The 57,671-nt window shown below is 68.1% G+C and carries 52 protein-coding genes and 2 tRNA genes (2 of these 54 running past the window's edge); all 54 read right to left on the bottom strand.

Going from position 1 to position 57,671, the window contains the following annotated elements; translation table 11 throughout:
* Positions 1 to 718, bottom strand: the 5' portion of a protein-coding gene (locus QN163_03120) for an ABC transporter permease (GenBank protein MDR5683004.1). Its footprint begins 254 nt before the window's first position; the window shows 718 of its 972 coding nt (coding positions 1-718); the start codon lies at positions 716 to 718; the stop codon falls past the left edge of the window.
* A gap of 6 nt (positions 719 to 724) precedes the next feature.
* Entirely contained in the window at positions 725 to 2,293 is a 1,569-nt protein-coding gene (locus tag QN163_03115) for an ABC transporter substrate-binding protein (protein MDR5683003.1), read from the bottom strand.
* A 14-nt stretch (positions 2,294 to 2,307) separates the two neighbouring features.
* Complete coding sequence (locus tag QN163_03110; GenBank protein ID MDR5683002.1) at positions 2,308 to 3,066, bottom strand: DUF6390 family protein; 759 nt, start codon at positions 3,064 to 3,066, stop codon at positions 2,308 to 2,310.
* On the bottom strand, positions 3,053 to 3,307 hold the full coding sequence (gene hypC, locus QN163_03105; GenBank protein ID MDR5683001.1) for a HypC/HybG/HupF family hydrogenase formation chaperone: 255 nt from the start codon (positions 3,305 to 3,307) through the stop codon (positions 3,053 to 3,055). Before hypC ends, QN163_03110 begins: the two co-directional genes overlap by 14 nt.
* A 71-nt stretch (positions 3,308 to 3,378) precedes the next feature.
* A tRNA-Val gene (locus QN163_03100) sits at positions 3,379 to 3,453 on the bottom strand.
* A 7-nt stretch (positions 3,454 to 3,460) separates the two neighbouring features.
* Positions 3,461 to 3,547 (bottom strand) — tRNA-Leu (locus QN163_03095).
* Between the two features lie 104 nt (positions 3,548 to 3,651).
* Positions 3,652 to 4,719, bottom strand: coding sequence for a hypothetical protein (locus QN163_03090; protein ID MDR5683000.1), 1,068 nt, complete (start codon positions 4,717 to 4,719; stop codon positions 3,652 to 3,654).
* Positions 4,709 to 5,476, bottom strand: coding sequence for a DUF881 domain-containing protein (locus tag QN163_03085; protein ID MDR5682999.1), 768 nt, complete (start codon positions 5,474 to 5,476; stop codon positions 4,709 to 4,711). The genes QN163_03090 and QN163_03085 overlap by 11 nt, the downstream gene beginning before the upstream one ends.
* Before the next feature lie 3 nt (positions 5,477 to 5,479).
* On the bottom strand, positions 5,480 to 6,022 hold the full coding sequence (locus QN163_03080) for a TlpA disulfide reductase family protein (protein ID MDR5682998.1): 543 nt from the start codon (positions 6,020 to 6,022) through the stop codon (positions 5,480 to 5,482).
* A gap of 36 nt (positions 6,023 to 6,058) precedes the next feature.
* Positions 6,059 to 6,526 (bottom strand): SUF system NifU family Fe-S cluster assembly protein, encoded by a 468-nt coding sequence (locus QN163_03075; protein ID MDR5682997.1) that lies wholly within the window; start codon positions 6,524 to 6,526, stop codon positions 6,059 to 6,061.
* Between the two features lie 28 nt (positions 6,527 to 6,554).
* Entirely contained in the window at positions 6,555 to 7,784 is a 1,230-nt protein-coding gene (locus QN163_03070; protein ID MDR5682996.1) for a cysteine desulfurase, read from the bottom strand.
* A gap of 33 nt (positions 7,785 to 7,817) precedes the next feature.
* A complete protein-coding gene (locus QN163_03065) occupies positions 7,818 to 8,159 on the bottom strand; it encodes a non-heme iron oxygenase ferredoxin subunit (protein ID MDR5682995.1) in 342 nt (113 codons plus the stop codon).
* A gap of 5 nt (positions 8,160 to 8,164) precedes the next feature.
* Positions 8,165 to 9,541 carry a Fe-S cluster assembly protein SufD gene (sufD, locus tag QN163_03060; protein MDR5682994.1) on the bottom strand — a complete coding sequence of 459 codons (1,377 nt, stop codon included), beginning with the start codon at positions 9,539 to 9,541 and terminating at the stop codon, positions 8,165 to 8,167.
* A 100-nt stretch (positions 9,542 to 9,641) separates the two neighbouring features.
* Positions 9,642 to 11,048, bottom strand: a complete 1,407-nt coding sequence (gene sufB, locus QN163_03055) for a Fe-S cluster assembly protein SufB (protein ID MDR5682993.1) — start codon at positions 11,046 to 11,048, stop codon at positions 9,642 to 9,644.
* Between the two features lie 25 nt (positions 11,049 to 11,073).
* Positions 11,074 to 11,922, bottom strand: a complete 849-nt coding sequence (gene sufC / locus QN163_03050) for a Fe-S cluster assembly ATPase SufC (GenBank protein MDR5682992.1) — start codon at positions 11,920 to 11,922, stop codon at positions 11,074 to 11,076.
* 99 nt (positions 11,923 to 12,021) lie between these two features.
* Positions 12,022 to 12,465 (bottom strand): OsmC family peroxiredoxin, encoded by a 444-nt coding sequence (locus QN163_03045; GenBank protein MDR5682991.1) that lies wholly within the window; start codon positions 12,463 to 12,465, stop codon positions 12,022 to 12,024.
* A gap of 146 nt (positions 12,466 to 12,611) precedes the next feature.
* Complete coding sequence (gene menE / locus QN163_03040; GenBank protein ID MDR5682990.1) at positions 12,612 to 14,147, bottom strand: o-succinylbenzoate--CoA ligase; 1,536 nt, start codon at positions 14,145 to 14,147, stop codon at positions 12,612 to 12,614.
* Entirely contained in the window at positions 14,144 to 15,118 is a 975-nt protein-coding gene (locus QN163_03035; protein MDR5682989.1) for a 1,4-dihydroxy-2-naphthoate polyprenyltransferase, read from the bottom strand. Before QN163_03035 ends, menE begins: the two co-directional genes overlap by 4 nt.
* The gene (gene menB, locus QN163_03030; protein MDR5682988.1) at positions 15,115 to 15,933 is read right to left on the bottom strand and encodes a 1,4-dihydroxy-2-naphthoyl-CoA synthase; all 819 of its coding nucleotides are present in this window, start codon (positions 15,931 to 15,933) and stop codon (positions 15,115 to 15,117) included. The genes QN163_03035 and menB overlap by 4 nt, the downstream gene beginning before the upstream one ends.
* A 17-nt stretch (positions 15,934 to 15,950) precedes the next feature.
* Entirely contained in the window at positions 15,951 to 16,787 is an 837-nt protein-coding gene (gene menH, locus QN163_03025; protein MDR5682987.1) for a 2-succinyl-6-hydroxy-2,4-cyclohexadiene-1-carboxylate synthase, read from the bottom strand.
* On the bottom strand, positions 16,787 to 18,562 hold the full coding sequence (gene menD, locus QN163_03020) for a 2-succinyl-5-enolpyruvyl-6-hydroxy-3-cyclohexene-1-carboxylic-acid synthase (protein ID MDR5682986.1): 1,776 nt from the start codon (positions 18,560 to 18,562) through the stop codon (positions 16,787 to 16,789). The genes menH and menD overlap by 1 nt, the downstream gene beginning before the upstream one ends.
* Positions 18,559 to 19,959 (bottom strand): isochorismate synthase, encoded by a 1,401-nt coding sequence (locus tag QN163_03015; GenBank protein MDR5682985.1) that lies wholly within the window; start codon positions 19,957 to 19,959, stop codon positions 18,559 to 18,561. The genes menD and QN163_03015 overlap by 4 nt, the downstream gene beginning before the upstream one ends.
* On the bottom strand, positions 19,956 to 20,600 hold the full coding sequence (locus tag QN163_03010) for a TetR/AcrR family transcriptional regulator (protein MDR5682984.1): 645 nt from the start codon (positions 20,598 to 20,600) through the stop codon (positions 19,956 to 19,958). Before QN163_03010 ends, QN163_03015 begins: the two co-directional genes overlap by 4 nt.
* 51 nt (positions 20,601 to 20,651) lie before the next feature.
* The gene (gene add, locus QN163_03005; protein ID MDR5682983.1) at positions 20,652 to 21,656 is read right to left on the bottom strand and encodes an adenosine deaminase; all 1,005 of its coding nucleotides are present in this window, start codon (positions 21,654 to 21,656) and stop codon (positions 20,652 to 20,654) included.
* Between the two features lie 129 nt (positions 21,657 to 21,785).
* Positions 21,786 to 22,682 carry an ABC transporter permease gene (locus QN163_03000; GenBank protein MDR5682982.1) on the bottom strand — a complete coding sequence of 299 codons (897 nt, stop codon included), beginning with the start codon at positions 22,680 to 22,682 and terminating at the stop codon, positions 21,786 to 21,788.
* A 69-nt stretch (positions 22,683 to 22,751) separates the two neighbouring features.
* Complete coding sequence (locus tag QN163_02995; protein MDR5682981.1) at positions 22,752 to 23,774, bottom strand: ABC transporter permease; 1,023 nt, start codon at positions 23,772 to 23,774, stop codon at positions 22,752 to 22,754.
* A 64-nt stretch (positions 23,775 to 23,838) separates the two neighbouring features.
* Complete coding sequence (locus tag QN163_02990; GenBank protein MDR5682980.1) at positions 23,839 to 25,623, bottom strand: ABC transporter substrate-binding protein; 1,785 nt, start codon at positions 25,621 to 25,623, stop codon at positions 23,839 to 23,841.
* A 28-nt stretch (positions 25,624 to 25,651) separates the two neighbouring features.
* Positions 25,652 to 26,686, bottom strand: a complete 1,035-nt coding sequence (locus tag QN163_02985) for a dipeptide ABC transporter ATP-binding protein (GenBank protein ID MDR5682979.1) — start codon at positions 26,684 to 26,686, stop codon at positions 25,652 to 25,654.
* Between the two features lie 76 nt (positions 26,687 to 26,762).
* A complete protein-coding gene (locus QN163_02980) occupies positions 26,763 to 27,800 on the bottom strand; it encodes an ABC transporter ATP-binding protein (protein ID MDR5682978.1) in 1,038 nt (345 codons plus the stop codon).
* Positions 27,801 to 27,989: 189 nt separating this feature from the next.
* Positions 27,990 to 28,883 carry an ABC transporter permease gene (locus tag QN163_02975; GenBank protein ID MDR5682977.1) on the bottom strand — a complete coding sequence of 298 codons (894 nt, stop codon included), beginning with the start codon at positions 28,881 to 28,883 and terminating at the stop codon, positions 27,990 to 27,992.
* A 21-nt stretch (positions 28,884 to 28,904) separates the two neighbouring features.
* Positions 28,905 to 29,870 carry an ABC transporter permease gene (locus QN163_02970; GenBank protein ID MDR5682976.1) on the bottom strand — a complete coding sequence of 322 codons (966 nt, stop codon included), beginning with the start codon at positions 29,868 to 29,870 and terminating at the stop codon, positions 28,905 to 28,907.
* 90 nt (positions 29,871 to 29,960) lie between these two features.
* Complete coding sequence (locus QN163_02965; GenBank protein MDR5682975.1) at positions 29,961 to 31,655, bottom strand: peptide ABC transporter substrate-binding protein; 1,695 nt, start codon at positions 31,653 to 31,655, stop codon at positions 29,961 to 29,963.
* 129 nt (positions 31,656 to 31,784) lie between these two features.
* Entirely contained in the window at positions 31,785 to 32,183 is a 399-nt protein-coding gene (locus tag QN163_02960) for a helix-turn-helix domain-containing protein (GenBank protein MDR5682974.1), read from the bottom strand.
* A 68-nt stretch (positions 32,184 to 32,251) separates the two neighbouring features.
* Positions 32,252 to 33,388 (bottom strand): ABC transporter permease, encoded by a 1,137-nt coding sequence (locus tag QN163_02955; protein ID MDR5682973.1) that lies wholly within the window; start codon positions 33,386 to 33,388, stop codon positions 32,252 to 32,254.
* Between the two features lie 24 nt (positions 33,389 to 33,412).
* Positions 33,413 to 34,378 carry an ABC transporter permease gene (locus tag QN163_02950; GenBank protein ID MDR5682972.1) on the bottom strand — a complete coding sequence of 322 codons (966 nt, stop codon included), beginning with the start codon at positions 34,376 to 34,378 and terminating at the stop codon, positions 33,413 to 33,415.
* 69 nt (positions 34,379 to 34,447) lie between these two features.
* On the bottom strand, positions 34,448 to 36,211 hold the full coding sequence (locus QN163_02945) for an ABC transporter substrate-binding protein (GenBank protein ID MDR5682971.1): 1,764 nt from the start codon (positions 36,209 to 36,211) through the stop codon (positions 34,448 to 34,450).
* A 277-nt stretch (positions 36,212 to 36,488) separates the two neighbouring features.
* Positions 36,489 to 36,692, bottom strand: a complete 204-nt coding sequence (locus tag QN163_02940; GenBank protein ID MDR5682970.1) for a hypothetical protein — start codon at positions 36,690 to 36,692, stop codon at positions 36,489 to 36,491.
* A gap of 3 nt (positions 36,693 to 36,695) precedes the next feature.
* Positions 36,696 to 37,703 (bottom strand): ABC transporter ATP-binding protein, encoded by a 1,008-nt coding sequence (locus QN163_02935; protein MDR5682969.1) that lies wholly within the window; start codon positions 37,701 to 37,703, stop codon positions 36,696 to 36,698.
* The gene (locus QN163_02930) at positions 37,693 to 38,673 is read right to left on the bottom strand and encodes an ABC transporter ATP-binding protein (protein MDR5682968.1); all 981 of its coding nucleotides are present in this window, start codon (positions 38,671 to 38,673) and stop codon (positions 37,693 to 37,695) included. The genes QN163_02935 and QN163_02930 overlap by 11 nt, the downstream gene beginning before the upstream one ends.
* Complete coding sequence (locus QN163_02925) at positions 38,673 to 39,998, bottom strand: ABC transporter permease (protein ID MDR5682967.1); 1,326 nt, start codon at positions 39,996 to 39,998, stop codon at positions 38,673 to 38,675. Before QN163_02925 ends, QN163_02930 begins: the two co-directional genes overlap by 1 nt.
* Positions 39,995 to 41,071, bottom strand: coding sequence for an ABC transporter permease (locus QN163_02920; GenBank protein ID MDR5682966.1), 1,077 nt, complete (start codon positions 41,069 to 41,071; stop codon positions 39,995 to 39,997). Before QN163_02920 ends, QN163_02925 begins: the two co-directional genes overlap by 4 nt.
* 53 nt (positions 41,072 to 41,124) lie before the next feature.
* On the bottom strand, positions 41,125 to 43,599 hold the full coding sequence (locus QN163_02915; GenBank protein ID MDR5682965.1) for an ABC transporter substrate-binding protein: 2,475 nt from the start codon (positions 43,597 to 43,599) through the stop codon (positions 41,125 to 41,127).
* A gap of 320 nt (positions 43,600 to 43,919) precedes the next feature.
* A complete protein-coding gene (locus QN163_02910) occupies positions 43,920 to 44,831 on the bottom strand; it encodes an ABC transporter permease (GenBank protein ID MDR5682964.1) in 912 nt (303 codons plus the stop codon).
* Positions 44,832 to 44,883: 52 nt separating this feature from the next.
* Positions 44,884 to 45,879 carry an ABC transporter permease gene (locus tag QN163_02905; GenBank protein MDR5682963.1) on the bottom strand — a complete coding sequence of 332 codons (996 nt, stop codon included), beginning with the start codon at positions 45,877 to 45,879 and terminating at the stop codon, positions 44,884 to 44,886.
* Between the two features lie 90 nt (positions 45,880 to 45,969).
* Positions 45,970 to 47,649: a peptide ABC transporter substrate-binding protein gene (locus QN163_02900; protein MDR5682962.1), complete on the bottom strand. Its 1,680-nt coding sequence runs from the start codon at positions 47,647 to 47,649 to the stop codon at positions 45,970 to 45,972.
* 263 nt (positions 47,650 to 47,912) lie between these two features.
* Positions 47,913 to 50,051 (bottom strand): DNA helicase PcrA, encoded by a 2,139-nt coding sequence (gene pcrA / locus QN163_02895; protein MDR5682961.1) that lies wholly within the window; start codon positions 50,049 to 50,051, stop codon positions 47,913 to 47,915.
* 172 nt (positions 50,052 to 50,223) lie between these two features.
* A complete protein-coding gene (gene guaA, locus QN163_02890; protein MDR5682960.1) occupies positions 50,224 to 51,807 on the bottom strand; it encodes a glutamine-hydrolyzing GMP synthase in 1,584 nt (527 codons plus the stop codon).
* Between the two features lie 14 nt (positions 51,808 to 51,821).
* The gene (locus QN163_02885; GenBank protein ID MDR5682959.1) at positions 51,822 to 53,045 is read right to left on the bottom strand and encodes a GuaB3 family IMP dehydrogenase-related protein; all 1,224 of its coding nucleotides are present in this window, start codon (positions 53,043 to 53,045) and stop codon (positions 51,822 to 51,824) included.
* Positions 53,042 to 53,578 carry a hypoxanthine phosphoribosyltransferase gene (gene hpt, locus QN163_02880; GenBank protein MDR5682958.1) on the bottom strand — a complete coding sequence of 179 codons (537 nt, stop codon included), beginning with the start codon at positions 53,576 to 53,578 and terminating at the stop codon, positions 53,042 to 53,044. The genes QN163_02885 and hpt overlap by 4 nt, the downstream gene beginning before the upstream one ends.
* Before the next feature lie 132 nt (positions 53,579 to 53,710).
* A complete protein-coding gene (gene pyrE / locus QN163_02875; protein ID MDR5682957.1) occupies positions 53,711 to 54,343 on the bottom strand; it encodes an orotate phosphoribosyltransferase in 633 nt (210 codons plus the stop codon).
* Positions 54,344 to 55,093 (bottom strand): orotidine-5'-phosphate decarboxylase, encoded by a 750-nt coding sequence (pyrF, locus tag QN163_02870; GenBank protein MDR5682956.1) that lies wholly within the window; start codon positions 55,091 to 55,093, stop codon positions 54,344 to 54,346.
* Positions 55,083 to 56,027, bottom strand: coding sequence for a dihydroorotate dehydrogenase (locus QN163_02865; protein MDR5682955.1), 945 nt, complete (start codon positions 56,025 to 56,027; stop codon positions 55,083 to 55,085). The genes pyrF and QN163_02865 overlap by 11 nt, the downstream gene beginning before the upstream one ends.
* A 62-nt stretch (positions 56,028 to 56,089) precedes the next feature.
* A complete protein-coding gene (locus QN163_02860; protein MDR5682954.1) occupies positions 56,090 to 57,451 on the bottom strand; it encodes a dihydroorotase in 1,362 nt (453 codons plus the stop codon).
* Positions 57,452 to 57,467: 16 nt separating this feature from the next.
* Positions 57,468 to 57,671, bottom strand: partial view of an aspartate carbamoyltransferase catalytic subunit gene (locus tag QN163_02855; GenBank protein MDR5682953.1) — the final stretch only. 774 nt of this gene lie beyond the right edge of the window; only the last 204 of its 978 coding nucleotides appear in the window; its start codon lies beyond the right edge, outside the window; it ends in the stop codon at positions 57,468 to 57,470.

The following is a 57,671-nucleotide window of genomic DNA, read 5'->3' as shown; positions in this document are numbered from 1 at the left end:
GCCACGCGTGCCAGAGCACCCGGCCCTCGCTCAGCCCCTTACCGCGGGCGGTCAGCAGGTAGGGCTGCCCGATGACGGCAACCAGCGCGTTGCGGGACAGCAGGAAGAAGGCCGGCGCCAGGGCCGCAACGAGCGTGGCCACGGGCAGCACCGCATGTCGCGCGACGTCCAACGCCCCGGCCAACCCGCCTGCTGCAAAGAAGGGTGTCGCGGCCCCGCCCGCGGGCAGCAGCTGTAGCCACGTCCCGAACACCGCGATGAGCACCATCGCCACGAGGAACTCGGGCAGGGCGCCGACGGCCACGACCACCGGTCCCAGCCACCTGATCGCCCGGCTACCCGGCCGCCACGCGCCGAGCGTGCCCAAGGTGACGCCGATCGCCGTCGCCGCCAACAACGCACAGCCGACCAGCAGCCCGGTCCAGGGCAGGCGCTCCGCGAGGATGGAAGCGACCGGGCGGTGGCTGGCCAGCGAGCGGCCGAGGTCGCCGCGCAACAGCCCTGCCAGGTACAACCGGAACTGCTCGGTGAGCGGCAGGTCGAGCCCGTACGTACGGCGGAGGTCGGCTTGGACCGTAGCCGGCAGGAAGGCCACATCGGCGGTGCCCTCCGCCAGAGGGCTTCCGGGCAGCAGGCGTGGCAGCCAGAAGTTCGCGACCACGAGGACGGCCACGACCGCCCCCAGGCGTACCAGGTGCGTCCGCGCAACTGCAGCCATCGGCCGTCAGCGAGAAAGGAAGGCGAGCTTGTTCTCGACGAGGGGGATCCCGTTCAGCAGCCCACCGCGCGTGGCAACTGGAGTGAACCTGCGACTGTCGTAGATCCAAAAGAAGCGGCGGTAGTACAGGGGAAACGTCGGCAGTTCCTGGCTCAACAGCACCTGCATCTGGTCTACGTACCGACGCCGGCCGGTCGGGTCGAGCGTCCGCAGCTGCAGTTCCGCCAGGCGCGCGTACGTGGGGGACCGCATGACGCTGCCCACTGCGAACTGGTTGGCGTCGACACCGACGAACCAGGTCCTCAGGTAATCGGGGTCGCCGCCGCTGCCGATGTGGGTGCTGAACAGCAACTGGAAACGGCCTTCCGCGGCGAGTTGTGTGCGCGTGGCGGGATCGACCGTACGCAGCCGCACGTCGATGCCGACCTCCGCGAGCATCTGCTGGACGAGCTGGAGGTCGCCCGCCGGGCTGCTGACCAGCTCGACCGCCAGCCGCTGACCGTCGGGGGCCTCCAGCCAGCCGTCGCCGTCGCGGTCCATGTAGCCCAGTTCGCGCAGCAGGGCGCGGGCCCGGTCGCGGTCGTGCGGGTAGTCTGCGACGTTTGGGTTGTACCACGGGTCGGTCGGGGGGACGACCCCGGGGCTGCCCACCGGCGCCGGACCCCGCGTGATCGTCTCCGCGATCCTTCGGCGGTCCAGCGCGTGCGCCACGGCCCGACGGAAGGAGCGGTGGCTGGTGGGGAGACGGTCCATGTGGAAGATCAGCCGCGCGATCGACAGCGGTTCGGTTTGCATCACCCGCAGGTACGGATGGCTCGCGAACAAACCCACGACGTCGTAGGTCGTTGCGTGCCCCACGTCCACCTGCCCGCTCTGCACCGCCAGCACCTGGCGTGCGGTGGGGACCAGCACGTAGTGGATCTCGCGCACCACGGGGCGGCCCCGGAAGTAGCCGTCATACGCTACGAAGCGGTACTGCGCAGCCTCCGGACGGTATTCGGCCAGCCGGTAGGGCCCCGATCCGATGGCAAAACGCAACTCCTGCGCGCGCTCCGGCTGTGTGACGTCCCGCCAGATGTGCTGCGGGACGATCGGCACCACACCGGCCACGTTCTCCAAAAACGGCGCGTACGGTTCGCGCGAACGCAGCACGACCGTCCGGCGGTCGCGCACCTCCGCCGCGGTGACGATGGACACATCGACCCACCGGAAGGGGTGCTTGCGGTAGTAGTCGAAGGTGAACTTGACGTCGTGCGCGGTCAGTTCTCGCCCGTCGTGCCAGCGGACGCCGCCGCGCAGGGTGAACACGTACGCCCGCCCATCCGGGCTCGCACGCCATGACTCGGCCAGCCAGGGGATCAGGCCACGCTCGTCCTTCCATACCAGCGTGTCGTACAAAAGCGTCAGACGGACGACGCCGCCGGGGCCAAGGGTCGAGAAGGCGAACGGCGTGGGGAAACCGACGTCGGTCCACCACGCGATGCGCAAAGGAGGCTGCGCTTGCGCGCCGACCGGCACCGCAGCCAGCGCCGCCACAGCCAACAGCACCAGGGGTCGAGCACCGAACGAGCGCATGGTACGGCTCTCGGTCAGCGGAACACGACGTTGGCCTTGCGGGCGTTGGCGATCCCCAGATGACGCCGCGTCTCGCGGACGAGGTGGCGGAGCTGGCGTTCACTCAGCCGCTGGCACGCGCAGCCCCAGTGGATCGCCACGGCATCGCCGGGCCGGGGCTGGCAGAACGCCTTGCCGCCGAATCGCCACTTCACGACCTGCGTCTGGGGATCGCCCAGGGCCAGCGCACCGTCGCGCAGCACCAGCGGACGGCGTTCGACGAGCAGGTCGTCGCCCACAACCGCCTGCACCCGCCCCCAGCTGACGCGACAGGCGTCCATCGTCGCAAGCGTGTGCGGCACCTCCTGGTGGCCGGTGCGCAGGGGCATCGCCAGTACGTGGAAGTTGTGGTGGGCGTGCGCACCGGCGGGGACGTGGCCGAGCAGCGCGTCCAACAGCTTGGGTGGGAAGCGTCGCTCGAACCGCTCGCGCAAATGGACGTGGAAGTCGTCCATCGACACGCTTTCCAACAGCTCGTTGCCGATCCAGTACGCCTCCGTCACGCGGGGGTCGAACGGATCGCGGATTCCCGATGCGTACGCGATGAAGTGCAGATAGGGATAAGCGCCGTGAAAGCCGCGTAGGACCTCTTCGAGCTCGCGGTCCGCGTGGCGGTCGACGAGGTGACCGAGCATCACCTCGTTGGCGTCGGGCCCGCACAAACCGAGCCGGTTGGGCATGAAGCTGAACTGCGCCGCCAGCAACGCTCCCCGTCCACGATCAATCTTTTTCATCACCGGTTCCTCCGATCGGCGGCACGCGGCCGTGCTCGTAAAACGCGATGATGTCTGCGGCCTCACGCTCGGTGAGCTTGCTCACCGCCATCCCCAGATAGACGAGCACCCAGTCGCCCGGGGCGATCTCCTGGTCCAGCGTCGCGATCGTCACGTCCTGTTCGCCTTGGCCGTACGCGACGCGCGCCAGCAGTTGATCGCAGTCGACCGCCAGTACGCGCATGGGAAAGCCGGTACACATCAGCGATGCGGGGTCTCGCACTGTCGAACTTCGCGTGGGAGCAAATCAGGCCGGCCACCGTTCCCCTCTCCTGGTGGGCGGAGCAGGGTTCGAACCTGCGACCCCTTCCTTGTAAGGGAAGTGCTCTCCCGCTGAGCTATCCGCCCGGTTGACTGGTGCCGGAGGTGGGAGTCGAACCCACACGGGCTTGCGCCCACCGGATTTTGAGTCCGGCGCGTCTGCCGGTTCCGCCACTCCGGCCCCTCACCCAACATATCATCCCCCGCCGTCGCGGTCTGCCCGCCTTTCAGTCGAAGCGCAAGCGTCCCCAGCCGCATCCTCCCACCCAGGTCGCACCCGGCGCCTCAGCGAGAGGAGGCAAGCCAGGACGGGGGTGCGAATGTCGCCAGGTAGTGCGAGAGGAAGATCCGCTGGGCGTGCAGCCCGGAGAACCATCCGATCACCGCGTTCAGCAGCCCTCGGGGCAGATGGAGCGCGGCCAGCGTCGCCCCCGCCAGGAAGTACACGCCGCGGCGCTGCTCGCGGACGTACCTCCGGTACGCGTAGGCGGCCCACTCGGGCGAAACCGCCCCGTCGAGCACACGGGCGAATAGGTCACCGACCACCCAGGCGGCGTGGATGGCCGTCCGGATCCCCTCGCCGGTCAAAGGCAGGCACTGCCCCGCACCGTCGCCGACGACGAAGATCCCACCGACCACCGGGTCGTAGGCCCCGGATCCGAGGAAGCCGCCGTGGTAGGTCGTGGGCGCGACCCCGAACCGTTCCAAAAACGCGAGCAGACCCGGTCGGAGCTGGGTCTCACCCCGGTAGGACAGCACGCCGAAGCGAACCGCGCCGCCGCACGGGAAGGCCCAGGCGTACCCGCCGGGCGCCACGTCCGGCCAGAAGTAGAAGTGCAGGCCCGCCGGAAACGCACAGGAAACCTCGGTCTCGATCCCGAACCCTTGCCACTGCCCCAGATGCAGATCGGGGGAGACGGCACGCCCCACCGCCGCACGCCACCCGGTGCAGTCCGCGATCAGCCGGGCTCGAAACACTCCCCGCGACGTATGAACCGCGCCGCCTGAAAGCCCGCGTGCGGATGCCTGGACGAACTGCGCGTCACACCGGGCCAGCGCGAGTTCGCAAAAGCGCGCGTAGTCGAACGTGCAATACGGATGGTGGGCGATGTCCCACCGATATTCCCCGCGCGTCGTGTGGATCCAGATCGCGTCGTGCACCTGCTGGACCGCATCCCCGGCTCCCACCGCCTCGACCAGACGCAGCGGCGCACCGCACGCGGACGTCTGGTTCGCCCCCACGGGGTCGCGGTCGACGAGCAGCACCCGCCGTCCGCGCAACCGCTGCGCGAGCGCGAGACCGGCAAACGAGGCCCCGACGATGACGGCGTCGTAACGCCGGCTACCTGCCACGCTCCACCGGCTTGGCATACTCGAACTGGATCGAACCGCGGTACGGCGGTACGGTCACGCGCTCCCGGCGCTCGATGCGGATCTCCAGCCCCAGCCCGCGCAGGCCCTCGACGAGCCCGCCCCGTATGTTCAGCGCACCCTCCAGTGTCGCCGGGTCCCCGATCGCCAGCATGACGTACGGAGGCGACAGCCGCTGCAGGTTGACGATGATCGTCCCGCCGACCTGGCTGAACCCGCTGGTGGCGAAGATCCGCTGCCCGTTGACCGACACCGCCTCCGCGCCGGCCGCCCACAGCTCGTTGGCGATGCCCACCAGGTCCTGGTACTGCACGACGATCGGGCCGGTTCCGGCCGGCTGCAGGCGCGGCTCGCTGACACGTACCACCACACCCGGTCCCTCTAATGCCTGCAGCCCCAGCGCGACCCGAAACTGCTCCACCTGCCGCTGGAGCGACTCCGTCACGGTCCGGCCTTCCGCCGCCGCCTGCTCGTACTCCCGGACCCGTACCTGCAACCCCGCGATCTGTTGCTCCATGCGCCTGCGGGCCTCCCGTTCCTGGCGCAGCATCACCGCCAGCGCGTAGAGGTTGCGGGTGCGGACCTCCGGCTCCTGTTGAAGCTGTCGGCCGGCACGGACCTGACTGACCAGCAAAAAGCCCATGGCCGTCAGCACCGCGACGGCCAGGACCTGCAGGGCGATCGCCTGCGCACGACCGGGCACGGCCCGCGGAACCACGGACTCAGCACGCTCCGCCACGACCTAGGGCCTCAGCAGTGCTGCGAGGTAGGTTTCCAGACGCCGCGTGCCCTCCTCCCCGACGAACGGGCCTGCGTGGGTGGCCGCGACTCGGCCGTCGGCCGTGATGAACACCGTCGTCGGCAGACCCACCACCTGATAGGCCTGCAGCAGGGAGCCATCGTCGTACACCGACGGGAACGGAATCTCGATCTGTCGTGCGAACCGTCGGGCGTCGTCCAACCTGTCTAGGACGTTCACACCGACGAAATGAACGCGCCCGGCATGCCTGCGGGCCGCCGCCGACAGGACCGGCATCTCCAGCTTGCACGGCGCGCACCACGAGGCCCAGAAGTTCACCACCACCGGCTTGCCGCGCAACTCCGACAACGCCAGCTCCCGCCCATCCAGGGTCTCGCCGATGAAGTCCGGCGCCGCACGCTGCACCCCGGACGTCTGCATCCGCACCGAAGACAGCAGCGGCTGTACTTCGGCCGTCCGCTGCACCGCGCAGGCACCCGCCGCGATGCCGCCCAGGATCCCCAGTAGGATCAGAATGCGCCTCACGGCTCTCTCAGTTTACGGGCACATCGGAAGGAAACGCTACAGATCGTCCTCGGAAGAGGCGGCGGTGACCACCTGGCGGTGACCCGCCTCGTACTCGGCCACCCCCTGTTGCAGCGCCACCCAGGCGAGCGTGGCGCATTTGATCCTCACCGGGAACTTGCGCACGCCCTGCAGGGCGGCAAGGTCGCCCGCTTCCTCCGCGTCGACAGGCTGGCCCTGCATCATGGCCTTGAAGCGGTCCACGAGCGCTGTGGCGTCCGCCAGCGTCTTGCCCTTCACTCTCTCGGTCATCATCGACGCCGACGCCTGGCTGATCGAGCAGCCTCTGCCCTCGAAGGACACCTCCTCGATCACACCGTCACGGATGCGGGCGAAGACGCTGATTTCATCGCCGCAGGACGGGTTCGCGCCCTCCACCGCAATGTCCGCTGGATCCAGGCGGCCCCGGTTGCGGGGGTGCGCGTAGTGGTCGAGGATGATCTCCCGATACAAGTCGTCGAGCATCGCTGGTCGGCGGCCGGCGGTCCGCCCGCTATCCCCGGATCCCGAAGAATGCTTTCACTCTCTCCAATCCGCGCACCAGTACGTCCAGATCGTCGGTGGTGTTGTAAAGGTACAGGCTTGCGCGGGCCGTCGACTGTACCCCAAGCCTCCGGTGCAGGGGCTGCGCGCAGTGGTGCCCGGCACGCACGCACACCCCTTCGCTGTCGAGAACCTGGGCGACGTCGTGCGGATGCACGCCCTCCACCGTGAAGGCCACCGCTCCGCCGCGCCGTTCGACGTCGCGGGGTCCGTAGATGCGAACGCCAGCGACCTCCTGCAGCTGGGCCAGTGCATACCGTGTCAGGGATTTTTCGTGCTCCCGGATCGCTTCCCGGCCGATCCGCCGGAGGTAGTCGACGGCCACGCCGAGAGCGATCGCATCGGCGATGTTCGGAGTGCCGGCCTCGAACTTGTGCGGCGGGTCCTTGTACGTGGACCGCTGCAACTCCACGCGCTCGATCATCTCGCCCCCGCCGTGGAACGGCGGCATCCGCTCCAGCAGGTCGTACCGTCCCCACAGCGCACCGATCCCCGTCGGTCCGCACATCTTGTGCCCCGAAAACGCGAGGAAGTCGCATCCCAGCGAAGCGACGTCCACCGGCATGTGCGGCACGCTCTGTGCGCCGTCGACGACGACGACCGCACCGACGGCGTGTGCACGGTCGGCGATCTCCCGGACCGGGTTGATCGTCCCGACGACGTTCGATTGATGGGTCAGCGCGACGATGCGGGTACGGTCCGTCAGCAGATGTTCGAGGGCGTCGAGATCGAGCGTACCGTCCTCGCGGACCGGAACGAACCGCAGCCGGGCGCCCCGCTCCGCCGCGAGGATCTGCCAGGGGACGAGGTTGCTGTGGTGCTCCATCTCGGTCACGAGGATCTCGTCGCCCTCGCGCAGGCCCCAACGGCCGTACGCGTAGGCGACGAGGTTGATCGCCTCAGTCGTCCCCCGCGTAAACACCAGCTCTTCGGAGCGGCCACCCACGAACGCGGCGACCTTCTGGCGAGCCTCCTCGTAGGCCAGCGTCGCGCGCTCGGCGATCCGGTACAGCGCGCGGTGGACGTTGGCGTTGTATTCCTCGTAGAACGCGCGCAGCGCGTCCAGCACCACCCGCGGTTTCTGGGAGGTGGCGGCGCTATCGAGGTAGACGAGCGGCTTTCCGTCGACCTTCCGGTAAAGAATGGGGAAGTCGTCGCGGACGTCCGCCGGCAACGCCATCGTGCTCACCGCCTCCCGCCGGGCGCGGGGCCGTCACCCGTGGATGCGCCCCGTCCGCACCTTCGGCGTCGGGTTCACGTACACCTCGTCGCCTTCCACCCGGACCTCGTAGACCGCTACGTTGTGCACGGCTGGCAGGGAGCGGACCTGCCCGGTCGGGATGTGGAAGCGGGAACCGTGCCGCGGGCACACCGCCATCTCTCCCATGACCGGCCCTGCCGCGAGCGACGCCTCCTCGTGCGTACACGTGTCGTCGATCGCGTAGAAACTGCCGTTGAGGTTGTACACCGCGATCCGCCGCCCGGCGACCTCGAAGGCCTTTCCGCGGTTGTTGGGGATCTCGTCCGCCCTGCCGACCCGTACGTAGTCGCTCATCTCGTCTACGACGCCTCCTCCAGCAGGCCCCCAAGCGCCGCCGCGCGTCCCAACGGCGCCTGGGCGCCCATCTTCTCGGCGACGCGCTGCTCGATCGCCTGCCGGACCCCCTCCAGAGGGAGGCGGTCCAAGACCTCCGCGAAGAACCCCTCAACGATCATGTGGACCGCCTGGCGCCGGCTGAGGCCCCGCGTCTGCAGGTAGAACAGGTGCTGCTCTTCCAGCCGGGAGACGGCCGACCCGTGCGTGCACCGCAGGTCATTGGCCATGATCTCCAGTTCCGGCTTGCTGTCGGCCTTGGCGTCGCGCGAGAGCAGCAGGTTCCGGTTGGACTGGAACGCGTTGGTCCGTTGCCCGCCGGGGTGCACGCGGATCATACCGGCGAACACGGTCCGGGCGGTTTGGAGCAGCGCGTTCTTGTAGAGCAGGTCGCTCGTCGTGTGGGGCGCCAGGTGCTCTTGCAGCGTGTGCGCGTCGTAGTGTTGCGCGTCATCGGCGAAGAACAGGCCGAGCATCTCCGACGATCCCCCGGACTCGCTCAGGTAGGACTCCACGAAGACCTTCGATAGCCGTGCGCCGAAACCCGCGACCAGGCTGCGCAGGACTGCGTCCCGTCCGATGCGCGCGCGCCAAGTGACCAGCTCGCGCACGCCGTGCCCCAGCTCCTGCAGGCTCACGTAGCGGACCTGCGCCCCCTCCCCACAGACGACCTCGACCGCGGCGTTGACCAGCGCCTCGCCAGGACCGGTCGACAACCAGCGCTGCACGACCGTAAGGCGGCTTTGGGGTTCGGCGACGATCAGCACGTGAGGGAACACCGCGGCGCGCTGGGCGTCGATCCACTCGGCCGCCACCAGGGGCCGATCCACTTCGACCCCCCGCGGGACGTACACGAAGAGACCGCCGCTCAAAAACGCTGCGTGGTGGGCGGCGAACTTGCTCTCCTCGGCGCGGACGATGCGCCCCAGGTGCGGCCGCACCCGATCGGCGCAGTCCCGGAGAGCGGAGCGCAGGTCGGTGAAGATCACACCCCCGCGGCGCAGGTCGTCGTCCACGTACGCGAGCACCGGTGCGCCGTTGCGGTTCACCACCACACCCGACCGAGCAGGCTCCGCATCGAGCGCCGCCCGCACGGCCCGGGGAAGCTCGCTGTCTTGGGCTTCCTCCAGAACCGGATGCAGGCCCTCCCACGACAGGTCGTTGGGAGGCGTCCTCCTCCAGGCTTCGTCGGTCGGCTCCGGCAAAGGCAGCCGCTCGAACGCCGCCAGCGCCGCCAGCCGCGATTCCGTCATCCAGTCGGGCTCACGCCACATGGCCGCCAGCTGTCGCAGCGCCGTCTCGTCGAACGCCACAGGAGTCTGCAGCTTCGCACCGTCACCCAACGTTGTGCCTCCATCGCGCGTCATCAAACGGGGCAGGGCGACACGGCCCTGCCCCGGTAGACCGTCAGAGGCCGGCGCCCGCATGCGCACTGCGGGCGGGTTATCCGACCGAGCCCTCCATCTCGAGGGCGATCAACCGGTTGAGCTCGACCGCGTACTCCAGCGGGAGTTCCTTGGCGATCGGTTCGATGAAGCCGCGGACGATCATGTTCATCGCCTCGTCCTCCTTGATCCCGCGGCTCATCAGGTAGAACAGCTGCTCGTCGCTGACCTTGGACACCGTCGCCTCGTGCGTGATCTGCACGTCTTCCTCGTCGATCTCCATTGTTGGGTACGTGTCCGACCGCGACCGTTCGTCGAGGATCAGCGCGTCGCACCGCACCGCGCACTTGCTGCCGTGCGCGCCTTTATAGACCTTCACCAGACCGCGGTAGCCAGCGCGGCCGCCGTCCTTGCTGATCGACTTGCTGACGACCGAGGACTGCGTGTACGGCGCGGCGTGGATCACCTTGCCACCGGGGTCCTGGTGCTGGCCGGCGCCGGCGAACGCCACCGAGAGGATCTCGGCCTTGGCCCCCGGCTCGACCATGTAGACGCTCGGATACTTCATCGTGATCTTGGAGCCCAGATTCCCGTCGACCCACTCCATCGTCGCGTCGCGGTAGGCCACCGCACGCTTGGTCACGAGGTTGTAGACGTTCTTCGACCAGTTCTGGATCGTCGTGTACCGACAGCGCCCGCCCTCCTTCACGACGATCTCCACCACCGCGCTGTGCAGCGAGTCCGTGGTGTAGATCGGAGCCGTGCATCCCTCCACGTAGTGGACGTAGGCCCCGTCCTCGACGATGATCAGGGTTCGCTCGAACTGTCCCATGTTCTCGGCGTTGATCCGGAAGTACGCCTGCAGCGGGATGTCCACGCGCACCCCCTTGGGCACGTAGACGAACGAGCCTCCCGACCACACCGCGGAGTTGAGGGCCGCGAACTTGTTGTCCTCGGGCGGGACCACGGTCCCGAAGTACTGCTGCACGATGTCCGGATGCTCGCGCAGCCCCCCATCCATGTCCAGGAAGATGACGCCCTGCTTCTCCCACTCTTCCTTCAAATTGTGGTAGACGACCTCGCTCTCGTACTGCGCCCCCACGCCCGCCAGGAACTTGCGCTCCGCCTCGGGGATGCCCAGCCGGTCGTAGGTGTCCTTGATCTCCGGCGGCAGGTCTTCCCAGCTGCGCGCCTGCTTCTCGGTCGGCTTGATGTAGTAGTAGATGTTGTCGAAGTCGATCGCGGACAGGTCCGCGCCCCACTTCGGCATCGGCTTGCTCCAAAAGACCTCCAGGCTGTGCAGGCGGAAGGCGCGCATCCAGTCCGGCTCACCCTTGATGTAGGAGATCTCCTCGACGACATCGCGCGACAGCCCCTTACGGGACTTGTAGACGTAGTCCTCGGGCTTGCGAAAACCCCACTTGTATTCGTCGAGGTTGATTCCCAGTGGATTCGTTACGGCCATCGGAACCCTCCCGTCAGCTGCCCGCTCAGTGCGTCACCCAGAACACCTTGCCCGCGCGCCGCACGGGCTGGTCGGAGGGGGTCTGCGCCACGACCTCCGCGAACTGGGCCTGCAGCCCTTCGTATCCGGTCCGCTCGAGCTCCTCGGCGAGTTCGAACCCGCCGGAGATCACGATCCGTCCGTCGAGCATGACGTGCACGTGGTGCGGACGAATGTGGTGCAGGATGCGCGAGTAGTGGGTGATGAGCACGATGCCCATCTCCCCGCCCGCCTTCTCGAACAGCTTGTTGACGTTGTCGGAGACGACCTTGACCGCGTCGATGTCCAACCCCGAGTCGGTCTCGTCCATGATCGCCATCTCGGGCTCCATGACCGCCATCTGCAGGATCTCGGCGCGCTTCTTCTCGCCGCCGCTGAACCCCTCGTTGACGTAGCGGCCGACGATGCTCGGATCCATCTTCAGCAGCTCGAGCTTCTCCCGCAGGACCTTCTGGAATTCCGAGACCGGGATCAGCTCGTTCTCGTAGCCCCGCCGGGCCGACAGCGCGGTCCGCAGGAACGACGCGAAGTTGACCCCGGGGATGCTCACCGGGTACTGGAACGCGATGAACAGCCCCTGGCGGGCGCGCTCGTCCGGGGTCATCTCCAGCAGGTCCTGGCCTTTGTAGAGCACCTCGCCGCCCGTGATGACGTAGAAGGGGTTGCCCATCAGCACGTTGGCCAGGGTCGACTTCCCGGACCCGTTAGGTCCCATAATCGCGTGGATCTCGCCCTTGCGGACCTCCAGGTTCACGCCCTTGAGGATCTCGCGGTCGAGTTCTTCGACCTTGGCCCGCAGGTTGCGGATCACCAGTTCCGGCTCACGCTGGCTCATGCACCACTCCCGACGGTATTTGTTGATCTTTGCAGTCAACAACGTCTACAGTCATTGTATTTCCGGGCTGTGCGCCGGTCAAACCGTAGGCGGCGGCGATCAGGAGACCAATCGGGCGTCCAGTGTCAGAGACTGGAGGCCCGGTCGCAGCAAGACCGAAATGGGACAGCCGTCCTTGGCGGCCTCGGCGGCGGCCCGGAACTTCTCCGCGTCGGCGCCCGGCACGCGCGCCTCGGTTTCCAGGTGGATGCGGGTGATCGCGAACCCCGTCTCGGTCTTGGAGAGGGTCACCGCGGCGCGCGTCCGGATCTCCTCCGGCGACATGCCCTCGCGGGCGAGGCGTCCGGCGAGCGACATGCTGAAGCAGGCGGCGTGGGCCGCGGCGACCAGTTCTTCGGGGTTGCTGCCTTCAGCCGCCTCGAAGCGCGAAGGATAGGTGATCGTGACGTCGCGGACGGCCCCGCTCTGGGTCGAAGCCGATCCAGTCCCGCCGCGCAGGTCTCCGCGCCACAAGGCATTCGCTGTCCGCACGATGTCGGCCATTTCCGGCTCCTTTCAGGGGAAGATGCGGTGTGAACTACATTTCCAGTCTACCATACGGGCCGCACCCGGTTGTACGGCGCTCTCGGCGCTTCGTTCTGAAACCCGATAACCCGCTGCCAGAGCTTCAGGGCGGTCGCAGCCCGTGCTCACTCCGCTGCGGCCCCTCGCAGCCGCTCGCGGACGGCGGCACGGCGGACCTTGTCCGGGCCGGACCGGGGCAGGGCGTCGACGAACCACACGCGCTTGGGTACCTTGTGGCGGGCCAGGCGGCCGGCACAGAAGGCCAGCAACTCGGCTTCCGAGGCGACGACCTGTGGCAGCGTCTCGACAGCCGCGACCACCACCTGCCCCCACTCCTCGTCGGGCAATCCGACGACCGCAGCCTCGCAGACCGCGGGGTGTGCCCGCAGTACGGCCTCCACCTCCGCCGGATAGACATTCTCCCCGCCGGTGACGATGAGGTCGTCGCGCCGATCCAGGACGTAGAGGTACCCCTCTGCGTCGAGGTAACCGATGTCGCCAGTGTGCAGCCAGCCGCCCCGCAGGGCTCGTTCGGTTTCGTGGGGGCGGCCCCAATATCCCGCCATCACCACAGGGCCCCGCACCAGGATCTCCCCGGGTTCCCGGTACCGGTTCCTGGTACCCGTTCCTGGTACCTGTTCCTGGTACCTGTTCCTGGTACCTGTTCCTGGTACCTGTTCCTGGTACCGAATGCGCACTTCGATGGGGTACAGCGGCCGACCGCACGACCCCGGACAGAGGCGCACGTCCTCGGGGCGCAGGGTGGCCACCTGGGAGGCGGCTTCCGTCAGCCCGTAGGTGGGGGCGATGGGCACCCCCGCCTGCAGGCTGCGCTCGACGAGGGAGGGGGGGATCGGTCCGCCCCCCAACAGGACTGCCCGCACGCTCTGGGGCAAGGGGCGGTCGCCCCTGGCGTCCAGCAGTCTGTGTAGCATCGTCGGCACCAACGACAGGACGGTCACCTCGCCGCGGTCGAGTTCTTCGCTGACCGATTGGGGATCGAACCGCTGGTGGATCACGACGGGGTGCCCGTAGATCACTGATCGCCAAAGGATCGCCAGGCCCCCGATGTGCGACAGGGGGAGCACGGCGAGCCAACGGTCCCCCACATGGACGCCCAGGTTGAGCGCCGAGGCCACCGCGCTCCACCAGTGGTTGCCGTAGGTCAGCATCGCGCCCTTGGGGTGACCGGCGGTCGCGGAAGTGTAGACGATGCCTTGCACCGCCGACACATCGATGCGCTCCCACAACGCCACCCGCTCCTCCCGCACGCCGCTCAGCACGTCCGGGTCTTGGGGGTCTGTCACGTGTAGGCCTCCGACGGCACCTGCGGCGGAGGCGTCACCGACCACGACAGTGGGGGAAGCGTCTTGCAGGCGCCAGGCGATCTCCGAAGCAGTCAGGCGCGGGTTCAAGGGCACGAGGATGGCCCGCAGCCGCATGAGGGCGTGGACAAGGACGGCGTACGCTGCCCCGTTGGGCAGCACCGTCGCCACCCGCGCACCCTCTCCGACCCCCAAAGACGCCAGCCGACGCGCGACGACAGCGGCGCAGCGATCTAGCTCGGCAAAGGTGAGTGTCGTGGATCCGGCGATCAGCGCGGGGCGGTGGGGCGACGTGCGCGCCCGGTAACCGAGCCAGTCGGGCAGCGTACCGATCATCGATCCGGCCCGAGGATCGCCGCCGCCAAGAGTGCGGCGAATAGCAGGTGCAGCCGCGCCGTGCCCCGCAGGGCCCCGTTCAGTCGGGGACCGTCATCCCTCCAGACCCTTAACGCCAGACCCAGGCCGAACGGAAGAGCAACCCACGGCAACCAGAACCACGCGCCCAGCGTGCCCGCAGCGCGCATCAGCGCGGGCGCGGCGAAGGCGCCGACCAAACAGACCGTATACTCGATGCGCGTCCAGGATCGACCGATCCGCACGGCCAAAGTCCGCTTTGCGGCCGCTCGGTCGGTATCGATGTCCCGGAGGTTGTTGACGACGAGGATCGCGGCGCACAGCAGCCCGACGGGGACCGAGGCGGACAACGCCTGCGGCCGCACCGCCCCCGTCTGGACGTAGTCGGTTCCTGACACGGCGACCAAGCCGAAGAACACGAACACGAACAGCTCTCCGAGCCCGCGGTAGGCGATCGGAAGCGGTCCGGTCGTGTACGCCACCCCCGACACGATCGCGAGCGCGCCGACGATCAGCAGAGGCCATCCCCGCAAAGCGACCAGGTACAGGCCCACGAATGCGGCCGCCCCAAAACACAGGTAGGCGCCTGCGAGCACCTGTCGGGCGGACAGCCACCCGGCCGCGGTCACCCGCACCGGACCGGTACGCTCGGCCGTGTCGGCTCCGTGCAGGAAGTCGTAGGCGTCGTTGGCGAGATTCGTGCCGATCTGGATGAACACCCCCACTGCCAACGCCGCCAGCGCTGCGAGCGGGTGGAACGCCTGCTCCGCAGCCGCCGTCGCGCTCCCCACGACGACCGGGGCGACCGCCGCCGTCAGCGTAGCCGGACGCGTCGCGGTCACCCACGCGAAGACGGCCGAAGGCGTGGCTTTTGACGGCCCGGGTGGATGCGTGCCGCGCGCGGGGCGCGAGGCGTCGACGGATCTGCGTTCCCGATCGGCGTCACGGATCACGGAAACCGGGGGAACTTCCGAAAGTCCGGCTTGCGCTTCTCCAAGAACGCGTCCCGGCCTTCCTTGGCCTCGTCGGTCAGATAGTACAGCAGCGTGGCATCGCCACCCAGCTGCTGCAACCCTGCCAGGCCGTCGGTGTCGGCATTGAACGCCGCCTTCAGCAGGCGGATCGCCAGCGGGCTGCGCTCCAAGATCTCCTTCGCCCAGCGAATGCCTTCCTCTTCAAGTTGGTCCACCGGCACGACCGTGTTGACCAGTCCCATCTCGAGCGCTTCCTGCGCCGTGTACTGACGGCACAGGTACCAGATCTCGCGCGCCTTCTTGTGGCCGACGATCCGCGCCAGGTAGGTCGAACCGTATCCGGCGTCGAACGAACCGACCTTCGGTCCGGTCTGGCCGAAGATCGCGTTGTCGGCGGCGATGGTGAGGTCGCACACGGTGGCCAGCACGTTGCCGCCGCCGATCGCATACCCGGCGACGAGGGCGATCACCGGCTTGGGGATGATGCGGATCAGGCGCTGCAGGTCCAACACGTTCAGCCGCGGGATCCGATCGGCTCCCACGTAGCCGCCGTGCCCGCGGACGCGCTGGTCGCCACCGGAGCAGAACGCTTCCCTTCCCGCGCCCCTGAACAGGATCACGCCGACGGCCGAGTCGTCGCGCGCGCGGCTGAACGCATCGATCAGCTCCATCACCGTCTCGGGCCGGAAGGCGTTGCGCACCTCCGGCCGGTTGATCGTGATCCGTGCGATCCCCTCCGCCTGGTCGTACAGGATGTCGGTATAGTCGCCTACTCTCTTCCATTCCACGGGCATCGCGTCACCTCGCAACGTCAGCAATGGGATCCGGGGGATGGGCACAACGAGCGCAGCCAGCGGTCGACGACCGCACCGAACGCCTCCGGTCGCTCGAGGTGGACGGCGTGGCCGGCGTCGGGCACGATGGCCAGCTGCGATCCGCGAATCGCATCGTGCATCCGTTCGGCGATCGCTACGTAGTCCGCGTCGAGGGCTCCGGCCAGAAGCAGCGTCGGGGCGGTCACTTCCGCCATACGGTGCCACAACGGCGGCTGGACGCCCTGCCCGAGGCCGCGCAAGCAGTTCGCCAGCCCATGCGCGCCGTTGCGCAGACGCTGGCGACGCAGCGCGGTGCGGACGCCCGGCGGCAGTCGGGCCTGGGAGGCGAAGATCGGCTGACGTTCCCAAAAGTCGACGAACGCCTCGACGCCGTCGCGCTCGATGTGCTCGGCCAGAGCCGCGTCCTGCGCCGCGCGCCGGCGGCGGTGCGCGGCGTCTGCGATTCCCGGGGATGCGCTCTCCAACACCAGCGCGCTTACGCGGTCGGGGAACCCGATGGCCACGTTCAGCGCGATCCGCCCGCCCATGGAGTAGCCTACGACGACGGCCCGATCGATTCGCAGCCGGTCCAACAGCGCCACCAGATCCGCGCTCACCTCCTCGATCGCATAGCGTCCGAAGTCGTCCGGGGCATCGGAGTCTCCGTGTCCGAGCAGGTCAGGCGCGATGACGCGACAGCGCTTGGCTAAGGCCGCCGTGTGCGGGACCCAGGTCTGCGCCGTTCCGGCGAATCCGTGCAGCAACACAAGCGGCGCGCCGGACCCGGCGGTCTCGACGTTCAGCTGGACGCCCCGCACGCCGATGCGGGGCATCAGGACTCCCCTGCCCGCAACTCCGCCAGCACCGCGGCGGTGGCCGCGCCCTGGGCGGCGCGGTGCAGGACCACGTTGCGCTGTCGGTCGGTCCGCACTTCGATCACCTGCAGCCCGCCCTCCTCCAGCGCGTTCCGCACCGCACGGCGGAATGCCCGGGAGCCGTCCGGCCGCGTGTGGGTACCGCCGTACATCTGGACTGCGGGCCGGAAGTCCAGGCCGTGGGGGGTCCCGAACAGCCGCTCGAAGTGCTCCGGGTGGGCAGCCTGCGGCAGAAACGAGAAGATCCCACCCCCGTCGTTGTTGACCAGGACGATCGTCGAGCTGAGCCCGTACAGCCGAGCCGCCAGCAGTCCGTTCATGTCGTGATAGAAGGAAAGGTCACCCACCACGAGCACCACCGGGCCGTCGCTGACCGCAGCAGCACCGAGCGCGCTCGAGATCAGACCGTCGATGCCGCTGGCGCCCCGATTGCCGAGGAACCGCACCGCGGCCGATCGACCGCCGAAGTACGCATCGGCATCGCGTACGGGCATGCTGTTGCCGACGTACAGCAGCGCACCGTCCGGGAGCACTTCCGCCAGATCCTCGAACACCGCTCCCTCGAAGGGTTCGTCCAGACCCGCCACGTACGCGCGCAGGGCCCTCCTCGCCGCCGCCGCCGCGCGCCGCCAGGCATCGATCCATCCTCGGTCCTCGCGCTCACCCAGGGCATCCCGGAGGGCTTCACAGAACAGCCGCGCATCCGCCTGCACCACGTCGGCGGCGACGTGGTCCGGATCATGTGCCTCACCGGCCACATCGACCAGAATCTGACGCGCGCCCGCATGGCGTGCCAGGTAACCGAGCAGCGGCCGCGAAGTCGGGGTGGCCCCGAACCGGATGACGACGTCGGGTGCGAGCAGTTGCCCGACCTCGTCGCTGCGCAGCATCGCGTCGTAGGCGTCGACGACCACCGTCCGATCGTGAGGCCCGCAGCGGACCTGCGAGAGTGGATCGGCGAGGACGGGGTACCCGATCCGCCGCGCCAGCGCGGCGACCGCTGTGGGAAAGTCGGGGTGGTCCTGGGGGCCGCAGACGATCACGCCCCGGGCGCGCTCCCGCAGCTCGCGCGCCACAACCTCGACGCAACCCGCCTCAAGACAGCGGTGCGACCGAACGACGCGCACGTAGGGCGTCCCGTCGGGGCGGGCGGTCCTCGACGCAGGGTCTGCGGGGGGCAGCGGATCACCCAGCGGGACGAGGGGCTCGCGGAACTGGACGTTGATGTGGACCGGTCCGGCGGGTTCGTTCGTGGCGACGGCCAGGGCCCGGCAGGTCATGGCCCGGGCATGTCGCATGAGCGCCTCGGACGCACCCGGCGGCGGGACGTCGGCGAACCACTTGGCGTGTGGCCCGTACAGGCGCACCTGATCGATCGTCTGCGGCGCGCCGCTGTCGCGCAGTTCGTACGGGCGATCCGCCGTCACGACCACGAGCGGGACGCGACCGTACCGCGCCTCGACGACCGAGGGCAAAAAGTTCGCCGCGGCCGTGCCCGACGTACTCAGCAACGCCACGGGAGCGCGCAACGCCTTGGCCATGCCCACGGCGAAAAAGCCGGCTGACCGCTCGTCGATAAGCGTCCACACGCGCAGCGTGGCGTGGTCGGCCGCCGCCAGCGCCACCGGCGTCGAGCGAGAGCCCGGGCACAGGCACAGGTGGCGGACCCCACCGCGCACGAGCTCGTCCACCACGGCGGTGGCGAAGGCATAGGCGGGGTTCTCAAACGTCATCGGACCCCCAGCGCGCGCAGCATCGGGCGCATCTTGATCTGCGACTCCTCGTACTCACGGTCCTGGTCGGAACCGGCGACGATCCCGCAACCGGCGAAGACGAACGCGGTGCGGTCGCGGACGAGCGCGGAACGGATCGCGACCGCGAACTCCCCCTCGCCCTTCCCGTTTGTCCAGCCCACGGCGCCGGCGTACCATCCGCGGTCGAGGGGCTCACAGGACCGGATCCACGCGAGCGCGGCCTCCGCGGGCACGCCGGCGACCGCGGGCGTAGGGTGCAGCCGGCCGGCGACCTCCAGGATTCCGGCCCGACTGCGCAGCCGGCCGCGCAGTCCGGTGTGCAGGTGCTGGACGTCGGTCGTCTGCAGCACGTCGGGGGCCGTCGCGACGCTGATTTCCTCGGACACGCCGCCCAGCGCCTCCCGCAACCATTCGACCACCGCCGCGTGCTCGTCGCGCTCCTTGGCGCTGGCGACCAGCGTCTGCGCGAGCGCCGCGTCTTCGTCCGGATTGCGTCCTCGGGGCGCGGATCCGGCCAGCGCCATCGCCTCGACCCATCCGCCTCCCACCCGCACCAGCCTCTCGGGTGTGGCGCCGCAGAACACGGCCCCCTCCCGTTCGACGGCGAAGACCGTACAGTGCGGGTGCGCATCGGCGAGGTGTGCGAGCATCCGCGCCGGGTCACACGAGACCAGGCGCAACTCGACGCGACGAGCCAAGACCACCTTGCGCAAAATGCCCTCGCGCACCGCCCCGGCCGAGTCGGCCACGGCCCGCTTCCACGCGGGGGCTGCGGGATGCTCGGCGGTGATCGTCGCTTGCCCTCTACCCCACCCCGCCCGCGGCACGGACTCGAACAACCGGCCTGCCAGGGAGAGCGTGGCGCCCAGTTCCGTGCTGCCGTCCTCGTCCGGGAGCGCCGCGGCAGCGAGGACGATCCGGATCCGCCCACCCTCCGTCACGACCGCCAGGCGAGGCACGGCGACCTCGCCTGGCGGGAAACCCGCCCACTCCTCCGCGTAAGGCCCCTGCGGCGCGAAGGAGAATCCCCCAAACGCCACCGACTCGGCGGGGGCATCCCCGACCGATTGCTCCACCAGCCGCTTCCAGGCCGCACCCGCGTCGTCGAAGCGCCGGGGCCCGCGTGTGACAGCCCTCCAGGCGATCCCGACACCCAACAGCTCGAAGCCGTCGGCGGGCCTGCTCCACAGCCAACGGGGTTGATCGGGTGTGCGGGCGAAGACGTCGGGCGGGGCGGTGCGTTCCAGTGCGTGTGCGACCCACGCCAGCGTGGGTTGACCGGTGCGCCTGGCCAGCTGGCGGGCGCGGGCGTGGTGTCGCTCCAGTCGCTCCAGCGCGTCGGCTGGGATGGGGGCTGCGTGCACCGCCGCCTTCACCGGCGCTCCTCCGGAAATCCCACGGACCGCAGCAGCAGGGTGGTGAGGGGGGAAACGACGTCGAGCAGCCGCGCGGGCTGGCGGGCGTGCAACCAGCGGACCACGACCTCGTTGACCGCCCCGATCCACGCGGCCGCAGCCAGTGCGGTGTCCTGCTGCGGGATGTCGCCGTCTGAGGCCGCGTCGTCGAGGTGGCGCTGGACAAGGGAGGTCAGGGCGGCCTGCAGCGCGAAGCGTTTTTGCTCCAGCGCCGGGCTCAGCCCCACGGCCTCGATGAGCAACAGGCGCGTGAGGCTCTCGTTTTCCGAGAACGCCTCCACCGCCGCCCGCAACGCCGCCGCCACCTTGTTGGCCCCGCCCTCGGCCGCCCCGATGGCCGCCAGCACCCGTTCGGCCAGAGCTGCGGCGCAGTCTTCGACCAGCGAGACGAACAGGTCCTCTTTGCCCGGAAAGTGGACGTACAGGGCGCCCTTGGAAAGCCCGGCCTCGCGCGCGACGTCGTCCATGGTGGTCCCGTGATAACCCCGTGCCGCGAACACCGTCCGGGCGGCCTGGAGGATGCGACCCCGGGTGTGGTCCTTTTGAGCAGCCAGCCTCTGCTGGCGCGTCGATGCGGGCATGACGACTGACCGGTCGGTCATCCGAAATTGTAGCGGATCCTGAGGGTTCCTGGTACCGGTTCCTGGTACCGCTCAGGGAGCGGGTACGGCGAAGGCCTCCAAGACGGCCTCGCGGTGGAAGGCGGCTTCGACCGCGTAGCGGGTGAGGGTCCGCAGGTCGTCCAGCGAGAAACCATGGTCGTGCGCGACGCTTGCGAACTCGTCTTCCAGGGAGGTGCCCAGCAGGACGGGATCGTCGCTGTTGACGGTCACCCGGACGCCCGCGTCGAAGAGGGCCCGCAGCGGGTGCTCCCGCCGGGTGGGCACCAGACCCAACCGCAGGTTGCTCGTGGGGCAGATCTCCAGCGTGATCCTGTGTTCGCGCAGGCAGGCGACGAGCTCGGGGTCTTCGACCGCTCGGAATCCGTGGCCGATGCGACTGGCCCCCAGCTGGTAGATCGCGGTCCACACCGATGCCGGACCGGAAAACTCCCCGGCGTGCACGGTGATCCCCAGCCCCGCGTCGCGCGCGACCTCGCACGCCCGCACGAACAGCGTCGGCGGGAAGTTCTCCTCGTCGCCGGCGATGTCCAGCCCCACGATCCCCCGGTCGCGGCACTCCGCGGCGATCTCGGCGACTTCCAGCGCGTGCTCTGGACCGCGCTCGCGGACGATCGTGACGATGGTGCCCGACTGCACGCCGAAGTCGGCGCGCGCACGTTCGCGCCCGGCGGCGATCGCCTCCAGCATCCCCCGGATGCCGAGCAGGGTGAATCCGCGGCGCCCGCCGACGCGGATCTCGACGTAGCGGATGTTCTGCGAGGCCGCCTCCCGCAGCAGATCGTAGGTGATCGTCGCGATGTTCGCGTGGGTGTACAGGCTGTCTGGCACCTTCCCCGCCCGGCCGGCATACCGCAGACGGCGCAGGCGATCGTAGCCGTGATGCAAATTGGGGTCGCTGACCAGATAGGGTTGCCCGACGGCCGGCGCGTGCAACTTCTGGGCGAGCCTGCGCAACCGCAAGGAGGTCTCCAGGTGGAGGTGGAGTTCTGCTTTGGGCAGCGCTCGGATCGCCTGACGCGTGGGTCCTTCCGCCATCCCCTCCCCCGCTGGCCCGAGGTTGGTAGGATTATACCCGCGGGCGGCGGGCGGGCACAATCTTGACAGGATGCCGGATCCGGTGCTCGGACCCTTCGGGGGGTTACACCGCACGGAGCGCGCGACCCATCATGTCTGACCCCGCAGCTTCGGGTCCATGATGTCTCGGAATGCGTCGCCCAGCAGGTTCCAGCCCAGCACGAACAGAGAGATCGCCAGGCCCGGATAGACCAGCGTGTACCAGTACTGCAGCGCGTTGCCGGGCGCCCCGATGATCCAGGGGCGCGACAGGTTGATCAGCTGGCCCCAGTCCGCATAGCCCACCTCCGCCCCCAGACCCAGAAACGACAGCGCCGCCGCCGAGATCACGACGCTGCCCATGTCCAGCGACCCGTACACCACGACCGGATAGATCGTGTTCGGCAGCACGTGACGGAAGAACACGCGGAAGTCCGATGCGCCCAGCGCGCGGGCCGCCTCCACGAAGTCTCGTTCCTTCGCCGAGAGGATCTCGCCGCGCAGCAGACGCGTGTACGTCGGCCAGGAAACGAGCGCCAACGCCATCAGCACCTTATCGAGGCCCTTGCCCAAGATCGCGACGATCACGACGGCGAGGATCAGACCCGGGAACGCCAAGAAGACATCGGTGATGCGCATGAAGACCTCGTCCACCAGGCCGCCGCGGTATCCGGCCAGTCCACCGATGACGAGCCCGACCGCCACGGAGATCGCGATGACCGTCAGCGATACCCGGAAGGCCGTCCGCGTGCCCCACACCACACCGTAGTACAGGTCGTACTGCTCGCTGGTGGTGCCGAAGGGATAGCCCGGACGCGGCGGTCGGGGGTCGGGCGCAAACGTCTCGTTGGGGATCTGGTAGGGGTTGCGCCACCCCTCCGGGGGCGGTGCCAGCACCGGCGCCAGGATCGCGACGAGCACGAAGAAGCAGACCAACACGAGTCCCGCGATCGAAAGCGGGTTGCGGCGCATCCGCCGCAAAAACTCCGCTACGCCGCTGCGCCACAGACCCAGCCGCGAACCCCGGACGTCCGGGACCTGTCGGGTGGCTGTGCGCACGCCGCTCACAGCGTCTCCTTAGTAACGGATGCGTGGGTCCACGAAGGCGTACAGCACGTCGGCGGCGAGGTTTCCGAGCACGGTCAGCAGGGCGGCGAACAGCGCGAATCCCGCCGCTCCGGGGATGTCGAGCTGGTTGGCCGCCTGCGCCCCCCAACGCCCGATCCCCGGCAGGTCGTAGATCGTTTCGGTGATCACGGATCCGGTCAGCAGACCGACCATGATCAGGCTGCCGAGCGTGATCACCGGGATCAACGCGTTGCGGCGCGCGTGGCGGCGGATCACGACCGGCTCGGCCACACCCTTCGCCCTGGCGGTGCGAACGTAGTCCTGGCGCAGCGTCTCGAGCATTGACGACCGCGTCACCCGCACGAGCACCGCGGCGATGAAATACGACAGCGTCAGTACGGGCAACACGAGGTGGCGCAGCGCATCCCAGAAGATCCACAGCTGGCCGTTGAGCAACGCGTCGACGGTCATCAGGCCGGTATAGGCGTGGAACCCGTCGGAGGTCACGAACAGGTACGCCTGCAGCGACAACCGCCCCGGCGGAAACCACGGCCGCAGCCCGTAGAAGACCAGCAGCAGCAGCAGTCCCCACACGAACGTGGGCAGACCCGTCCCCACGATCGAGACGAAGCGCGACAGATGGTCGACGAAGCGATCCTTGTGGACCGCCGACAGCGTACCCAGCCACACGCCGACGACGAGGATCACGGCAAACGACAGCAGCGACAGCTCCAGCGTCATGGGGAAGTAGCTGCGGATCGCCTCCGCGACCGTCTGGCGGGCGACGAAGGAGTATCCGAGGTCCCCCCGCGCCAGGTTCTTCAACCACTCCCAGTACTGCACGTGGAAGGGCTGGTCCAGACCGTACTTCTGGATGATCGCCTCCAGGTCGCGCATCTGGTTGGGATCCTGGACGAACAGGCTGGCGCGCATGGCCGGCGACAGCAGCTGCGTGAGCGCGAAGATCAGCAGGGTCGTCCCCAGAGCGACGACCGGAAGCAGCATCAGGCGGCGGACGATGAACTGGGTCATGCGGCAGGTTCGATGAAAACAGGGGGCGGGCAGTCTACCCGCCCCCTGCGGACGGCACTCCCCCTTACTCGGTCTTTCGGAGCGCGTGGAGGTAGCCGAGTCCGAAGAACATCGGATTGTGGTACCAACCGCGTACCCACGACCGCATCACGATGAACCCGGTCGGGTACCCGAGGTAGACGGTCGGGACGTCGTTGAACGCGATCTCCTGCAGCCGGAAGTAGATCTGGCGCCGGCGCGCAGGATCGGCCGTGCGTTGCGCCTCCTCGATCAGCCGGTCCACTTCGGGGTTGTTGTAGGACTGCGCACCGGTGAAGGTCCCCTTGCTGTGCATGAACGGGTAGACGAAGTTGTCGGGGTCGGCGTAGTCGGCCGCCCACCCCAGGAAGTAGATCGGCAGCCGCCCTTCGCTCTCCTGGGCAAGGTATGTGGACCACGCCAGGCTCACGACGTCGACGCGGAAGCGCGGGTTGAGCGACTCCAGGGTGCGCTTGAAGATCTCCGACGCGCACCTCCGCGCCGCGTTGCCGGTGTTGTACAGCACCGTGAACCGGAACCCGGTTTCCCACACCCGGCCGCCCGCGACCTCGCGCCACGCCGCGATCGCGCGCTCGCGGTCGAACGCATACCACTGCCCCCGCTCGTTGTATCCGAACATCCCGCGCGGTACCGGGCCGTTGCCCGGCGCGATCTTGCCGCGCCAGCAGTCGCGGCGGGTGGCTCCGTAGTCGATGGACTGCGCGATCGCCCTGCGCACGCGCACGTCGTTGAAGAAATCGGGAGGGATGCCATTCCCGTCCAGCCGCCCGCTGCCCAGGTAGGGGTTGCCTGCGCCCTTGACGTCCAGGTTCATGAACAGCGCCTGGGTCACGAACTGCGAGAGGTCGTCGACGATCCGCACACCCGGCAGGCCCTCGACCTGGGATTGTTCGGGCCGGGCCACGGTGATCAGGTCCGCATCTCCTTGCTGCAGCATCAGCCGCCGCGTGCCGAACTCCTCGACCGTACGGTAGACGATTCGCTGGATCGGCGCCGGCCGGCCCCTCCAGTACCGGTCGTTGCGGCGCAGGATGACCGTTCTGGCGGCCCGATCCCACCGCTCGATCACATACGGCCCACTGGCCACGGCGCCCTCGAACAGCTTGGTGTCGGAGTTGCGCCGCGGGTTGTTGAACTGCGCGAGCGTCGCGCGCTCCCCGTTCCAGTCGCCCCGCGCCACCGCCGCCCGCCGGCTGATGACCTGCGACCACGACGCCATGATGTTCAAGAACGGTGCATAGGGGCGCGCAAGCGTGATGACGACGCTGTTGCCGCGCACCTGGATCGCCCGAGCGGCCTTGTCGTAGATGTCGGGCTTCAGGTTGCCCCTCTCGTCGCGGGTGCTGTCCTCGCCGGTGATCGGCTGGAGCAGGATCCACGACGGCCCCCCCGAGCGGTCGATCAGCATCATGCGCAGCAGCGAGTACCTCACGTCCTCCGCGGTAACGGGCGTCCCGTCGGAGAAGCGAGCCTGTGGGTTGATCGGGAAGGTGAACGTACGGGCATCACGGGAGATCAGCCCGTTCTGCAGGCTCGGCACCTGCGTGGCGAGCATCGGCACGTACTCTCCCACCGAGCCGCCGCGGAAGAAGATCAGCGTCTCGTAGACGTTCCACAGCGTGATCCCGCTGCTCAGCGTGTCGTACTGCCACGCCGGGTCCAGCGAGTCCACGTCCCCGCTGTGGGCGATGATGAGAGTGTCCGGGTTGCGCACCGCCTGGGCGGCACCGATGCCCGTCCCCAAGGCGAGCGAGATCAGCAAGGCCACCGAAGTCAGGATTGCCAGCGACCGCGTGTTTTTCATCTGCATCCCCCCTCCCGTGTCTGTCGTCTGCCGTTTACGATGTGCCCCCGGTGGTCGCCGGCCGGGAGGTCACCGCCACCCGGCTGCGCTGGTGCCGGAACGGCCGCACCGGGCAGGCCACCCAGTGGCCCGGCAGGACTTCCTCAAACGGTGGTTCCTCCGTCCGACACGACTCGACCGCATACATGCACCGCGTGTGGAACCGACACCCCGAGGGTGGGTTCACCGGACTTGGGACGTCGCCGGGCAGGATGATCCGCTCCCGTCGGATCTCCGGATCGGGGATCGGCACCGCCGACAGCAGTGCCTCGGTGTAGGGGTGCTGTGGGTTCTCGAACAGCTCGTCGGCCGGCGCCAGTTCCACGATCTTGCCGAGGTACATCACCGCGATGCGGTCGGAGATGTGCTTCACGACCGACAGGTCGTGGGCGATGAAAAGGTACGTCAGCTTGAACTCCTTCTGCAACTCCTCCAACAGGTTGATCACCTGTGCCTGGATCGACACGTCCAAAGCCGACACCGGCTCGTCGCAGATGATCAGCTTCGGGTTCACCGCCAGCGCCCTTGCGATGCCGATCCGCTGCCGCTGGCCGCCGCTGAACTCGTGCGGGTACCGGTTCACGTGGTAGGGGGAAAGCCCAACGATCTCCAGCAGCTCCTGCACGCGCCGCACCTTCTCTCGGCCCCGCGCCAGTCGGTGGATCTCGAGCGGCTCGCCGATGATGTCGCCCACGGTCATCCGTGGGTTGAGCGACGAGTACGGGTCCTGGAAGATGATCTGCATGTCGCGCCGCATCCGCCGCAGCTCTTCCCGATTGAGCCGAAAGACATTCTGCCCCTGGAAGATGACCTCGCCCGACGTGGGCTCCATCAGCCGGAGGATGACGCGGCCGGCGGTGGTCTTGCCGCAACCGGACTCCCCGACCAGGCCGAGGGTCTCGCCTTCGCGGATCGAAAAGGAGATGTCGTCCACGGCCCGGACCGCACCGACCTGCCTCTGGAAGATGAAGCCCTTGGTGATGGGGAAGTGCTTCACCAGGTTGCGAACTTCGAGTATCGTGTCACCGATCACGGATGACCTCCCGTCCAGAGTCGAGCATGTAAGGCCCCAAGCTTTCGCCCGGCTTGGGGAGCTTTCCGTTTCGCTAGATCGTTCGCCCACTCGCCAGCAGCCCCGCCTCCGCTGCCGCCCTCTTATCCTGCTCGGTCGCCTTGTCCGTGTACAGGTAACACTTCGCGTAGTGGTTGTCGGCGATCGGGACTTCGGGCGGGTCCTCCTCGACGCACACCTCCATCGCGAACGGGCAGCGCGGCGCGAACGGACACCCCGGGGGCAAGTCGATGAGGCTCGGGGGCTGCCCTTCGATGGGGATCAGACGCTCCGCCCGCTCGTACAGCTTGGGGATCGAGTGCAGCAGGCCCCACGTGTATGGATGCTTGGGATCCTTGAACGTGCGGACGACGTCCGTGTGCTCTACGGGCTTGCCGGCGTACATGACGACGACGTTGTCGCACATCTCGGCGACGACCCCGAGGTTGTGGGTGATCATGATGATCGCGGTACCGAAGTCCTTCTGCAGTTCCCGCATCAGGTCGAGGATCTGCGCCTGGATCGTGACGTCCAACGCGGTCGTCGGCTCATCCGCGATCAGGACCTCCGGGTTGCACGACAGCGCCATCGCGATCATCACACGCTGGCGCATCCCGCCGCTGAACTGGTGGGGGTAGTCGCGGACCCGATCCTTGGCCGAAGGAATCTTCACCCGTTCCAGCATCTCGACCGCCCGCGCCCACGCCGCCTTGCGGTCCAGCTTCTGATGGAGCATCACCGCCTCGGCGATCTGCTCACCGATCGTCAGCACGGGGTTGAGGGAGGTCATCGGTTCCTGGAAGATCATCGCGATGTCGTTGCCGCGCACCCGGCGCATCTGCTCCTCGGTCAGCCGCAGCAGGTCCTGCCCCTTGAACAGGATCTGCCCGTCCACGATCTTCCCCGGGGGCGTGGGGATCAGGCGCATGATCGACAGCGCGTGCACGCTCTTGCCGCTGCCCGACTCCCCGACGATGCCAAGCGTCTCCCCTCGCTGGAGGTCGTAGTTCAACCCGTCCACCGCGCGGACCACCCCTTCGTCGGTATAGAAGTACGTCTTCAGGTTGCGGACGGACAGAAGCGGTTCGGCCATCTCGATGCCTCCTCGGTCGCTCAAACTCCTCGAACGTTCCGTATCCCCCTCGCCTCGAATTCCGCCGGGACGCCGTCCCGACGAGCATCTCCCTTTCGCCAAGCCCCAGAGCCTGTCCTCTCGGCCCCTGCCTCTCCACCGCCCGGTCTGCGCCGCACCCGGCCTGGCGTTACCCCCTCTGTGCCTCCTTCACTGCCGCAGCCTCGGATCCAGCGCGTCGCGCAGCCCGTCCCCGAAGAAGTTGAAGCACAACACCGTCAAGAAGATCATCGCTCCGGGCCAGAACGCCAGCGACGGCGTCCGCCAGATGAAGTCCTGGGCGTTCTGCAGCATGTTGCCCCAGCTCGGCGTCGGAGGCTGGATTCCGAACCCCAGGTACGACAGGGCCGCCTCCGTCAGGATGGCGCCCCCGACGGCCAGCGTGGCAGAGACGATGACTGGAGCCAGGGAGTTGGGCAGGAGGTGGCGCACCATGATGCGCGCGTTCGACGCCCCCATAGCCCTCGCCGCCTCCGCGAACTCCATGTTCTTCAGCCGGAGCACCTCGCCCCGCACCAGGCGAGCCGTACCCATCCACCCGAAGGCAGTGATCACCACGATGATGCCGAGCAGGCTGCCGCCGAAGTAGCGGGCCAGAATGATCAGGATCGGCAGGTCGGGGATCGACAGCATGATGTCCACGAACCGCATCAGCAGGTTGTCCAGCCGCCCGCCGTAGAACCCGGAGATCACCCCGACCACCGTCCCCACGAGCGCCGAGGCCACCGCGGCGCTGAACCCCACCAGCAGTGATACGCGCCCCGCGTACAGCAGGCGGGTCAGCACGTCATGGCCGATCTCGTCCGTGCCGAGGGGATGTCGCCAGGACGGGGGAGCCAGCCGGTTCAGCAGATCGATGTCCCCGAAACCGTACGGGGTGAGCCACGGCGCAAAGACGGACATGAGCACGAGGACGGCGATCACCACCGCACCGGCCATGGCCACCTTGTGGCGGCGGAGGCGGCGGACGGCGATCTGCCAGTACCCGCCCGCGATGGCCGGCGCCCCACCGGCTCTCGGTCGCTGCCGGACGGCTACGGCCATGGGCGCTTCTGCCGTCGTCGCTCAGTCATAACGGATCCTCGGATCCAGCACCGCGTAAGCGACGTCGGCCACCAGGTTGAAGATCAGCACCAGACCCGACAGGAACAGCAGCGCCACCTGCGCCACCGTGTAGTCCCCGCCACCCACCGACTCCACGATCAGGCGTCCGATGCCCGGCCAGGCAAAGACCGTCTCGGTCAGTGGCGCGCCCGCGAACAGGCCCGGGATGCCCAAGGCCAGGATCGTCACGATGGGGATCAGCGCGTTTCGCAGCGCGTGCTTGTTGATCACGGCCCGCTCCGCCAGCCCCTTCGCGCGTGCCGTGCGCACGTAGTCCTGGCGGATCACCTCGAGCATCGCCGCCCGCGTGTAGCGGGTCAGCGACGCCATCAACAGCAGCGACAGCACGATCACCGGCAGGACCATGTATCGCAGGCGGTCCAGGATGAGGGGTATGCCCTCGGTCACGCCGGGCGTCACGAAGCCCCCGGGCGGCAGCCACCGCAGCGTGACGGCGAAGACGTAGATCATCATGATCCCGAACCAGAACGCCGGTACGGAAACGCCGAAGAACGCAAAGAACGTCGCCGCGTAGTCGGTCTTGGAGTACTGGTGCAGCGCGGAATACACGCCCACCGGCACCGCCACCGCCAGCGCCAGCAGAAACGACGGGATCGTCAGCCACAGGGAGTTTCCGATCCGCGCCATCACGAGTTCCAGGGCCGGGACCTTGTACGTCCTGGAGTAGCCGAAGTCGCCCTGGACGGCCGCACGCAACCACTTGACGTAGCGAATGTGCAGGGGGTCATCCAGACCGTAGATCTCGCGCAGGAGCCTGATGTCCTCCGCCCGCACCCTGGGGTTACCCGAGAGCAGCAGGTCCACCGGGTCGCCCGGCGCCATCACCAGGACCATGAAGATGATCACCGAGATCCCGAACAGCAACGGGACCATCTGGAACGTCCGGCGCAGCAGGTACCTGCCCACTTCCGAGCACCTCGTGAGGCTGCTGTCCCCGGCGGGAAGGGGGAGGACACCCGCCCTCCCCCTCTGGTCCCACCGGTGGATGCGGTCGACCTACCGGGCCCACCTCCACTGCGTGGCGTTCCACGTCACCGGCGCCGTCGCGCCCGTAGGCCGCCAGTTCTGGAGCGAAGCCTTGCGGCCGGCGTAGTCAGACCGGAAGTACAAAGGGATCACCGGCAGATCCTCGATCCAGATCTCCTGGAACCGCCGCAGCATCTGCGCGCGCCGCCCCTCGTCCAGTTCTTCGGGGATGGCGTGGCACAGCCGCGTGACCTCGTCGTTCTTGTAACCCGGGTAGTTCTGGCCGTCCGGGGGCAGCGTGTCGCCGGTGTACAGACCCTCGCAGTCCGACGTCGGACCGAACACCCACGCGTACATCGCCAGCGTGAACTGGCGCTTGGGCAGCGATTCCCCGAAGTACACCCGCGCGGGCTGGTTGCGGATCACGATCTCGATGCCGATCTGGCGCAGCTGCTGCTGGATGATCTGCTGGACCGCCTCGCGGGTGCGGTTGCCCGCAGTCGTCGCGAACTCCAGCGACAGCCGCTGGCCGTCCTTCACCAGGATGCCGTCGGGACCCGGCCGGTAGCCCGCTTCCTGCAGCAGCGCCCGCGCACGGGCCTGGTCGAACGGATACCGCTTGATGTTGCGGTGGTAGCCGTAGTGTTTTTCGGGGAACAGCGAGTGGGAGACCGGTTGCTTGCCCTCGAAGAGGCTCTGCACGATCGCCTCACGGTTCATGCCGTAGATCAGCGCATGCCGCACGCGTTTGTCGCGGAGGTGGAAGTTGTCCAGGTTGAGGTCGATGTGCTCCCAGATCAAACCGGGCACGGCCTCCACGATCCAGTCGCGCCGGCCTTCGCGGCGCAGACGGTTTTCCAGCTCGAGACCCTGCACGAATGGGATGGCCGTCTCGTCGAACGCGTCGATCGAGCCCGCCAGCACGTTGGCGATCTGGGTGTTGGTGTCGGGCACGAACCGGAACACGATCCGGCGGATCGCCGATGGCGTGCGGTAGGAGCCACCGACGGCGTTGTGGTTGAACTGATCCCACCGCTCCAGCGTGATGGACGAACCCTTCTGCCACTGCGTGATCCGGTACGGGCCGTTGCCGACCGTCCGCTCCGACGTACCCCACGCATTCTCCGGCAGCTTGGACGGATCACGCTGGTAGGCGGCGTTCAGGATGTGCCGCGGGAGGGCCACCGACCCCGCCACGCCCAAGTTGGCGAAGGCGTACTTCCTCTTCCATTGGACGATGAGCGTGTTCGCGTTGGGCGCCTGGATGTTCTCCACGCGCTCGGACACGTCGCGCCCGGCCGAGGGGAAGCGCGGGTTGAGGTTCACGCGCCAGCCGAAGATGTAGTCGGCGGCCGTGAGCGGCGTCCCGTCCTGCCAGCGCAGACCCCGGCGCAGCCGCCAGGTGACCTGCATCTTGTCGCCGGGCAGAAGCCGCCAGTCGCCGTCGCGCAGGCTCGGCATCTTCTCCATGGCCACCGGCTGGTACTTCCACTCGTTCGTCAGCTCGACGTCCGGTACGAACATCGGCGCCGAGACCATCGTCGCAACAAACATGGTGCACGCGTCGCAGATCGTCAGCCCGATGACGGCCGGCTCCTGCTGCGTGCCGATCACGATCGTGTCCGGACCGGCCGCCGGACCCCCGGCTGGGCCGGCCAGGACGAGTGCGGGCAGCGCCAGGGCGGCCAACACCGCCAGTGCGAGCGTGGACCATCGCCTGCTCATCTTGGACACCTCCTCACGATCCAAGGTAACCGGTTCGTGGGTCATCCAAGCCCTCCGATGGCGACATCTCCATGCCACCACCTCTTTCTGGTCATTCACCTCCCGGCTCGCCGGTCGTCGGCGGACGCGTCAGTGCAGCCCGGACAGCACGCGCTCCAGCGGGTGCCCGGTGATTTCCTCCGGTCCCGGCCTCTCCCTGCGGACCTCGCCCACCGGCGGCTGCGCCCCCCCGGTCGGCGCTGGCATCGGACGGGACTCTTGCGCAGTCTCCGGAGGGCGCTGGGACCGAGGTGTCCTGCGGGGCGGGCTGACGCCCGCCGTCGGGCGGCGGACCGGTCGAACCCGGGAGACCTCGAGGAACACCGCCAGATCGACCTTGCGGACCCGGTACGACTTCCCGATGCGGCTGGCCGGCAACTTCCCTTCCCGGATGTACTTGTAGACCGTCATCTTGTTGAGCTGCAGATAATCAGCCACCTGCTCGACGGTCAGGACGTCCTGTGAAGTCTCTGCTCGTGGTCTCCGCATCCTCCACCTTCCCTCGATTCCCCAGTACCACTCTCCGTGCCCGCCCATCAACCTGTTGCCGCCCGCACTCAACTCGTCCGCAGACGCGGGTCCAAAGCGTCCCGCAGCCCGTCGCCGAGGAGGTTGTACCCGACCACCGCCACGACGATGAACGCGCCGGGCCAAAGCAGCCACGGCGACTGCGTCAAGGTCGTCAGATTGTTGGCCACGTTGAGGAGTTGGCCCCATGAGGCCTGTGGTTCCCGGATACCCAAGCCGAAGAACGACAGCGCGGCCTCCGCGATCATCGCCCCGGGGATGCTTAGCGTCGCGACGACGATCAGCAGCGTTGCGGTGTTGGGGATGACGTGCCGCCGCAGGATGTAGGCGGTCCCCGCTCCGCTGGCCCGCGCCGCCAGCACGTACTCCTGGGTGCGCAGGGACAACACCATGCCGCGCACCAAACGCGCCAGTCCACCCCAACCGACGAACGAAATGATCACGACGATGAGCACGAGTCGCGTCGTCGAGGGAATCTGCGGCGGCAGCACCGCCGCCAGCGCCAGGAGCAGGTAGAACTCCGGGAAGGCGATCACGATCTCGGCGATGCGCATCATGACGTTGTCCACGCGCCCGCCGAAATAGCCGGAGATCGCCCCGTAGATGACGCCGATCGGCAGGCTCACCATCAGCACGAACACTCCGAGGAACATCGAGATCCGGCCGCCGATCAGCACGCGCGACAGCAGGTCCCGACCGAACTGGTCGGTCCCCATCAGGAAGATCCGTCCCGGCTCGTCCACACCGAAGAAGTGGATGTTCGTCGGGATCAAGAACAGCAGCCTGTACGGCTCGCCACGGACGAAGAACCGGACGTAGTACTTCTCGTCGGCGTTCGTCTCGTAGCGCCGCGTGGCCGGGTCCGCCAGGTGCGTTCCGTAGACGAACGGGCGCAAGGAGAACTGCCCCTGATCGTCGACGAAGCGCAGCGGCGTGGGTGGGTGGTAAAACTTCGACCGATCGGTGAAATCCAGCGAGTAGGGCGCGAAAAACTCCCCGAAGATCGTGACGAAGTACAAGAGGACGACGATGATCCCGCCGATGAGCGCCATGCGGTGCTTGCGCAGCTGCCGCCACGCGAGCTGAGCGGGTGTACGGGCCCTCACCAGCCGGTCAGATTCCTCCAGCCGTCGACCGGTTGCCTCGGGGAAGGCTACATTGGCCATCGCCGCGATCCCCTGACTCCCCCCTCAGTCATACCGGATCCTCGGATCCACTGCCGCCAGCAAGATGTCCGCCACGAGGTTGCCGAGCACCAGGGTGACGGACCCGACCACGAGCGCCGCCATGACGACGTACAGGTCCTTCTTGAACAGGGCTTCGACGATGAGCTGGCCGATGCCCGGCCAGCCGATCACGTTCTCGAGGATCGCCGACCCGCTCAGCAGCGCCCCCAGCTGGAACCCGAAGATCGTGATCAGCGGGTTGATCGCGTTGCGGACCGCGTGCTTGTACAACACCACCCGGTTGTGCAGCCCTTTCGCCCGGGCCGTCTTCACGTAGTCTTGCCGGAGGACCTCCAGCAGGTTGCCGCGCATCTGCCGCATCAGGCCGGCCACGCTGAGGAACCCGAGGATGAGCGTCGGCAGAATGAGGTGGTGAGCGACGTCGAGGACCTTGCCGATCGGGGACAGGTCTTCGAACCCCAAGCTCGTCATTCCGCCGATCGGCAGCCAACCGGTCTTGAAGGCCAAATACAGCCCCAACAGTCCCGAGAAAAACGTCGGAGTCGAAATCCCCAGCAGCGCAATGAACGTGAGCGAGTTGTCGCTCCACGAGTACTGGCGCACCGCTGCGTGGATGCCCAGCGGAATCGCCACGATCCAGGCGAACACGAACGCGGTGATGTTCAAGATGATCGTGTTGAGCCACCGCGAACCTAGCAGCCAGGCCACAGGAACGTGGAACGAAAACGAATAGCCAAAGTCCCCGCGTACGACGTTGGACAGCCACTTCAGATACTGAATGTGGATCGGCCGGTCCAACCCGAAGTTCCGCCGCATCTGCTCCACGGTTTCCGCGCTGACGACCGGATTGAGGCGCATCTCGTCCAGGAAGTCTCCCGGCGCGAGCTGGATGACCCCGAAAGAGACGGCCGTGATCCCCAAGAGCATCGGGAACAGGATCAGCAGGCGGCGGACGATGTGACGAAGCAATTCGATTCCTCGAGTGGCCGGCGGGAGGCGCGTCGATCCCACGCGCCTCCCGTCTGTCCCAGAGGCGCACTACCGGCGTACGGGCGCCCTGTAGAAGAGGATCTCCGACGGACTGACGGCACCCTGCAGCCCGATCTTGATGTTGCCCAGCGTGTTCCGCACCGCGGGCTGCGTCTTCGGGTACGTAAAGTACATCAGCGGCACGTTCTGCGCCACCAGTTCCTGCCAGCGGAAGTACAGCTGCCGGCGGCGGGCCTGGTCGGTCTCCTCGGCGATCTGCTCGAACAGACGATCGATTTCCTGCTCCCACGGTGTGGCGCACCTCTCCTGGCGCGGCCACCACAGGTGGAGCGATCCGCTGCACAGCCATACGTTGCGGCCCGTGCCGGGCTCGATACCGCCGGTCAATCCGATGATGATCGCATCCCAGTTGAAGGAGCCCACCAGCTTGCCGACGAGGGAGTTGAAGGCCTCCGGAGCGAAAGTGACCTGCACCCCCAGACGCTGCCAGTCCTGCCGCACGATGTTACCGATGGCCACACGGTCGGTGTTCTCCGAGTTCGTCGCCAGCACGAACGCCACCGTGTTGCCCTGTGGGTCCCGCAGCGGGCCGGTGCCCTCGCGGCGGTAGCCGGCTTCGGCCAGCAGCTGCTGGGCCCGGTTGATGTCGTACGGGTACTGTGCCAGCCGCGGGTTGTAGTACAGGGGGTGGCCGCTGCTCACGGGTCCCCACGCCGGAGTGGCCCGGCCTGCGTAGACCTGCTGGGCGATCGCGTTGCGGTCGATCGCGTGGTTGAGCGCCCGCCGGAACCGGACGTCCTGGAACCAGGTCACCTTGGGCGGCTGAATCCCCCGCGGGTTCATGTTCAACGCCACGAACTCGGACGTGAACGTCTCCGGTCCGTCGTAGATCGTGTAGTTCCCCTCCCGTTCGCGGGCCTTGAACTCGGCAAACTCGCGCGGACGCGCCGCGTAGATGTCGGTCTCTCCTGCCAGGAAGCGCAACCGGGCGGCATCCAGATTCGGTACGATGAGGATGACCCGACGCGTCAGGTACGGCAGCCGGTTGCCGCGCTGGTCCACCTTGTAGTAGCCGGACCACCGCACGTACTCGATCCGCTGCCCCGGCGTGTAGCGCTGCATCACGAACGGGCCGGTGCCCACGATCTCCCGTGGCGGCGTGGCTACGCTCCACGTACGGTTGAACTCCGCGCCGCCCCGTGCCAGCGCCGCCTCGAGCTTGTGCCGCGGCAGAATGGGCACCCCGATCTGACGCAGGAAGATGCCCACGGGCTTGGGCGTGATGAACTGCACGGTGAACTCGTCCACTACCCTCCAGCGCAGGGGTTGGCCCTCATAGGTGAGGGTGTCCCGGTAGCTGGTCTGGACCCCCTCTGTGAAGATCGCCTTGAACGTGAAGTCCACGTCGGCGGCCGTAAACGGCCGGCCGTCGTGCCACTTGACGCCCCGGCGCAGTCGGAACGTCCACGTGCGCCGGTCGGGACTCAGCGTCCACGACTCTGCCAGATCCGGCTCGATCTCGCCCGTCACGAAGTCCTGATCGACCAGACCGCTGAACACCAGACTCAGGGGAACGGTCGAAGACGTCTCCTGCGCGACAATATAGTTGAAGGTTCGCGGATCGGAGATCTGCGAGGTGACGAACACCCCGCCGTACCGCGCCCCCTCGCCCGTCGCGTGGGTGTCGACTTTCGGGTTCGGAATGTCCGGAAGCGTGAACCGCCGCTGCTGCTGCGTCGGGGCGGCAAAACTCGGCGCCAGCAGTGCCAGAACGACGACCACCACCAGTACTGTCAACCATGCTCGCCTCATCCCTGCCCATCCCTCCCTTCACGGGCACCTTGGCCCGTCTCGCTCTGGATCTTGCTGCAGGCCCCCACCTGCCCTGCGGCAGGGGCGGGTATCACGAAACTAGACCATGGCATACCATCCCACACCGCAGCGCAGGATTCGCCACGCCCTCCCCGAAGACCTTTCTGTCCGTACGGGATCCCCAGGACCGAAGTTCCCGCCCCGCCGAACCCGGCCTGGGGGCCGGCTTGGAAGTGGACGAAGCGCACGCCCCCTCCCGTCTGCACGTCTGCCGGACCTAAGAGGGCCGGCGAGCGCGCACGAACTGAACGATCCCCACAAGTCCCACCATGAGCCCGCCGACGGAGGCCGCGTAGGCCAGCATCGCCACCGGCAAGCTGGGCGGTATCTGACGGATCGTCATCAAGAACAGCACCAGCCATGCACCCACCAGCAGGACGAAGCCCCACAGCATCAACCGCAGAGGCCCGCGCGAGGTCACGTCTCACGTCCCGGAGGCCGCCGCGGCCGACCGCGGTTGCTCGTACAGCCAACACGCCGCCAGGTGCGAGGCACCCACCCGGAAGTCAGGGGGCACTTCGACATCGCACAAACCCTGCATGAACTCCGGACACCGCGGATGGAAACGGCACCCCGGCGGCGGGCGCAGCAAACTCGGCGGCTCGCCCGGCGGAACGTCCCGCAAGCGTTCGACGTTGGCGGGGTCCGGGTCGGGGATCGCCGCGAGCAACGCGCGCGTGTAGGGATGTCGGGGATTGCGCAACAGTTCCCGCACGGGTGCCTGCTCGACGATTTTGCCCCCATACATGACGAACACACGTTCGCAAAAGTACCGGACCGTCGACAGGTCGTGCGTGATGTACACGACGCTGAGACCGTGCCGTTCTTGCAGCCCCCGCAGCAACTGGAGGATCTCGATGCGCACGGACGCATCGAGCATCGAGACCGGTTCGTCGGCCACGATCAGCTGAGGCTCCAGGATCATGGCCCGCGCGATCACCAGACGCTGCTGCTGGCCCCCGCTGAGCATGTGGGGAAAGCGGGGCAGGAAGTCTTCGACCGGAGTCAGCCTCACCTCCTCGAGGACGCTCCGGATCCGTTCCAACCGGGCGGCCTCCCAGCGCACGCCGTTGACGACGAGCGGTTCTTCGAGGATCCGCCTGACGCTCATGAACGGCGGCAGCGCGCCGTAGGGATCCTGCTGGACGTAGCCCACCCGCGACCGGTACCACCGCAGGTCTTGCTTGCCGTGAACGGGCCGTCCGTCGAAGACGATCTCACCCCGGGTGGGCAGGACCAGGCCGAGAATGGTCTTGGCGAGCGTGCTCTTTCCGCAACCACTCTCGCCGACGACGGCGACGGCTTCGCCCCGCCGCAGAGCGAAGTCGACGCCGTCGACAGCGCGTACGAATCCAACGTGCACGAAACCCCACCGCCGCAGTTCGAACCACGTGTGCAGGTCTCGCACGGACAGCAGGGTGTCACCGGGCATGGACCGCTCCCCCGACGTGCAGCCAGCACTTCACGCGCCGGTCCCCGTCTACCGCATCCAGCGGCGGATCCTCCTCGCAGCGGTCGAACCGCTTGGCGCAGCGGTCTGCGAAGCGGCATCCGGCGGGCGGTTCGACGAGGCTGGGCGGGCGCCCTCGGATGAAGCCCAGCGGCTTGTCCTCGCGCAGCGTGGGGACGCTCGCCATGAGCGCCTGGGCGTAGGGGTGCATGGGTTCCCGGTAGAACTGGGCGGCGCGGCTGAGTTCGACGATCTGCCCTGCGTACATCACGGCGGCGTCGTCCGCCAGCTCGCTGCTGGTGCCGATGTCGTGCGTGATGAGGATGAAACTCGTACCGAACTCCCGCTTGATCATCTTCAACACGTTCATCACGTTCGCCTGGGTCAGGACGTCGAGGGCCGAGGTCGGCTCGTCGAGCACGATTACGTCCGGCCGGAGCACGAGGGCCATGGCGAGCGCGACCCGCTGCCGCATGCCGCCGCTGAGCTCGAACGGATAGCGGTCGACAAAGTCGGCCGGTACGCCCACCCGCTTGAAGACGTCGTGGACCTCCCGGCGCGCCGCCTCCGGGCTCGCGACGCGGCGGTGCAGGATCAAAGGCTCGGCGACCTGCTCACCGACGCGGATCACAGGATTCAGCGCGTTCATCGCCGCCTGCGGCACGAGCGCGATCCGGACCCACCGCACTTCCCGGCGGAACCGCTCCTCGGGCAGGCCCATCAGTTCCGTGCCCTCCAGCCAGATGCGCCCGGTGTACGTGTGGACGTTGCGGGGCAGCAGGCGCAGGATCGCCCGGGCCAGCGAGCTCTTCCCGCAGCCGCTCTCCCCGACGACGACGAGCGTCCGACCGCGCTCGACCGTAAAGCTGACGCCGTCGACGGCCTGCACCGGTCCCCGACGCGTGCGGAAGTACAGCCGGAGGTCTTCGACCCGCAGCAGCGTCGCGGCCATCACAGCTCCCGCAGCCGGGGATTGAAGATCCGGTCGAGGGCGAACCCGAGCATCGTGAACCCAAGCCCGGTGACCATCAAAAGCGCCGCGGGTTGCAGGATCCAGTAGTAGTGCCCGACGTACAGGGCGCCCGCCCGGTAGGCGTCCTCAATCACCTTGCCCCAGGTGGGCAGCAGCGGATCCCCCAGACCGAGCACGGCAAGCGTCGCTTCCAGGAAGACGAAGCTGGGGATCAGGGTGACGAACGACGGAATGAGGGTCGGGACCGCCCGCGGGATCATGTAGGAGAAGACAATGCGCAACCCGCCGGCGCCGTACGCCCGTGCCGCCTCGATGTAGGGGGACTCGCGGATCTGCAAGAACAGCGCCCGGTATGTCTTGATCCCGGCGCTGAACACCCCGAGCAGGATGACCACGCCCAGGATGACCCAGATGCTGCGCGAGTACAGGGTAGCGATCATGATCAGGATCGGAAGACCCGGCAGGATGAGGTTAACCTCCGTGATCCGCTGGATCAACCCGTCCACCCACCGCGCGTAGTACGCGCCCACCGCCGCGATCACCATCGTGCTGACCGTGGACCCGACGGCCGCCAGCAGGCCGAACGCCATCGCGATCGGCGTACCCCACAACAGCGCGAGGCTCAGATCCCGCCGCAGGTGGTCGGTGCCCGCCAGCCCGTGGACCCGGCCGTACACCACCAAGCGGGCGTTGACGGTCGAGGCCGGGTCGAAGAGGTACGCCCGCACCCCCAGCGCATACCGCCCCTGGAGAACCTCGCCCGGCCGATCGGGATCGGCAAACAGCGCGACTTCCGGCCGGTCGCCGAGTTCCTGCTGCACGCGGGGATCCGCGGAGATCCGGTACACGTCCCGGCGCCGCAGGCCAATCTCGGTGAGCCGGATCTCGGCGCCGTCGGGCGTCTTCCAGACCAGTTCCACCTGGGGGCCGGCCTGACCCGCGTAGTCCGCCTCGAACAAGACCGCCAGCTCGGTCGGGAAGTGGCTGTACGCGTAGTCGAACGGCAGATCGAAGGTCACCTCCCGTACCTGCACCCCGACGGTCCGCTCTGCGTAGGGCACCGCGCGGCTGTCGACGGTGATCGTCGGTGGCAGATTGTCCCGCCGGAACGCGTTCACCCACTCCGGGCGGGCGTTGCGCGGGTTTTCCCGCCACAGATCCTCTCCGCCGCGCCACAGCCGGATCGCCTCGCTATAGGGGATCGTGACCACTGCGTAGACCGAGGTCGCCAGGAGCAGCGCGACGATCACCACGCCCGCGGCCGCGGCCCGATACCCCAGCAGCTGCCGCAGCCCTTCGCTCATCGCTCGGCCGCCAGTCCGACTTTCACCCGGGGGTCCACGATCGCGTACACGATGTCCAAGACGAAGACCGTGATCGCCAGAAGGTAAGCATACAGGATCGTCGCACCGACGATCACCGGGGTGTCGAACGTCCCGATCGCCTGGTAAAGCGCGCGCCCCAGCCCCGGCCAGTTGAACACCGTCTCCAGGACGATCGCGCCCGTCCAGGCCCCGATCAGCCCCAGTGCGAAGTTCGTGATGATCGTCGGCAGCGTGGGCCTCAGGATGTACCGGCGCTCGACCAGTCGGCCCGGCAGGCCCTTGGCTTTGGCCACCTCCACGTAGTCCTCGCTGCTGAAGATCAAAAAGAACGTACGCCAGGAGTAGATCGCCAGAAAGACGGAACTCAAAACCATGGCCATCGCGGGCAGCAGCATGTGCCGCAAGACACTGAGCGCGTACGCGATCCTGTTCTCGGGTGGCGGGGCGTCCACCATGCCGCCGAACGGCAGTACGCGCAGCCACGCGGCGAAGATGAGGATGAGAAAGATTCCGTAAAACCACGCCGGTGCCGCCGACGTTGGCGCCAGCCCCACCACCGCCCGATCGGCCGCGCTCCCGTACCGCCGCGACAGGGACAACGCGAAGCCCACGGCCATCAAAAACAGCAGGATCTGCGTCGTCGCAAACAGCAGCAGCGTGGGGGGTAGGCGGTCCAGGATGATGTTGCGCACGAGCCTCGATCCCGTGTCGCTCGTGGTGCGCTCGGCGAATCCCAGGCGCAACAGAAGAGCATCACGGAGGAAGTACACCGAACGCAGGAGGAACGGGCGGTCCAGTCCCAACCGCTGCTCTTCCACGCGGATCATCTCCTCGATCATGCGCTGGCGCACGTCGGGCGGCAGCTGTTGGTATTCGGGGTTCAGCCCGACGGCGATGCCGACCTGCTCTCGGATCTCCGAGCGCTTGATCTGGTCGACGTATCCACCCATGTTGGCGACGAGGATCGTCAGGTAGACGCCGACCGCGGTGGTCAAAAACAGGGCGACGCCCCGCGTGAGGGTGTAGGTCACCACACGCGGGAGCGTCGCCATGCCCGTGCGGGCTTTCGGTACACCGAGCGGCAGAGCCTGAGCCACCTTCGTCGCTACTGCCGCGGCAGCGTCGTGAACGTGACCGACGCGAAGCTCGGTATGCTGACCACCTTCGAGAGGACGATTACCTCCAGGCGGTTCGACCCCGGCGCCAGCCGGCCGGTCACCGCCGGCGCGAGGCCGATCCGCCAGTTCTCACCGATCCGCTGGGCCCGCCCGCTGGCCACGAGCTGCTCGCGGGCGTCGAACAGCAAGAACTTGACCTCCTCGATGTCGCCCGCGGGGTACGGGCGCCCGCGGAACGTGACGCGGACGTCGAACGCGGCCTCGGTCCCCGCGCGCACGCTCCTGGGCCCGCTGACCGCCGCGCTGGGGATGCGGGGTTCGCCAAAGCGCAGCCACTTGCTGGCAGGGTCCGCGAAGCGCCCGAACCGCCGCAGCTCGACGATCTTCTCCACCGGAGACACACGCTGGATCAAAAACGGGCCCATGCCGACCCAGTAGTGGCCGCGGCCCGCGCGCCACGCACTTAGGAACTGCCAGCGCTGACGCGCCTCCTCGGGCCGGATCCACCTGCTTAGTGCCTGCGCGAAGGGGATGAAGTTCTCGGCACGGGCGGCCTCCAGCTCACGATCGAGGATGGCGATCGTGGGGCCGGCCACGTAGCTCAGCCGCTCCACCCGGTTCGCGGTCGCCTTGGCGGCCGTGAACGCAGCCCGCCCGGCGCTCTCCGCGCGGATCCCCAGCGCCACGGTGTGCCACGGTCCGGGGCCAAACCCGTACAGAGGCCAGAACGACCCCGCAGCGGTCATCAGCTCCGCCTCCAGCGTCCAGGCCGTCGAGTAGAACTCCGCGACGAGGGGGTTCTCGCTCACGATCCGGAAGCCGCGGAACGTCTCCATGAACGACCGGAACGTCGGGAGGTAGGACCGGTCGAACAGCGGGCTGCGCTCGTCGGCCCGCTCGAACGTCAGGATCCAGCCGAGCATGATGTCCCCCATGCTCAGGCGGTTCCCGTCGTGCCACTGTACCCTGTTGAACAGGTCGCGCTCGAAGTGGACTCGGCTTACCCGCAGCGCGGTCAGCCCTTGCGGGTGCCGCTCACGGACCGTCACGAACCGCTGGGCCGCCGAATCCCAGCCGATGATCGCGTCGTCGGGGACGCGGATCTGGGGCGCGAACCGCAGCGTCAGCCAGTCCGCGCTCTTGGTGACCGGCAGACCCTGCTGGACCGTCACCTCGACCCTCTCGATCCGTTGGGCCATCGGCAGCCCGGTGTGCGGGTTGGGCAACGTCGGGTAGTCCTGCGTCGCGCGGTACAGCGTGGTGTCGAAGATCCAGTTCGATCCGCCGATGGGGTTCCAGGGCTCGGTGAGGATGCTGGGCAGCCCGATCCGGACCGTCCCGCCGGGCCGGCCCCGGACGCGCAGCGTATAGGGCCACATGAACGAGCCGGACAACCCGCCCGCGAGGTCGGAGACGACCTCGATCTCCTCGCGCACCGGCCACACCGGCACGCGGTCCACCAGCCACAGCCGCACGGAGTCTTGCATCGAGAGTTCCAGCGCCCGCGCCAGGAGCTGGTTGCGCTCGGCCACGGTGCGGAACTCGCGCTTGGCCAGCCGGTCGGACAGCCGGTCGAACTCCGTGGATGGCCGGTAGGCCTGCCACAGCGGAGACGTCAGACCGCGCGTCGTGTAGAAGAAGTCGAAGTTGGTCACCTGGTCCCGGCTGACGACGGTGGTGATCCACCCGCCGGTGTACAGGTGCCACCGGCCTTCGGCTGGATCGCCGCTGAACCACAGCGGGCTGAGTTCGGCGGCGCGGCCGTAGCGCCGCTCCACCGTGAATCCTACCTGCTCCAGCAGGCCGGCGACGTAGTCGCCGATCTGCCGGCGCTCGTCCTCAGTGCGGATCAAGAAGACGAGCCTGACGGGTTCGCCGCGGTGGTGCCACCGCCCGCCCACAAGCGTGGCCCCCAGCCTCTGCATCTCCTCGGTGATCACCGACCGGGCACGGTCGGGGTTGTGCGCGTAGCGGATCTCCAGCCGCCGCGCCGCTTCCGCGACGCGCGCATAGTCAGGGAACGCCCGGTTGATTGGCAACCAGCGCGGCTCGCCGAGACCGCCCATGATGTCCTGCGCGATGCGCCGGCGGTCGATCAGCCAGTTCATCGCCTCCCGCATCCGGGGCACGGCGAATGGGTTCAGCCGCCCGTCACGCAGGGTGGGGCCGACCGGGTTGAAGCTGATCTCATGGTACAGCCCGTAGGAGACGGTCGAGCGGAGGGCCCGGCTCTGGCGGATACGGGCCGCGATGTCGGGGTTGGCGGTACTGCTGAACCAGGCCTGGATGTCGTTGGCCTCCAGGCGCCGCACCGCCGAAGCGTCACTGGGCTCCTCGACCGCCAAGACGACGTCTACCCACGCTCCTACCCGCTGGGCCTGAGCGGCCGTGCCGGGTGTCAGTGTGAGCACCAAAGCGCCGACAAGCAGGGCCAATATGACGTTTCGGGTCTTGTGCTTCACTTTCGCCACCTCCTAGTAGCTAGACCCAAATGGGCGCCAGTTCGTCCCACCGTCGCGACGCTTTCCTGTTACCCATCACCCCCTTTTGTCGCCCGTCCGGGCCATGAGGAAATCCCCCTCTGCCCGATGCGCCTGACTTATACCAAACTACACTGTACTATACGAGAGTATCCCAAGTCTACGGTTCGACATACTGCTTTGGTCCACCGGAACGACGGTCGAGAGGGATTCGAAGGCGGTGCGCGCACCGAGGCAGGATCGTCGGCAGGCGATCTGCCCCAACCCCAACACCGGGGGTCGGGTCAGTCAGCACATCCCCACTAGACCTTCAGTCTCGGGTCCAGGGCATCGCGGAGGCCGTCGCCGAGGAAGTTGAAGCTGAGGACCGTGACGAAGATGAACAACCCCGGCCACACCGCCAACCAGGGCGCGTTCCAGATGTACTCCTGGGCCCGCTGCAGCATATTGCCCCACGACGGCGTCGGCGGCTGGATTCCCAACCCCAGGTAGGACAGCGCCGACTCGCCGAGGATCGCTCCACCCACCGTGAGGGTCGCCGCGACGATCACGGGAGCCAGCGAGTTGGGCATCAGGTGCCGCAGCATGATCCGAGCGTTGGACGCCCCCATGGCCCGCGCGGCGTCCACATAGTCCTGGTTCTTCAACGACAGAATCTGGCCGCGCACCAGCCGTGCGACCGTCGTCCACCCGAACACGGTAAAGATCAGCACGATGCGGTTGACCCCGCCGCCCGGGATCAGCGCCGCCAGGATCAGGTAGAGGGGAAGCGTCGGGATCGCGATCAGGATGTCCACCAGGCGCATCAGGACGGAGTCCACCCAGCCGCCGTAGTAGCCGGCGGCGACCCCCACGAGCGTGCCGACGATTGTGATGCCGATGGCGGTGACGTAGCCGACCACCAGCGAGATGCGGCCCGCATACATAATCCGGGTCAACACGTCCCGCCCCAGCTCGTCCGTGCCGAAGACGTGCGGCCAGCGCGGTGTGATCCACCGCGCGTCGAGGTTCACCCGTTCGAAGTCGAACGGTGCGACCCAAGGAGCCAGGATCGCCACCACGGACAAAAAGACGGCTACCGACCCGCCGACCAGAGCCAGCTTGTGCCGTCGGAAGCGCCGCCAGGCGATCTGCCAGTACGACAGGCCGACCGCGAATCCGGCCGCGGCCTTGCGCCGTTCGGCGAGTTCCAGCGCGATCTGGTCCTTGGCCATCGTCGACCCTCAGAGGACGGAGGTTCGCTCCTCCTCGACCTCTCGCTCCCCGCTAATCGTACTTCACCCGAGGATCGACCACCGCATAGGCGATGTCGGCCAGCAGGTTGAAGAGGATCGTCATCAGCGCCAGGAACAACAGCACCGCCATGGCGACGTTGTGGTCGTGCCCCAGGACCGACTGGAACAGTAAGAGTCCCATGCCAGGCCAGGAGAAGACAGTCTCGGTCAGCACCGCTCCGCTGACGACATTGGGAATGCTCAAGGCGACCAGCGTGATGAGCGGGATCAGCGCGTTGCGCAGCGCGTGCTTGTTGATGACCACCTTCTCCGCCAAGCCCTTGGCATGCGCCGTCCGGATGTAGTCCTGGCGGATCACCTCCAGCATGCTGGACCGGGTGAACCGGACCCATGACGCCATGCCGCTGGTGGCCAGGACCAGCGTCGGCAGGACCAGGTGGCGCACTCGGTCGAGCACCATCGGGAGTCCCTCGGACACCCCCGGCGTCATCATCCCACCGGCGGGCAGCTTCAGCCACGCCAGCCCCGGGATGTGCGCCCACGGTGCCCAGACCGCGAAGATGAGGATGAAGACGATCCCCTGCCAGAAGTTGGGGATCGAAAGCCCGATGAACGAGAAGACGGTGACGGCGTAGTCGGTGGTCGAGTACTGGTGGAGGGCGGAGTAAATGCCGACCGCCACCCCGACCACGAAGGCGACCACGACCGCCGCCGTCAGCAGCGTGAGCGTGTTCTTCAGCCTCTCGCCCATGATCTCCATCACGGGCTTCCCGTACTGCCGGGAGTACCCTAGATCGCCTCGGACGACGGTGCGCAGCCACTTGAAGTAGCGGACGTAGAAGGGATCGTCCAGACCGTAGTACTGGCGCAACGCGGCGATATCCTCCGGCTGAATGTCGGGGTTGCTGGTCGCCAGCAGCTCCACCGGGTCTCCCGGCGTGAACACCAGGAGGGTGAACATCAGGATCGACAGCCCGAAGAGGATGACGACCGTCTGGACGCCACGCCGCAGCAGGTACCACTGCATCCGGAGCCTCTCTCCGCCGATTCCACACAAAGGCGGGGTGCAGGGAGCAGGCCCTGCACCCCGTCCTCTGTTCCCGTTACCTTCTTCGCGCTATCGGGCCCACGACCACTCGTGCGAGTTCCAGTTGATGTAGGTGCCCGACAGTCCGGCCGGCTTGACGTTCTGCAACGACTTCCTTGAGGTCGTCAGGCTCAGCCGGAAGAACAGCGGGATCGCGGGAAGGTCGTTCGCCCAGATTTCCTGCTGGCGCCGCAGCAGCTGGATGCGCCGCTGGGTGTCGACCTCGCCCATGATCTGGTCGATCAAACGGTCGTTCTCCGCGTTCCGCCACCCGGGGTTGTTCTGTCCCTCCCAGTTGTTCTCGGGACGCGGGATCTGGCTGCTGTGCCACAGCCCCGCCGGCAGCGTCACCGGGCTCATCACCCAGGCGTACATCACCAGGTGCGGGAACTGACGCCGCGCCGTGATCTGCCCGAACAACACGGCCGCCGGCCGGTTGTCGATCCTCAGATCGACGCCGACCTGGCGGAGCTGGTCGCGCATCACCTGCTGGACCTGCTCCCGCAGCCGGTTGCCAGCCGTCGTCATGATCGAGATGGAGAACGGCCGACCCTGCCGGTCGCGCAGGATGCCGTCCGGGCCGGGGGTGAACCCAGCCTCGGCGAGCAGCGCGCGGGCGCGGGCCTGGTCGAAGGCGTACTGCCGCACGTTCGGGTTGTGGGCCTCGTGCCGCGGGGGCAGCCACGTGTGCGCCACCGGCTGACGTCCGCCGGGGCAGGCGAGTTCGGCGAGCTGCGCCCGGTTGATGGCGTGTGCCAGTGCGTGGCGCACCCTCACGTCGCGTAGCCACTCGTTGTCCAGGTTGAAGTCGATGTGCTCCCAGATCAGCGCCGGCGTGTAGTGGCCCGCCACGTCCGGGTTCCGACGTTCGATCTCCGCCACCTGGACGCAGTCGAAGTTGTTGATGTCCGTGACGTCCACCTGGCCTGCGATCGCGTTGGCCTGAAGGACCGTCGCGTCGAGGATCCACCGGAAGACGATGCGCCGGATCTGCGGCCGGCCCTCCGGGAATCGGTCATATGCCTCGAGGGTGATGTGGCTCCCACGCACCCACTCGACGAACCGGTACGGACCGTTGCCGGTCGGAGCCGTCGCTTCGGGGTGGGCCTTCAACCGCGAAGGATCCTGCAGGTACTGCCGTTCCAGCCGGTGGCGCGGCAGGATGCTGTGCCCCAGGTTCGCAAACGGGTAGCGCTCGTTCCAGTTGACGACAAGCGCGTACGGGTCATTCGGGTTGGGGACCTGCATGTTCTCGATCTTGCGCAGCACGAACCGCGACACCGTCGGGCTGCGCGGGTTGCGCGCCATCAGGTAGGTCCATGAGACATCCAGTGCCGTCACCGGCCGCCCGTCGTGCCACGTATAGGTGCGCTTCAGCCGCCACGTCACGCGCATCCGGTTGTTGGGCAGCAGCTGCCAGTCGCCGTCACGCAGCGTCGGGATCTTCTCCGCGATCCGCGGGAACAGGCGCCACTGGTCGTTGAAGTCCACCATGCCCACGGACACGGAGTTCATCACCATCGCTCCGACGGCCAGCGTGCAGCCTTCGAACCACGTGATCAGGCAGCTCGGCTCCTGGGCGGCGCCGATGACCACCTGGTCGCGCTGCTGCGCCAGCGAGGCGCCGGGCGACAACGGGACGATCGTCACCGCCAGCGCGAAGGCCGCTGCCAAGAGCAGCCCCCGCCGGGTCCACCTGTCTTTGCTCATCTGTACCTCCCTTCGGAAATCATCTGGGTGGCTCGACAGAACCGCATATCACTTCCGCGACCGAACGAATGGATCCCTGCTAGGATGGATCCGTAGCCCCCACTCCACGAATCGCTCCTGGTCGGACACCCCCCTTCGGCCTGGACTTGACACAACGATATACCAAACTACACCAAATCGCACCATTACGATCTATAACATCCCAGCTTCTCCTTGTCCTTTCTCTGCCGGGCTGGCCGGGTCCTGCTGGACTCCGGTTCCCCTTAGGGAACCTTCTCTAGCGGTGCATACCCCAAAGCCAGTCTCTTCGTACCCAGGTGGGGGAAGTGCACGGTGGCCACCGTGCGGGCACCCTCGCCTTCGACGTCGAGCACCCGTCCGACCCCGAAGTGCCTGTGGCGGACCTGCTCCCCGACGGCCAGCGTCGGGACTTCCCGCTGCGGGAGGTCTTGCCAGTCGTTGGTGGCGGTGCGAGCGGTCCGGATCTCGCAGACGGCATCTTCGGGCATTTCGGACAGAAAACGCGAGGGAACGTTCACCGATGTCCGACCGAAGAGGGTCCGCTGCTGCGTGTAGGTCAAAAACAGCCGCTGTTTGGCCCTCGTCATGCCGACGTAGGCCAGCCGCCGTTCCTCTTCCACCTGGCGGGGATCGTCCAGCGTTCGCAAGTGGGGGAAGACGCCCTCTTCCATCCCGCACATGAAGACCACCGGGAACTCCAGGCCCTTCGCCGCGTGCAGCGTCATCAGCGTCGCCCTATCGGCCGTTTCGTCGTACGTGTCGATATCGGTGATCAGCGACAAGTGTTCCAAGAACGCCTCGACGGAGGTCTCACCGGTCGCGTCCTCAAATTCCTGTGCGACCGTAACGAGCTCGCGAAGGTTCTCCAGGCGGCTGGCGGCTTCGTCCGTCCCCTCCGCCTCGAGGGCGGCCCGGTACCCGGTCCACTCGATCGCCTGCTCGATCAGCTCGGATACCCGGGCGCTTCGCGCCGCCTGGGCGATCCGGTCGAGCAGGGCGACGAACTCGCCGACGGCCCTGCGGACCTGGGGCGCGATCGCCGCCAGCACGCTGGGGTCGCGCAACACGTCGAGCAACGGACCTGCCGACGATCCGGCGGCCGCCTCGATCTTCGCGAGCGTGGCCTCTCCGATGCCCCGCCGGGGCACGTTGACGATCCGGCGCAGGCTCAGCACGTCGCGCGGGTTGGTCGCCGCGCGCAGGTAGGCGAGCAGGTCCCGCACCTCCCGCCGCTCGTAGAACCGGACGCCGCCGACGATCTGGTAGGCAATCCCGGCACGCAGGAAGTGGTCCTCGAACTGCCGCGACATCGCGTTGATGCGGTACAGCACCGCGCACGCGCGCAACGGAACGCCCTCGTCCTGCAGGCGGCGCAGCTGCTCGGCGACGAACCGCGACTCGTCGTGCTCGTCGAACGCGACGTACAGGGTGACCGGATGGCCCGCTGCGTTGTGCGTCCACAGGCGTTTGGGGTGCCGGTGAGGGTTGTGACCGATCAGGTGTTCCGCCGCCCGCAGGATCGTCTGGGTGGACCGGTAGTTCTGTTCCAACTTCACGATTCGGGCGTCAGGAAAGTCGCGCTCGAACTCGAGGATGTTGCGCACGTCAGCCCCGCGCCAGGCGTAGATGGCCTGGTCGGCGTCCCCCACCACGCAGAGGTTGCGGTGCCGCTCTGACAGCCGCGCCACGATCCGGAACTGCACGGGGTTGGTATCCTGGTACTCGTCGACCAGGACATGCAGGAAGCGCTCCTGGTAGTCTGCGAGGACTTGTGGCGCGTCCTCGAACAGCCGCAGCGTCTGGAGCAGGATGTCGTCGAAGTCCATCGCGTCGCGTTCGCTCAGCCGCTTCTGATACTCCCGCCAGACCCCAGCGACGATGCGCTCGTAGTAGGTCTGCGCCCGCAGGTCGAACGCGACGTGGTCTACGCCCTCGTTCTTGGCCGCCGAGATCGTGGCGAGCAGCCTCGGGGGTGGAAACCGCCGGTCGTCGAGGTTCAGATCGCGCAGGACCTCCCGCATCAGGGTGCGCTGGTCGTCCTCGTCGTAGACGGAAAACCGCGAGGAGATCCCGATCCGTTCGCCGTCCCGGCGCAGGATGCGGCTGCAGATCCGGTGGAACGTACCGATCCACAACGCTCGCGCCACCGGCTCGCCCGTCAGCCCGGCGATCCGGTTGCGCATCTCGTTGGCCGCCTTGTTCGTGAACGTCACCGCCAGGATGCGGGTCGGCGGGACGCCGCGCTCCCGGATCAGGTAGGCGACGCGGTAGGCCAGCACGCGCGTCTTCCCCGAGCCGGCACCGGCCAGCACGAGCAGCGGCCCACCCTCACAGGTGACGGCCTCGCGCTGCTGGGGATTGAGGGCAGAGAGCAGATCCATGGGCTGCCCCGGCGGAGAATCGTAGTCTGCCGAACGCTTTCAGCCAACGCCCGAAGCGGCAGGCGGCACTCCTCGTACGGCGCGACCATTTTGCAACAGCGCTGCCCCCACCGCAAGGCGGCGCTGTCCGCGCGCCTGCTTCGCGGAGGTCGACCGCCGCTGGGGCCGCGTCTCACTCCCACTCGATCGTCGCCGGCGGCTTGGAGGTGACGTCGTAGGTGACGCGCGTGATCTCGGGCACTTCGCGCGTGATCCGACTGGCGACCGATTCCAGGAAGTCTGCGGGCAACCGCGCCCAGTCTGCCGTCATTCCGTCCTCGCTGGTGACCGCACGGACCACCACAGCAAACCCGTAGGTGCGCGCGTCGCCGGCGACGCCCACCGTGCGGACGGGCAGCAGTACGCAGAACGCCTGCCACAGCTCGCGCAGCAGACCAGCACGCCGGACCTCCTCGAGGAGGATTGCATCCGCCTCCCGGAGGATCCGAAGCCGTTCGGGCGTCACCTCGCCGAGGATGCGGATCGCCAGACCGGGACCCGGGAACGGATGTCGCCACACCATTTCGTCGGGCAATCCCAGCCCTCGTGCGACCTCGCGTACCTCGTCCTTGAACAGGTCGCGGAAAGGTTCCACCAGCCGAAACCGCATGCGTTCGGGCAGCCCGCCGACGTTGTGGTGCGTCTTGATCCGTGCGGCGGTGCGCGTGCCCGACTCGATCACGTCCGGGTACAGGGTCCCCTGCACGAGGAAATCCGCCCGTCCCAGCGCGCGCGCCTGCTCCTCGAAGACGCGGATGAACTCCTCGCCGATGCGCCGTCGCTTCTGTTCCGGGTCGGTCACCCCGTTCAGGAGCCTGAGGAAGCGCTCGGCGGCGTTCACGTGGACCAACCCCACGCGAAAGTGGTCGCGGAACGTGCGCACCACCTGTTGGACTTCCCCTTTTCGCAGGAAACCGTGGTCGACGAACACGCACGTCAGCTGGTCGCCGACGGCCCTGTGCACCAGCGCGGCGGCCGCGGAGGAATCGATCCCACCACTCAGCGCACACAGCACCCGCCCTGCGCCGACCTGCACGCGGATCCGCTCGACGGCATCGTCGACGAACGACGCCATCGTCCATGACGCCGCGCAGCCGCACACCGAGAACAGGAAGTTGCGCAGGACGTCCATCCCCCACGGGGTGTGCGACACCTCGGGGTGGAACTGCAGCCCGTACAGGCGCCGGGTCGAGTCGGCGATCGCGGCGTAGGGGGACCGGTCCGTGCGGGCCAGCGCCCGGAAGCCCGCCGGCAGCACGTGGACCGAGTCACCGTGGCTCATCCAGCACGTGAGCCGTCCTTCCAGCCCGGCGAACAGCTCTGCGGGGTCTTCGACGAACAGCCGTGTTCGGCCGTACTCGCGGGCTTCGGCAGGTCCGGTGCGGCCGCCGAGGGCGTGCGCCATCCACTGCATGCCGTAGCAGATCCCCAGAACCGGGATGCCCAACTCCAGCAGGGCGGGATCGGCCTGTGGTGCGCCCTCCTCGTAGACGCTGGCCGGGCCGCCGGAGAGGATGATGCCCTTGGGCCCCAGCGCGCGGATCCGTTCGACCGGCGCGTCGAACGGCAGGATCACGCTGTAGACGCGCAGCTCGCGCACGCGCCGCGCGATCAGCTGCGCATACTGCGCGCCGAAGTCCAAGACCACCACGGTGTCGCGCGCGGCGTCGGTCGCGGCCTGGCTTTGGACGCTGGGCGATGCGGCCGCGAGCGTCATGGTTTCGTCTGAACCTACCTCCCCTGGCCCACGCCCTGCGCAAACTGCGCCGCCTTGCCCTCCGTCGCCAGGGCGGGGGCCAGGACGATCTGGGCGCGGTGCATCTCGCGGATCGTGCGCGCGCCGCAGATCCCCATCGCGGTGCGCAGCGCCTCGACGAGGTTCTGGCTGCCGTCGTCGGTGGCCGCCGGGCCCAGGAGGATCTGCCGCAGCGTCCCGGTCGTTCCGACCCGCACGCGCGTCCCGCGCGGCAACGCCGCGTGGGAGGTCGCCATCCCCCAGTGGAATCCCTGCCCCGGGGCTTCCGCAGCACGGGCCAGCGCCGAACCCAGCATCACGGCATCGGCCCCGCAGGCGATCGACTTCGCGATGTCGCCGCCCCCGCTCAATCCGCCATCGGCGATCACCGGGATGTGGCGCCCGGTCCTCTCCCGATAGGCATCGCGGGCTGCGGCGACGTCGCAGATCGCGGTGACCTGCGGCACGCCGACCCCGAGCACACGCCGGCTGGTGCACGCCGCACCCGGCCCCACCCCCACGAACAGGCCCGCAACACCGGCTTCGAGGAGTTCTGCCGCCGCTTCGTAGGAGACGCAGTTGCCCGCCAGGACCGGGATGCGCAAGCGCTCGACTATCTGCCGAACCGAGATCGAACGCCCGCGCGAGGAGCGATGCCGTTCGGTGATGACGGTGGATTGCAGCACGAGCACATCCAGCCCGGCCTCTTCGGCGACCGGCCCAAGGCGCGGCGCCGACGCGGGTGTTACGGACGCGAAGGCACGGCCACCGGCGCGCTTGATCTCGGCGATCCGACGTCCCACCAACTCCTCGCGGACCGGCCGCCGGTACAGTTCCTGGAGCAACGGCACGCACCCCTCAGAGGCAGCACGCGCCACCCGCGCGATTGGTTCCGACGGATCCTCATACCGCGTCTGCAACCCTTCCAGGTTGAGGACACCGGCGCCGCCGAGTTCGTGCATGAGGATCGCGGTGCGCGGATCGGTGACGCTGTCCATCGCCGCGGCCAGCACCGGCAGCGCAAGCCGGTGACCGCCGACCTCCCAGGAGACGTCCACGTCTTCGGGATCGACGGTCACCGCCGCCGGCACGAGCGCGATGTCGTCGTAGCCGTACGCCCGCCGGACCGGGCGGCCGATCCCGATGTGCGTATCCGGATCGAGGGGCGGAAACACGCCAGCGAGCCCGGGCTGCTGACTCTCGACGGCCGACGGCTTCACTGATACACCTCCGGCTTGAGCACGCATACGAACGAGAGGTTGCGGTACAGACCGCCGTAGTCCATCCCGTAGCCCACGACGAACCGGTCGGGCACTTCGAAACCGACGTAGCGCAGGGGCACCTGGCGCCTGCGGCGCTCGACCTTGTCGAGCAGGGCGCAGACGGAAAGACTCGCCGGATAGCGCGCCTTCAGCGTCGTCAGCAGGTAGTCCATCGTCAGGCCCGTATCGACGATGTCGTCCACGACGATCACGTGCCGCCCCTCGATGGTTTCGTTGAGGTCTTTGAGAATGCGGACGATCCCGGAGCTCTCGGTGCCGTGCCCGTACGAACTGGTCGCCATGAAGTCCAGATGGCACGGGATCGTGATGGCGCGCATGAGGTCCGACACAAAGAAAACGGCCCCTGTCAGGATCCCGACCAACAGGGGCTCTTTGCCCTCGTAGTCCGAGGAGATGCGGCGCCCGAGTTCACCCACCCTCGTGCGCAGCCTCTCCTCGGAGATTAGGACTTCCTCGATGTCGTCCACCAGCGCCACCGCGCAAGCCTCCCGGGGGAGGTAGTTGTGGCGATTATAGGGAAGCCCGAAAAGCCTGTCAAACCGCGGTTCGAGCCGGAGATGTCGTCTCTGAAAACCGAACGGAGCCGCGGCGGGATGCTATTATCATTCGGAAAAACTGTATTCCCCTCGCCGCTCGGAGGCAAGGGGGACGGCGGCGCGGCTGCCCGGTTTGGTCAGCGGCACGCCGGCCTGACACAGCGGGCACGCAGCTGCGGGGTAGACCTGCACGCTCAGCCGCACCAGCGGTTCGAACCGGACCGTCAGGGCGTGGGCGCCGCCGGAGCGGTCGACGACCGCGCCCACACCGACGACGTGCGCTCTGGCATGCTGCACCAACTCCACCACCTCGTTCGCCGATCCGCCAGTGGTGACGACGTCCTCGGCGACCAGCACGATCTCCTGGGGTGAAACCGCAAACGACCTCCGCAGCGTCATCTTTCCGTCGGCGCGCTCGGCCCAGATGGCGCGGGCGCCCAGCTGCCGTGCCACCTCGTAGGCCAACGTGATCCCGCCGATGGCCGGGCCGACCACCGTCTGCACGCGATGCGGGCGGAATCGGTCGGCGATCTCGGCCGCCAGGCGCGCGGCGACGTGCGGGTACTGGAGCACGAGCGCGCACTGTACGTAGTGCGGACTGTGCAGGCCCGAGGCGAGCAGAAAGTGCCCTTGTTGGATGGCGCCGTATTCTCGCAGCAGCCGCAGGATCGGATCGGTGGAGTTTTCCGTCGAGGGCACTCACGGCCTCCTGTGGCTTATCTTCAGCGCGATCATGTCGAGGGCTTCGATCGTCGCCCGCGCCACCGCGGGGGGATCCGGGGCCTGCAGGATCGGCCTGCCGACAACAACATAGTCCGCACCTGCCAGGACCGCCGAGCGCAGATTGCCGGTGCGGGACTGGTCGTCGTCGCACACCTCCCTCGGCCGGATCCCGGGCACCACGGCGACGAAGTCGCTCCCGCAGGCCGCCTTGATCGCGGCGACCTCGTGCACGGAGCAGACGACGCCGTCCAGGCCCGCGTCGCGGCTGAGGCTCGCCAGCCGCACAGCGGCCTCCGGCACGTCGCCGGCGACCCCCACGGAACGGAGCGCCGCGGTGTTCGCGCTGGTCAGCACCGTCACGCCCAGCACGATCGGAGGCTTTGTGTCGGCGGCGCCTTCGTGCGCACCGCGGCGCGCGCGCACCATCATCTCCACCCCGCCAAGCGCGTGCACGTTGAACATGCGCACCCCCAGCCGCGCGGCAGCGGCTGCCGCGGCCTCGACGGTCTGGGGGATGTCGTGGAACTTGAGGTCCAAGAAGACCTCGGCGCCGTGGTCGCGGACCAGCCGTACGGCGTCCGGTCCGCATGCGGTGAACAGCTGCGAGCCGACTTTGAAAAAGTCCACCGCCGGGCGCAGCGCGACCAGGACGCGCCGCGCGGACGCGAGATCGGGCAGGTCGAGCGCCACGATCAGGCGCGGCACAAAGCGCTCCTCAGTAGTCACCGCAACTCGGTGCCTCGCTGGGGGACGGGACCTCCAGCGCGCCGACCAGCTCCCGGACCGAAGACATCCCCTGCGCGCGCAGGTAGGCGCGCAGGTCCTCGACGATTCGGCCGGGCGTGGCCGGGTCCGTGAGCAAGGCCGATCCGATCCCGACTGCCGACGCACCCGCCAGGAAGAACTCCACGGCGTGCTCGGCGGTCGCAATCCCTCCCGTCCCGATCACCGGAACCGGCAGCGCGCCCGCGATCTCCCACACCATGCGGAGGGCCACCGGACGGATCGCCGGACCCGACAGCCCGCCGGTGACGCTGCCCAGTCTGGGCTTCCGCGTCGTCGGGTCGATCGCCATCCCCGCCAAGGTGTTGACCGCCACGACGGCATCGGCGCCGGCGTCGGCCGCGCCGCGCGCGATCGCCACGACGTCCGTCACGTTCGGCGACAGTTTCACGAACAGCGGCCGAGGGGTCACGCCGCGCAGCCGCCCGACGAGTTGTGCGGTCGCAGACGCAGACGTCCCGAAGATCATCCCGTTGGCGACGTTGGGGCAGGAGATGTTCACTTCGATCGCCGCAATCCCCTCGGCCTCCGACAGCCACTCGACCAGCGTGCAATACTCGGCGACGGAGTGCGCGGCGATGCTGGCCACGATGGGGATGCCGAGGGTCCGCAAAAACGGAAGGTCTCTGGTGAGGAAGGCGGCGAGACCGGGGTTCTTCAGGCCTACGGAGTTGAGCCAACCGGCGTCGGTCTGCACGACGTGCGGCCTCGGATTGCCCTCGCGCGGTTGGAGGGTGATCGACTTCGTCACGAAGCCGCCGAATGCACGCAGGTCGTATGCCCCGGACGCCTCCCGCCCGTGCCCCAAGGGGCCGGCTGCGCAGAGGACCGGGTTGGGGAAGCGGACGCCGGCGATGTCCACGGACAGATCCGGCATCGCCGGCTCCGCGCTCGGACCTGGGTGTGTTGCCTGTGCCGTCGCGCCCGGATTGCGGTCCATCACGCCCTCGTCCCGACCCGCGACGGTGACCGGATGGGTACCGATTGGTCCTGCCACACGATCTGGCCCCCGACGAGCGTCGCCAGCGCCCTGCCGCGCAGCGTCCAGCCTCCAAACGGCGTGTTGCGCGACTTCGACAACGACGTCGCAGGGTCCACACGCCAGTCCGCTTGCGGGTCGAGGAGCACGACGTCGGCGTCTGAGCCCGGGCGCAGCGTCCCCTTGTCCAGGCCCAGGACGCGGGCCGGGTTGGAGGTCACACAATTGAGCGCGCGCCACAGCGGCCAGCCGGCCTGGTGGACGAGTCGGGTCAGCACCACCCCGAGCAGCGTCTCCAGCCCCACGACGCCGAACGGTGCGCGGTCGAACTCGACCACCTTCTCGTAGTCGGCGTGGGGAGCGTGATCGGTGGCGATGCAGTCGATCGTGCCGTCCTGCAATCCCTCGACCAGCGCCGCGACGTCGTCTTCGGCCCGCAGCGGCGGGTTCACCTTGAAGTTGGTGTCGTAGCCCTCGAGGGCGTCGTCCGTGAGCGTGATGTGGTGCGGCGTGACTTCGGCGGTGACACGGACGCCTCGGTCTTTGGCCTGGCGGATCAGACGCACCGATCCCGCCGTGCTGACGTGCTGGACGTGCAGCCTCGCGCCCGTCTCCTCGGCCAGGATCAGATCGCGCGCCACGATCGTCTCCTCGGCGCTGCGGGGCATGCCGCGCAGCCCCAGCCGGGCGGCGACCTCGCCTTCGTGGGCGACACCGCCTGCGCAGAGGTTCGGATCCTCGCAGTGCTCCAGGATGGGGAGATCGAACATCTTCGCGTACGTCATCGCCCTGCGCAGCACCCCGGCGTCGGCCACGGTGCGGCCGTCGTCGGAGAGCCCAACGACCCCCGCCGCCGCGAGGGCCGCGATGGGGCTGAGGTCCCTGCCTTCCAGGCGCCGGGTGATCGCCCCGACGGGGAAGACGCTGGCGCCTCCGGCGGCTCGCGCCCGGTCCAGGATGGCCGCGACGATCGTCGGGTCGTCGACCGGAGGCGTCGTGTTGGCCATGCACACGACGGTCGTCACACCGCCGCGAACCGCCGCCGCCGTGCCCGTGGCGACGTCTTCCTTGTGGGTCTGCCCCGGTTCGCGCAAGTGGACGTGGATGTCCACCAGGCCGGGGGCGACGACGAGCCCGGCGGCGTCGAGGATCTGGAGGCCCTCTGTCCGCGAGCCGACAGCTTCGCCCAGAGCCGGCCCGACCGCGACGACCCGCCCTTGCTCGATCAGCACGTCGGCGACCTCGTCGCGCCCGGATGCGGGGTCGACGACGCGGCCTCCGTGGATCAGGAGTCGGTCGGCGGTCCGGTCGACCGGATCCACTCTTTGGCCTCCTCCCCTACGACCGGGTGCCCGCGGGGGCCCGCCCCGCCCCCACGGCTCGCCGCGCGATGGGCGCGGTCTGCACGAGGTCCGCCCGTGCCGCGAGCAGGTCGTACAGCACCGCCATCCGCACGCCGATGCCGTGGCGCACCTGGCGCAGCACGACCGACCGGTCGCCGTAGGCGACCTCCGGGACGATCTCCACCCCGAGGTTCATGGG

Source organism: Armatimonadota bacterium (assembly GCA_031432545.1).
Taxonomy (GTDB): domain Bacteria; phylum Sysuimicrobiota; class Sysuimicrobiia; order Sysuimicrobiales; family Sysuimicrobiaceae; genus Caldifonticola; species Caldifonticola tengchongensis.
Note: the sequence above shows the minus strand (reverse complement) of the source record. Positions and strands in the feature narration are given on the sequence as shown.

Coding starts and splice junctions, on each gene's coding strand:
- QN163_03115 (MDR5683003.1), bottom strand. CDS start 2,293: ATGCGCTCGTTCGGTGCTCGACCCCTGGTGCTGTTGGCTGTGGCGGCG.
- QN163_03110 (MDR5683002.1), bottom strand. CDS start 3,066: ATGAAAAAGATTGATCGTGGACGGGGAGCGTTGCTGGCGGCGCAGTTC.
- hypC (MDR5683001.1), bottom strand. CDS start 3,307: ATGTGTACCGGCTTTCCCATGCGCGTACTGGCGGTCGACTGCGATCAA.
- QN163_03075 (MDR5682997.1), bottom strand. CDS start 6,526: ATGCTCGACGACTTGTATCGGGAGATCATCCTCGACCACTACGCGCAC.
- QN163_03070 (MDR5682996.1), bottom strand. CDS start 7,784: ATGGCGTTGCCGGCGGACGTCCGCGACGACTTCCCCATTCTTTACCGG.
- QN163_03065 (MDR5682995.1), bottom strand. CDS start 8,159: ATGAGCGACTACGTACGGGTCGGCAGGGCGGACGAGATCCCCAACAAC.
- sufB (MDR5682993.1), bottom strand. CDS start 11,048: ATGGCCGTAACGAATCCACTGGGAATCAACCTCGACGAATACAAGTGG.
- sufC (MDR5682992.1), bottom strand. CDS start 11,922: ATGAGCCAGCGTGAGCCGGAACTGGTGATCCGCAACCTGCGGGCCAAG.
- QN163_03045 (MDR5682991.1), bottom strand. CDS start 12,465: ATGGCCGACATCGTGCGGACAGCGAATGCCTTGTGGCGCGGAGACCTG.
- menE (MDR5682990.1), bottom strand. CDS start 14,147: ATGATCGGTACGCTGCCCGACTGGCTCGGTTACCGGGCGCGCACGTCG.
- menB (MDR5682988.1), bottom strand. CDS start 15,933: ATGCCCGTGGAATGGAAGAGAGTAGGCGACTATACCGACATCCTGTAC.
- menH (MDR5682987.1), bottom strand. CDS start 16,787: ATGCCCCGCATCGGCGTGCGGGGCGTCCAGCTGAACGTCGAGACCGCC.
- menD (MDR5682986.1), bottom strand. CDS start 18,562: ATGACGTTTGAGAACCCCGCCTATGCCTTCGCCACCGCCGTGGTGGAC.
- QN163_03010 (MDR5682984.1), bottom strand. CDS start 20,600: ATGACCGACCGGTCAGTCGTCATGCCCGCATCGACGCGCCAGCAGAGG.
- add (MDR5682983.1), bottom strand. CDS start 21,656: ATGGCGGAAGGACCCACGCGTCAGGCGATCCGAGCGCTGCCCAAAGCA.
- QN163_02995 (MDR5682981.1), bottom strand. CDS start 23,774: ATGACCCAGTTCATCGTCCGCCGCCTGATGCTGCTTCCGGTCGTCGCT.
- QN163_02990 (MDR5682980.1), bottom strand. CDS start 25,623: ATGCAGATGAAAAACACGCGGTCGCTGGCAATCCTGACTTCGGTGGCC.
- QN163_02980 (MDR5682978.1), bottom strand. CDS start 27,800: ATGGCCGAACCGCTTCTGTCCGTCCGCAACCTGAAGACGTACTTCTAT.
- QN163_02975 (MDR5682977.1), bottom strand. CDS start 28,883: ATGGCCGTAGCCGTCCGGCAGCGACCGAGAGCCGGTGGGGCGCCGGCC.
- QN163_02965 (MDR5682975.1), bottom strand. CDS start 31,655: ATGAGCAGGCGATGGTCCACGCTCGCACTGGCGGTGTTGGCCGCCCTG.
- QN163_02960 (MDR5682974.1), bottom strand. CDS start 32,183: ATGCGGAGACCACGAGCAGAGACTTCACAGGACGTCCTGACCGTCGAG.
- QN163_02955 (MDR5682973.1), bottom strand. CDS start 33,388: ATGGCCAATGTAGCCTTCCCCGAGGCAACCGGTCGACGGCTGGAGGAA.
- QN163_02945 (MDR5682971.1), bottom strand. CDS start 36,211: ATGAGGCGAGCATGGTTGACAGTACTGGTGGTGGTCGTCGTTCTGGCA.
- QN163_02935 (MDR5682969.1), bottom strand. CDS start 37,703: ATGCCCGGTGACACCCTGCTGTCCGTGCGAGACCTGCACACGTGGTTC.
- QN163_02930 (MDR5682968.1), bottom strand. CDS start 38,673: ATGGCCGCGACGCTGCTGCGGGTCGAAGACCTCCGGCTGTACTTCCGC.
- QN163_02925 (MDR5682967.1), bottom strand. CDS start 39,998: ATGAGCGAAGGGCTGCGGCAGCTGCTGGGGTATCGGGCCGCGGCCGCG.
- QN163_02920 (MDR5682966.1), bottom strand. CDS start 41,071: ATGGCGACGCTCCCGCGTGTGGTGACCTACACCCTCACGCGGGGCGTC.
- QN163_02910 (MDR5682964.1), bottom strand. CDS start 44,831: ATGGCCAAGGACCAGATCGCGCTGGAACTCGCCGAACGGCGCAAGGCC.
- QN163_02905 (MDR5682963.1), bottom strand. CDS start 45,879: ATGCAGTGGTACCTGCTGCGGCGTGGCGTCCAGACGGTCGTCATCCTC.
- QN163_02900 (MDR5682962.1), bottom strand. CDS start 47,649: ATGAGCAAAGACAGGTGGACCCGGCGGGGGCTGCTCTTGGCAGCGGCC.
- pcrA (MDR5682961.1), bottom strand. CDS start 50,051: ATGGATCTGCTCTCTGCCCTCAATCCCCAGCAGCGCGAGGCCGTCACC.
- guaA (MDR5682960.1), bottom strand. CDS start 51,807: ATGACGCTCGCGGCCGCATCGCCCAGCGTCCAAAGCCAGGCCGCGACC.
- QN163_02865 (MDR5682955.1), bottom strand. CDS start 56,027: ATGCCGGATCTGTCCGTGGACATCGCCGGCGTCCGCTTCCCCAACCCG.